This is a genomic window from Kineococcus aridisoli (genome assembly GCF_050871885.1).
In the GTDB taxonomy this organism is placed as follows: domain Bacteria; phylum Actinomycetota; class Actinomycetes; order Actinomycetales; family Kineococcaceae; genus Kineococcus.
Window position 1 is genome coordinate 1 of the sequence record NZ_JBJLSF010000018.1, and the last position, 56,362, is coordinate 56,362.

Genomic DNA, 56,362 nt, shown 5'->3' on the forward strand with positions numbered 1-56,362 from the left:
CGGTGATCTTGCGCGGTGCACCGCGCCAGATCACCGCCGGAGTCGGGGCGCCGGGAGCCGGGGCGCCGGGAGCCGGACGGGCCGTCAGGCGGCGGTGCCGGACGCGCTCCCGGACGTGCTGCCCTCCGCGGCGCCCGACGTGCCGCCCTCCGCGGCGCCGGCGTCGCCGCGCGGGCCGCCGCGCCCACCGGGTCCGCCGGTGAGCTCCCGGTCGACGAGCTCGGCGATGCGCTCGGGCAGGTCGGCGGTGCGCTCGTCGGCCTCCTCCTGCGTCAGGCGGCCGTCGGTGACGGCCTGCGCCAGCCGCTCGGTGGCGGCGGCGACGAGGGCGTCCACGAGGGTCTGCTCCGCCACCCCGTGCTCGGCGGCGACGCTCGCCAGGGTCGCGCCGTCCGCCTGCAGCGCGGTGCGCAGCTCCTCGGCGCCGACGCCGATGGCCTCGGCCGCCGCGTCGAGGTCGACGCCGCGCCCGCCGCCGTGCCCGCCCGGCCCGCCGCGCAGGGCGTCGGAGGAGTCCAGCGTGCTCGCGACGGTGTCGGCCTGCTCCTGGCTCAGCGTGCCGTCGCCGACGAGCCCGGCCAGCGCGTCCCTGATCGCCTGCAGCCGGCCCCCGCCGGCGGCGTCCGCGCTGGTGCCGGTGCCCGTCTCCGCCGCGGACGCCAGCGGCGCGCCCAGCAGGACCAGCCCCAGCCCGCCGGCGGCGACGGCGCCGGCGGTCCCTGCGGCCACGACCCTCTTGGTGATCTTCACGGTGTCCTCCGCTCCCGGTGGCGCCGGGCCCTCCCGGCGCTCCCCTCCTGTCTCGGGGACGCACCTGTGGTGGCCCTGTGCGCAGCCCCAGCGGTTGCCGGGCACGTGCGGGCGGCGGGGACCCCGGTGCGCCGGCGCGCAGGGTGCGGCACGGTGGCGGGGTGGCGCTCCCCGGTGGCGACGACGGCCGCGCGCACGGGCCGCGGCCCGTGGCGGTCCTGCTCGTCGGGCTGCCCGCGGCGGGCAAGACGGTGCGCGCGCGGCAGCTGGAGCGGGAGCTGCCCGCGCTGCGCTTCACCCCCGACGAGTGGATGCTGCCGCTGTTCGGCGTGCTGGACGCGATGGAGCGCCGCGACGTGCTGGAGGGCCGGTTGCTGACCACGGCGCTGGCCGCGGTGCGCCTGGGGACCTCGGTCGTCGTCGACTTCGGGTTGTGGAGCCGCGACGAGCGCTGGGCCCTGCGCCGGCTGTTCACCGACGCCGGCGCGCGGTGCCGGCTGGTGCACCTGGACGTCGACCCGGCGACCCAGCGCGCGCGGGTCGACGCCCGCCGGGCCGCGGCACCGCACGAGGAGGTCGAGATGAGCGACGCGGCGCTGCGCGGCTACCGGGAGGCGTTCCAGGACCCCGGTCCCGACGAGCTGTCCGGGGACGAGGTGCCGGACCCGCCCGCCGGGCACCGCACGTGGGCGGCCTGGGCCGCGCAGCGCTGGCCGTCGCTGCGGCCGGACCCGCCCGGCTGACGCGCCCCGGCCGACGTGCCGGCCGAGGTGCCGGCCGAGGTGCCGGCCGACGTATCAGACGACGTCGACGAACACGGGGTTCGTGTAGCACCACAGGTCGTCCCACGGGTCGGAGTCACCGATGCGGTCGACGCGGGGGTGGCCGTCGGCGTCGGCGTGCCGGCCGTCGCTGCCGCGGAAGCGCACGTACAGCGGGTCGGCCACCCCCCGCAGGACGGTGCGGAAGCGCTGGCGGCCGGTGGCGTGCGCGGGCACCTCGAAGCTCTCGACGACGCGGGTGCCGGGCGCCTCGAACAGGTCGCGCTCGGTGTCGGCGACGCGGCCGGTGACGGTGCCGACGATGACGTCCCAGCGCGCCGAGCGCGGGAGGCTGCCGCTGCCGTTGGGTTCCACGGCGGGGTCGACGAGCAGTTCCACCTCGACGTCGCCGCCGCGGCGCACCGAGGTGCGCGCGCCGAAGGTGACGCCGGGGCCCTCCCCGCCGGGGCGCACGCGCGCCTCGACGGCGCGCACCAGGCCGCCGTGCACGACGAACACCCGCCCGGCGCGCAGCGCGGCCATGACGGAGGGGTAGTCGCGGCGGGCGGAACCCACGCAGGTGCGGGAGTAGAAACCCGGCGCGAAGTCGACGTAGCCGTGCTGCACGACACCGGAGTCCACCGGGGTGCCGCGGTGGCCGTGCTCGACGTAGTGCGCGCGGCTCGCGTCGCCGACGACGACGGTGTCGCCGTGGTCGAAGTGGTTGTCGGAGTTCGCGGTGATCCACCACGGCAGCCCCTCGGCGAGCAGCGAGTCCCACAACCCGCCCATGCGCGCGGTCGCCGCGTCGAAACCGCCCCAGGTGCGGTACTGGTCGAGGTCGTAGCCGGGGAAGGACCAGCGGCCCGGGGACTCGTCGTACTGCCCGCGCCCGCGGCCGCGGCCCAGCGGTGCCGGCAGCGCCGCGGCCTGGTGGCCGGGGGCGCCCTCCCAGCCGACGAACACCCCGGGCGCGGCGTCGCGCCAGCCGCGCACCTTCGAGGGCGAGACCCGGCCGGTGCGCATCGGGTGGTTGGAGAGCACCAGGGCCTCGCCGACCGTCCCGGTGCGCAGCTCCTCGACCAGCCAGGCGAGCGCGTCGAGCCCGAGCTGCTCGGCCTGCGGCCCGCCCTGCACGGAGTGCTCGATGAGCCGGGGGCCGGTGGGGTTGGAGGTCGCGGCGAGGACGTCGCCGTCGAACATCCGCTCGAAGCGCTCCAGCAGGGCGGGGGTGTCCTCGTGCTCGGGGGCGATGAACGTGGCGTGCTCGGCGCCGGGGATGTTCCACTCCATGCCCTGGAACACCAGCACCGGGTACCGGCGGCGGGCCTGCTCGATGAGCGGGGTCTGCAGCGCCACCGACTGCTTGGCGTGGTCGGGGCCGCCGTGGTCGGTGATGACCATCCAGTCCAGCCCGCACTCGCGGGCGCGGCGCACCTGGTCGTCCACGGAGTACATCGCGTCGCGCGAGAACGTCGTGTGGATGTGGTGGTCACCGGCGTACCAGGCGAACTCGCGGTCGTCCCCGGGGCTGCTGACGGGGTCGGGCGGCAACGGCGAGGGGGCGTGGGAGTGCACGGCCCCACCCTGCCAGCGGCGCCCCGACCTCGCCGAACGGCCCCGTGCGGGCTTCCCCACCTCAGTAGACTCACGTTCCGTGAGCGCCTCGCTACCGGATGCTCCCGCCGGCGTGGCTGCGCCGCGGGAGACCCCGTTGCGCGTGCACACCGTCGTCCTGCCCGCCGCCGCCGACCTGCCCGAGCGCGGGGACGACCTGCCGGCCGAGCTGCCCGACGTCGTCCGCGCCAGCGGCTCCGACGGCAGCGCGCCGCTGCTGGAGGTGCGCTCCCCCACCAGCGGCGAGCGGCTGCTCGACGTCGAGGACACCACCCCCGAGGCCGTGGAGGACGTCGTCGCGGCCGTCGCGGCCGTCAGCCGCGCCGACTGGGCGTGGCTGTCCGGGGAGGACCGCGCCCGGCACCTGTTCGCCGTCGCCGACGTCCTGGCCGCGCACGTGCGCCCGCTGGCCGTCACCGCCGCCCTGGGCACCGGCCGCCCCGTCGCCGCGGGCCTGAGCGTGGACGGCCCCGCCGCGCACGCCGCGGCCTTCTCCGCCGCCGGCTGGGCGGACAAGCTGGCCGAGGCCGGCGCCCGGCCCCGCCCCGGCGGTGGCGTCGTCGTCGTCCCGACGACCTGGCGCACCGCCGCCGCCGACGCCCTCGGCGCCGTCGTGGCGGGTCTGGCGACCGGCTGCGGCGTGCTGCTGCGCCCCCGCCCGGCCGCGGCCGCCGGCGCCGCCCGGCTCGCGGCCCTGCTGCAGGAGGCCGGTCTGCCGCCCGGGCTCGTGGCCACCGCACCGGGCGCCGACGCCGCGACCGACGCGCGGCTGTGGGCCCACCGGGAGCTCGTGGCCGTGCGCGCCGACGGCTGCGCGGAGGACCTGCGCGCCCTCGCGCTGGCCCTGGCCCCCGCGGGGGTCCCGCTGGTGGGGCGCACCGACGGCCCCGCCGTCCACGTCGTGCTGGCCGGCGCCGACCTCGCGGCCGTGCTGCCGGTGCTGCTGGCCGCCGTCGCCGGCGGCGCCCACGAGCACCCCGGCGGGACCCGGGTGCTCGTCGCCCGCGGCCTCGCGGACGCCCTCGTGCGGCGGCTGACCCCCGCGGTGCGGCGCCTGCGCGTGGGCGACCCCCTCGAGCGGGCCACCGCCGTCGGCCCGCTGCCCTCCCCGCACCTGGCGCTGGCCGCCCGCGAGGCGGCCGGTGCGCCGGTGCCCGACGGCCTGCCCGAGCAGGGCTGGTGGAGCCCGCCGGCGCTCGTGCGCGTCGGCCGGCACAGCCCCTGGCCGCCGCCGGGCCCGGTGCTGGGCGTGCGGGGGGTGCGCTCGGCCGCCGACGTGCCCGCCCACCTGGCGGGTGCGGGCAGCGTGCGCGTCTGGGGCGGTGAGCTCGGCGCCGAGGCGCCCGCCCCGCCGGAGCACCGCCGCGAGGCGCTGGAGCTGCTGCGGGCCTGCCGTGGCTGAGCCCGCCGGGACCCGCCCCGCCGAGGCCGCTGCTGCCGCCGGTCCCCTGGGGCGCGGGCGCGCCCTGCTCGCCGCGGCCGTCGAGGTCGAGGCCGAGCGCAACCGCCTCGTGGAGGCGGTGCGCCGCAGCCACCGCTGCCGCATCTCCGAGGCCGTCGCGCAGGTCGACGGGTGCGTCGACACCCTGGTGCGCTGGGCCGGCTGGAGCGACAAGCTGGACCTGCTGCTGCCCGCCGCCACGACCGGGCGCCGCCCGCCGACGGTGGCGGTCCTGGCGCCGCCCGACCTCCTCGGCACCACCCGCGCCCTCGGCTCCGCGCTGGCGGCCGGCGCCCGCTGCGTCCTCGCGCACGACTCCGCCGCCGTCGGCGCGCTGGCCGTGCTGCTGGCCGCCGAGTTCGGCGACGGCGCGGTGTCCGTCGTCGACCGCGACCCGGGCACCGTGCGCGGGGCCGTCGCGGGGGTCTCCCTGCTCGACGCGCGCGCCGCGACGGCCCGGGAGTTCGACGCGCCGCTGCGGCTGGCCTGCGCCGCGGCCGGCACCCGCGTGCTGGCCCCGCTGCCCGCGCAGGAGCTGCGCGCCACCGGTGACCTGGACCTCGTGGCGGCCCTGTTCACCGGGGCGGCGACCACCGTCTGAGGACGGCGCCCCGCCACCGGGCCGCCACCGCCGTAGGGTTCCTCCCGTGCCCGACGAGCGCGAGGGACCCGACGAGCGCGGGGACTGGCGGGCCCGCCGCAGCCAGGCGGCCGCGGCCCACGCGGCGGCCGCCGAGCGCGCCCGGGCGCAGGAGACCGCGCGGGCGCGGGAGGCGCTGGCCTCCTTCGCCGCCGAGCTGCGGCGGCGCGGGGTGGCCGCCGGGCCGCTGCGGGCGCGGGCCGGGCGCGCCCGCTGCCGCACCGGCCTGACCGGCTGGTACCTGCGCCGGGACGGTTCCCTCGGCCTGGGCGTGGACGGGGGGTTCTACGTCCTGGACGTCGCACCCCGCCTCCTCGCCCGGCTGCGCGGCGTCCGCCTCGAACCCTCCGACCCGCCGCTGCAGGTGGGCCGCGGGGCCCGCGACGGGGAGTCCGTCGAACTGCTCGTGCTCCTGGAGCGCCGGCTCGCCGAGCTGAGCGCGCCGCGCGAAAACCCCTCGCCCCCGGATCGGGGGGAAACCTAGCCTCGACGCGTGCCCGAGAACCCCGAGACCGCGCAGACCACGCCCGCCGCGCCGTCCGCACCCGAGGACCACCTGGCCGCCCTCGGCTGGGACGGCGGGTGGGCGCAGCACTGGGAGGACTTCCGCGTGCGGTTCCAGCGCGAGCACCCCGGCGAGCACGTCCTGCCCGCCCGCGTCGTGCGCGTCCACCGCGGCGCCTGCGACGTCGAGACGCCGCTGGGGCCGCAGCGGGTCGACGTGCCCGCGCAGGTCCCGGTGCCGGCGCCCACGACGGGCGACTGGGTGGGCGTCCGCCTCGACGGCCCGGGTTCCCCCGTGGTCGTCGGGGTGCTGCCGCGGCGCACCGTCCTCGCCCGCGCCTCGGTGACCGGGCGATCGGTCGACCACCAGCTCGCCGCGAACGTCGACACGGTCGTCGTCACCGTCGCCGCGGACACCCGCTCCACGCTGGGCCGGGTGGAGCGCCTGCTGGCGCTGGCGTGGAACTCCGGCGCCCAGCCGGTGGTCGCGCTCACCAAGGCCGACGTCCTCGCACCGCGCGAGGTCGCCGCGCGCGTGGCCGAGGTGGCCTCCGACACCGTCGGCGTCGAGGTGCTCGCGGTGAGCACGCGGGACGACGCGAGCGTGGAACGCCTGCGGGACAGGCTCTCCGGGACCGTGGTGTTCCTGGGTTCCTCCGGCGCGGGAAAGTCCACGCTGGCCAACGCGCTGCTCGGCGAGGACCGGTTCGCCACCGGCGCGGTGCGCGCGGTGGACGGCCGGGGACGGCACACCACGGTGACCCGCGAACTCGTCGCGGTGCCCGGCGGGCTCGTCCTGCTCGACACCCCGGGTCTGCGCACCCTCGGCGTCGCGGAACTGGAGGAGGGCCTGGAGCGGACGTTCTCCGACGTCGAGGAGGTGGCCGTGGACTGCCGGTTCGCCGACTGCTCGCACACCGCCGAACCCGGCTGCGCCGTGCTCGCCGCCATCGAGGCGGGGGTCTTCAGCGCCCGCCGGCTGGAGAGCTACCGCAAGCTGCAGCGCGAGCAGGAGTGGTTCGCCTCCCGCACCGACGCCCGGCTGCGCGCCGAGCGCCAGCGCGAGTGGAAGCAGCGGGTGAAGGCGGTGCGCGCCCAGCGCCGCTGAACCCGGCCGCGCACCCGGGGCCGGGTTCAGCCGGCGGGCCGGCCCAGCCAGGCGGCCAGCCGCACGTGCGCGGGAGCGTCGGCCGGGACGTCGACGACGGGGCCGAAGGGGACGGGCCCGCCGCGCGGGCTGGCGGGCAGGAACCGCGTGGAGACCTCGAGCATCCGCCGGGCGAGGTCGTCGTCGAGCAGGTCGGTGCGCCCGAGCGCCGCCGCGAGGTCCCCGGCGTGCACGGTGAACTCCTGCACGTAGATCGTCCCGGCCACGGCGCCGGGCATCTCGCCGGCCGGGTGCACGACGGTGCGGGTGAGCAGGTCGTCGTCCGCCCACGCCGCCTCGAGGTCCGCGCGCCCGGCGCGCCAGGCGGCCGGCCAGTCGTCGCCGGGGACGGCCTCGACCAGCGAGGGCAGCTCGAAGGGCCGGCCGCCGCGGGCGATGTGCGCGACGCGGTGGGTCACGGCCACGAGGTGGGCGAGCAGGTCGCGCACGCTCCACCCCGCGCAGGGCGTCGGCGCGGCGAGGTCGGCGGGGCCGACGAGGACGAGCAGCCGCTCGACGACGTCCATGGCGCTGCCCATCAGGGGACGCGGGTCGGCCGGCGGTGCGGCGGGGTCGGTGGCGGGCTCGGCAGCGGTGGCGGGAGCGGTGGCGGAGCTCGTCATGGCGGAGTTCGTCATGGCGGCAGCCTGCCGGGGAAACACGACACCTCCTGTCATGTCCTGCTGGCATCCTCGACGGGTGCGCGCCGACCGGTTGCTGTCCACCGTCCTGCTGCTGCAGACCCACGGCCGGCTGTCCGCGCCCGTGCTGGCGCAGCGGCTGGAGGTCTCGGTGCGGACCGTGCTGCGCGACGTGGAGGCGCTGTCGGCCGCCGGGGTCCCCGTCTACACCGAGCGCGGCCGCGGCGGCGGGATCGCGCTGCTGCCCGGCTGGCGCACCGACGTGTCGGGTTTCACCACCGCCGAGGCGCGGGCGCTGTTCTCCGGCACGAGCGGCAGCGACGACCCGCAGCGCCCCGCCTGGGAGTCGGCGCTGCGCAAGCTCATGGCGGCCACCCCCGAGGGGCGGCGCGAGCCGCTGCAGCGGGCCGCGGAACGGGTCATCGTCGAACCCGCGGGCTGGCGCAGCCGGCCGCGCCCGGTCCCCTGGCTGGCGGCGCTGCAGGAGGCGGTGTTCGCCGCGCGCCGCGCCGTGCTGACCTACCGCTCCAGCGGCGCCGAGCGCTCCTCGCGGTGCACCGTCGACCCGGTGGGACTGGTCGCCAAGGGCGGCACCTGGTACCTCGTGGGGCTGCACCGGGGACGCCCGCGGCTGTTCCGCGTCGAGCGCGTCAGCGCGGTCGACGTCCTCGACGCGGCCACGCCCGCGGACCTGCCGCCGCTGGCGCAGGTGTGGAGCGCGCTGCGCGAGCAGGTGGAGCGACCGCGCACGAGCTGCGAACCCGTGCGGCTGCTCGTGCGCGGGAGCGCGCTGGAGGTGCTCCTGCGGGTGGCCGAGGGCCAGCTCGTCGACGAGCCGGCCCTCGGCGCGCTCGCCGGCGACCGGCAGGAGGTCGTGCTGCGGTTCCGGGCGCTGCCCGCCGCCCGCGCGGTCCTGCTGGGGTTCGGCGCGGACGTGGAGGTCCTGGAACCCGCCGAGCTCGTCGCGGACCTCGTGCAGACGGCCCGCGACGTGCTCGGCACCTACCGCGCCGAGGGCGTCAGCCCTGCGCGTACGCCGGGCGGATGACCTCGCCCGCCAGCGCCAGGCGGTCGGGGAAGGGCAGGAACGACGCCGACAGCGCGGTGATCGTGGCGCGCTCGACGTCGGCCAGGTCCCAGCCGGCCTCGTCGGTGAGCAGCGCGAACTCCCGCGACAGCGAGGTGCCCGACATGAGCCGGTTGTCGGTGTTCACCGAGATCGAGAAACCCAGGTCCTTGAGGACCGTCACCGGGTGCTCGGCGACGCTGGTCGCCGCCCCCGTCTGCACGTTGCTCGACGGGCACAGCTCCAGGACGATCCCGCGGTCGCGCACCCACGTCGCCAGCCGGCCCAGCCGCGCGACCGGCAGGCCGAGGCGGTCGCGGCCCTCGCCGAGCTCGATGTCCTCGACGATGCGCACGCCGTGGCCGATCCGCTCGGCGCCGCAGGTGTGCAGGGCGTCGCGGATGCTCTCCGGGCCCACGGCCTCGCCGGCGTGGATCGTCACCGGGAAGTCGTCGGCGTGCAGCCGGTCGAAGGCCGCCTTGTGGTTCGAGGGCGGGAAGCCGATCTCGGCGCCGGCGATGTCGAAGCCGACGACCCCGGCGTCGCGGTGGCGCAGCGCCAGCTCGGCGATCTCCATCGAGCGGTCCGCGTGGCGCATGGCCGTCACCAGGGTGCCGACCCGGATCGGCGTCCCGGCCTCGGCCGCCAGCCGCTCCCCGCGGCGCATGCCCTCCTCCACGGCCACGACGACCTCGTCCAGGCCCAGCCCGCCGCGCAGGTGCTGCTCGGGGGCGTAGCGCAGCTCGCCGTAGACCACGCCGTCGGCCGCCAGGTCCAGGACGGCCTCGGTGGCCACCCTGGCCAGCGACTCGGCGTCCTGCATGACGGCGATCGTGTGGTCGAAGGTCTCCAGGTAGCGCACCAGGGAACCGGAGTCGGCGGCGTCGCGGAACCAGGCGCCCAGCTCGGCCGGGTCGGTCGTCGGCAGCGCGTGACCGTTGGCGGAGGCGATCTCCACGATCGTCGCGGGCCGCAGGCCGCCGTCGAGGTGGTCGTGCAGCGACACCTTGGGCAGGCGGCGCACGCGCTCCAGGGTCGTCTCGGAAGTGCTCACCGCTCCATCCTGACAGCCCGCGCGGGGGCGCTCCTACGATCCGGTGCGTGCCGACCCGCCTGATCCGCCCCGCCACCGCCGCCGACGCGCCCGCCTGCGCCGGGATCTACGCGCCCTACGTGCGCGGGACCGCCGTCTCCTTCGAGACCGAGCCGCCGGACGCGCCGGAGGTGGCCGCCCGCATCGAGGCCGCCTCGGCCGGGCACGCGTGGCTGGTGCTGGAGGAGGGCGGCGAGGTCCGCGGCTACGCCTACGGCGCCCCGTTCGCCGCCCGCGCCGCCTACGCCTGGTCCTGCGAGACGAGCGTCTACCTGGCCCCGGGGCTGCGCCGCACCGGCGCCGGCCGCGCCCTGTACGAGGCGCTGTTCGAGCGGCTGGCCGAACGCGGGTACCGGACCCTGGTCGCGGGGATCACCCTGCCGAACGAGGCCAGCGTCGGGCTGCACCGCGCGCTCGGCTTCGAGGTCGTCGGCACCTTCTCCCGCATCGGGTTCAAGCACGGGCGCTGGCACGACGTGCTGCGCCTGCAGCGGCCGCTGGGCCCGGGGGACGGCTCGGCGCCGGCACCGCTGCGCTGAGGCGGTCGCGGGCCTCGGCGCGCCGGCCCCAGGAGGTCCCCACCAGCAGCAGCAGCGCACCGCACGCGGCGGCCGGCCCGAGCACCTCGCCGCCGAGCGCCACCCCGATCGCCACGGCCCACAGGGGTTCGGTGCCCAGCAGCAGGCCGGCGCGCGAGGCGGAGGTGCGCCGGACCGCCCACGACTGGGCCAGGAAGGCGAAGACGGTGCACCCCAGCGCCAGGTGGGCGATCCCGAGCCACTGGCCCGGGGTGGCGGCGCCGGCCGCGGCCACCAGCCCCCGCGGGTCCAGGGCGGCGAAGAGCACCGCCCCCACGAGCAGCTGCACGAGGGTGAGGGCGCGCAGGTCCAGCGGGTGGCGCCGGGCGAGCACGCCGAGGGCGGTGACGTGCCCGGCGCGGACCACGGCGGCGGCCAGCACCAGCAGGTCCCCGGGCAGCAGGGCGTGCAGCCCGCCGCGCCCCACGAGCAGCCCGATGCCCACCAGGGCCACCAGCGCGGCCGCGAAGAAGGACGGAGGCAGCCAGCGGCGGCGCACCAGCGACTCGGCGAGCGGGGTGAGCAGCAGGGTGGAGGCGATGAGCAGCCCCGCGTTGGTGGCGCTGGTGCCCGCCAGCCCCTGCGTCTCCAGGCCCAGCACCGCGGCCTGCGTCAGCCCCAGCACGAGCCCGCAGCGCAGTTCCGCGCGCCCGGGGCGGACCCCCGCGGCCACCGCCACGAGCCCCAGCGCGAGCGCGGCGCCGGCGTAGCGCAGCGCCAGCAGCGGGGCGACGCCGAGGCCGACGAGCAGCTTGGCGGACAGGTAGCTGCTGCCCCAGACGAGCGCCACGCCCAGCAGGACGAGGTCGACGCGGCGGTCGGTGCGCGCGGGGCGGGAGGTGCTCACCCCGAGAGCCTGGAGGACCGGGACAGTTCAGAACAGCCACCAGTTCCTGAACCCCTCCGTTAGCGTCGCTTCATGGATGCGCGTCAGCTGGTGGTGCTGCGGGAGCTGTCCGAACGCGGCAGCCTGGCCGCCGTCGCCCGCGCCCTGCACGTCACGCCGTCGGCGGTCTCCCAGCAACTGGCTGCGCTGCAACGCACCAGCCCGGTCCCCCTGACCGAGCGCCGGGGCCGGCGGCTGGCCCTCACCCCCGCGGGCGAGGCGCTGGCAGCGGCCGCCGTCGACGTGGCGGCCGCCCTGGACGCCGCGTCCCGCGCCGTCTCCGAGCACCTGGAGTCCCCCGGCGTCCCCGTCGGCGTCGCCGCGTTCCAGAGCGCGGCGCTGGCCTGGTTCGGCCCGCTGCTGCGCGAGGTCGCCGCCGCCGGCGGGCCGCCGCTGCGCTGCAGCGACCAGGACGTCGCCCAGCGCGACTTCCCCGCGCTCGTCGCCGACCACGACGTCGTCGTCGCGCACCGCCCGCCGGCGGGCCCGGCCTGGCCCGAGCGGCGGCTGCGCGTGGTGCCGCTGCTCACCGAGCCGCTGCACGTCGCCCTGGCCGCCGACCACCCGCTCGCCGGGCGCCGGCGGCTCGCCGTGGCCGACGTGGCGGGCGAGCGGTGGATCTCCGTCCACGAGGGGTTCCCGCTCGCCGGGTCGCTGGACGCGGTCGCCGCCGCGGCCGGGCGGCCGCTGGAGGTCGTGCACCGCATCAACGACTTCTCCGTCGCCGCCTCCGTCGTGGCCTCCGGCGACGCGCTGGCGCTGCTGCCGGCCCGCACCGTCGGCCCCGGGCCGGGCGTCGTCGTGCGCGCGCTGGCCGACGCCGCCCCGGCCCGGCAGGTCGACGCGCTGCTGCGCCCGGAGGCGCTGGCGCGCCGGGGCGTGCGCACGGTCCTGGCCGCCCTGCAGCGCGTGGCCGCCCGGCCCGCCGACGGCGGGCGCCCGCACGGCCCGCGACGCGCGCCTTGAGCTGCAGCGCGCTGGAGCACCTAGCGTGCGACGGGTGAGCACCAGCACCGCCCCGGCGCCGGGGATCTTCTCCCGCCACCACCTGCGCACCACCGTCGGCACGACGGCCCTGGTCTTCCTGACCGCCTTCGAGAGCCTGGCCGTCACGACGGTCATGCCGATCGTCAGCGCCGACCTCGACGGCCGCGGCGCGTACGCCACCGCGTTCTCGGCCACGCTCGCCGCGAGCGTGCTGGGGATGGTCGTCGCCGGCGGCTGGGCGGACCGGCGCGGGCCGGCGCGCCCGCTGCTGGCCGCCGTCGCCACCTTCGGCCTCGGCCTGCTGGCCGCCTCCCTGGCCCCGACGATGGGGGCCTTCGTCGCCGCGCGGTTCCTGCAGGGGCTGGGCGCGGGCGGGATCAGCGTGACGCTGTACGTCGTCGTCGCCCTCGTCTACCCGCCGCCGCTGCGCCCGGCGGTGTTCGGGGTGTTCGCCTCGGCGTGGGTGCTGCCCTCGCTCGTCGGGCCGCCGCTGGCGGGGCTGGTCGCCGAGTCGATCGGCTGGCCCTGGGTGTTCTCCGGCGTGCTGGTGCTCGTCCTCGCGGCCGCCGCGCTCGTGCTGCCGACCGTCCTGCGCATCCCGGCGCCCGCCGCCCCCGCGCGGGCGGGCTCGCCGGGCACCCGGTTCGCGCTGGCCGCCGGGGTCGCCGTCGCGGTCGTGGGCCTCAGCTCGGCGGGCAGCACCGGCCCGGCGCGCTGGGCGGTGGCCGCGCTCGCGCTCGCCGTGCTGGTGGTGTGCGTGCGGCCGCTGCTGCCGCGCGGGACCCTGAGCGCGCAGCACGGGATGCCCGCGACCGTGGCGCTGCGCGGCCTGCTCGCCGCGACGTTCTACAGCACCGAGGTGTACCTGCCGCTGATGCTGCACGAGCGCTTCGGGGTGCCGGTGTGGGGGGCCGGGGTCGTGCTCACCGCCGCCGCGGTCTCCTGGGCCTCCGCCTCGGCGGTGCAGGGGCGGCTGGGCCACCGCCTCCCGCACGCGCTGGCCGTGCGCATCGGCACCGTGGCGCTGCTGGCCGGGGTGCTCGTCCAGGTCGCGACCGCGGTGCTGTCCCCGGCCGGGGCGGCGGGCCCGGCGGCCGCGGCCGCCGGCTGGTTCGTGGCCGGCCTGGGCATGGGGTTCGCCTTCCCGCGCACCACCGTCCTCGTCCTGGAGCTGTCCCCCGCCGGCGCCGAGGGGGCCGGGTCGGCCGCGCTGAACACCTCCGACGCGGCGGGCGGCGCGACCGCGCTGGCGCTCACCGGGCTGCTGTTCGGCGCGTTCTCGACGCTGTCGGGGTGGGCGGCGTTCGCCGGGACGCTGCCGCTGTGCGCGCTGCTGGCGGTGCTGGCGCTCCTGGTCGCCCGGCGGGTGCGCCTGCCCGCGGCGCACGGGGTGGCCGCGCCGGTCTCACAGGGCACGCACTGACGGAGCACGGGTCCGGCACGGGGGAGGCCCCGACGGTGGGTGCATGAGGAGCTCCCGCGACACCCGCCCCCGCTACGAGGGCCGCCCGCTGCCGCGCCCGCACGAGGACGTGGAGGACCAGGGCCTCGCCTTCGACATCGCCACGATCACCAGCCGCCGCGGCGCGCTGCGCGCCCTCGGCCTCGGCGCGGTGGCCGCCGGCCTGACCGCCTGCGCCAGCACCGCCGAGGCCGGCTCGGCGAGCGGCACCACCAGCTCGGCGGGCGCCGGCGGCGCGCTCACCGAGATCCCCGACGAGACCGCCGGCCCCTACCCCGGCGACGGCTCCAACGGCGCGGACGTGCTGGAGCAGAGCGGTGTCGTGCGCAGCGACATCCGCTCCAGCTTCGGCACCTCCACCACCACCGCCGAGGGCGTGCCGATGACGCTCACGCTCTCGATCGTCGACATGGCCGGCGGGGACGTGCCCTTCGAGGGCGTCGCCGTCTACGTGTGGCACTGCGACCGCGCCGGGCGGTACTCGATGTACTCCGAGGACATCGCCGGCGAGAACTACCTGCGCGGGGTGCAGGTCGCCGACGCCGACGGGAACGTGAGCTTCACGAGCGTCTTCCCCGCCTGCTACGACGGCCGCTGGCCGCACGTGCACTTCGAGGTCTACCCCGACGTGGACTCCACCACCGACGTCGCGAACTGCATCGCCACCTCCCAGCTGGCGATCCCGGCCGAGGCCGCCGCCGCCGTCTACGCCACCGCCGGCTACGAGCGGTCCGTCACCAACCTCGCGGAGGTCTCGCTCAGCAGCGACGGCGTCTTCGGCGACGACGGCGGCGCCACCCAGACGCCCACGTGGTCCGGCGACGTCACCAGCGGCTACGCGCTGGCCCTCACCGTGGGCGTGGACACCACGACCACGCCCACGGCCGGGACGATGGCCGGGATGGGCTCGGACTCCTCCGGCCACCCCGCCGGCGGCCCGCCGCCCGCGGGGGCGGGTCCCGCCCCCGCCTGAGCGGGAGGGCCCTCAGCGGCGCGGGGGTGCCGCCCGCCGGGCCCGCCGGGCGGCCGGCAGCAGCGTCAGCGCCGCCTGCTGGGCCGCCGACCAGGCGGCGGAGACCGCCCAGTAGAGCAGCACCCCGACGGGGAAGTGCACGGCCGAGACCGCCACCACCACCGGGAGCACGACCTGCACGGCCGCCTGCCCGGGCACCGGCTCGGCGCCCCGGGCGGCCTGCTGCGCCGCCGACAGCCGCAGCACCAGCAGCTGCAGCAGCGCGCTCGCGGCCACGAGCAGGCCGGCGACGAGGACGGTCCGCGGGTCCGCGCCCCACGCGGCGGTCAGCGAGCCCGACAGCGGCGCACCGGCGAGCGTGGCGGCGCCCAGCTGCTCCAGCGGCGCACCCGAGAGCGGACCGACCGGGCGGGCGGCGGCCACCGCCTGCAGCGTGAGCGTGAGCGCGAGGAGCACCGGGGCCTGCAGCAGCCCCGGCAGGCAGCCGGCGAGCGGGCTGGTGCCCGCTCCCCGGTACAGCTCGGCCGTCCGCTGCTGCAGCTCGCGGCGGGCGGCGGGGTCGGTGCGCCCGCCGTAGCGGCGCTGCAGCGCCAGCAGCTGCGGGCGCAGCGCCGCGACGGTGGCCGCGGCGCGCTGCTGGCGCACGAACAGCGGCAGCAGCAGCGTGCGGGCGAGGACGACGAGGCCGACGACGGCCAGCGACCAGGCCGCTCCCCCGGCCGGGTCGAGACCGGCGGCGGTCAGCAGCCCGTGCAGGAGGACCAGCACGTGGGCGACGGCCGCCTCGGCCGGCGCGAGGACGGCGTGGCCGAGGTCGAGCAGGGACGAGAGCAGGGACGAGGACGGCGACGAGGGCAGGGACGAGGGCAGGGGCACGGCGGACTCCGGGATCGCGGGAACGGGGAGCGGCAGCTCCCGCGTCCGGTGCGGGGTCCTCGGGGCCGGGGTTCGAGCCGGGGTTCGAGCCGGGGTTCGAGCCGGGGTTCAGGCCGTGGACGCCGCGGGGCGCGGGAGCGGCGGCGCTCCCGGTGCCCGCGGCTGCGGGTTGCCCACGGCCGCCGGTTCGTTCTGCGGCAGCACCTCCGCGCGCACCCGCGACCGCCGCGGCGGTGCGGGGGCGATCGCGGTGAGCAGGACGGCGACGACGGCGCGGACGGCGACGACGCTGAGCAGGCAGGTGGCGGCGACGCCGAGCGCCGCGGCCAGCAGGGGGGTGTGGGCGCCGGCGGGCGGGACGACCGCCAGGGCCGTCAGCAGGGCCGTCAGCAGCGCCGGCACGAGCAGCAGCGCGGCGGAACCCCGCTCCGTCAGCGACGGGCGCGCGTGCGGCACCATCCGGCCCTCCTCCCCCTGCGGAACGAGCCTAGCGCCCGGTGGTGCCCGGGCGCCGCGTCAGGCGGTGACGCGCTCGTGCACCAGCGGCACCGCGGCCGGGGCGGTGGCGGTGATCGGGTACCCGCCCGCCAGGGCCTGCAGCGCCCAGTCGAAGCGCTCGGGGGTGTCGGTGTGCAGCGTCATCAGCCGCTGCCCGGCGCGCACCCGCTCGCCGCGCACGGCGTGCAGCTCGACACCGGCACCGGCCTGCACGGCCTCCTCGCGCCGCGAGCGCCCGGCGCCCAGGCGCCAGGCGGCGACGCCGACCGCGAGCGCGTCGACGTCGAGGAACCCGTCGGCGTCGGCGACGACGTCGGTGGTGTGCCGGGCCACCGGCAGGGCCGCGTCCGGGTCGCCGCCCTGGGCGGCGACCATGCGCCGCCAGGCGTCCATGGCCCGGCCGTCGGCGAGGGCGTCGGCGGGGTCGACCGCGTCGAGGCCGACGGCGGCGAGCATCTCGCGGGCCAGCACCAGGGTGATCTCGACGAGGTCGGCGGGGCCGCCGCCGGCGAGGACCTCGACGGACTCGCGGACCTCCAGCGCGTTGCCCGCGGTGCGCCCCAGGACCGTCGACATGTCGGTGACCACGGCCGTGGTGCGCACCCCGGCGTCGGTGCCGAGGGCGACCATCGTGCGCGCCAGCTCCAGGGACTGCCCGAGCTCCTTCATGAAGGCGCCGGAACCGGTCTTGACGTCGAGGACGAGCGCGCTGGTGCCCTCGGCGATCTTCTTGCTCATGATGGAGCTGGCGATCAGCGGGATCGCCTCGACGGTGCCGGTGACGTCGCGCAGCGCGTAGAGCTTCTTGTCGGCCGGGGCGAGGTCGCCGGTGGCCGCGCAGATCACCGCGCCGACGTCGGTGAGCTGGCGGCGGATCTCCTCCAGCGACAGCGAGGCGCGCCAGCCGGGGATGGCCTCCAGCTTGTCCAGGGTGCCGCCGGTGTGCCCGAGCCCGCGGCCGGACAGCTGCGGGACGGCCGCCCCGCACGCGGCGACGAGCGGTGCCAGCGGCAGCGTGACCTTGTCGCCGACCCCGCCGGTGGAGTGCTTGTCCACGCTGGGGCGGGGCAGGTCGGTGAAGTCCAGCCGCGCGCCGGAGGCGATCATCGCGGCCGTCCAGCGCGAGACCTCGCGCCGGCTCATGCCGTTGAGCAGCACGGCCATCGCCAGCGCCGACATCTGCTCCTCGGCGACCTCGCCGCGGGTGTAGGCGTCGACCACCCAGTCGACCTGCTCGTCCGACAGCTCCCCCCGGTCGCGCTTGGTGCGGATGACGTCGACGGCGGCGAACTGCTGGCTCACTTCTGCGGGGCCTTCCTCGCGGGGTCTTCCAGGTCGTGCGGGCCGAACGCGTCGGGCAGCACCTCGGTCATCGGCAGCACCCCGCGCGGGGTGTCCACGAGCAGCTCGGGGCCGCCGAACTCGAACAGCAGCTGCCGGCAGCGCCCGCACGGCATGAGCACGTTGCCGGCGGCGTCGACGCAGGCGAAGGCGACGAGCCGGCCGCCGCCGCTCATCCGCAGCTGCCCGACGAGGGTGCACTCCGCGCACAGCGTCACGCCGTAGGAGGCGTTCTCGACGTTCGCGCCGGTGACGACGCGGCCGTCGTCGACGAGCGCGGCCGCGCCGACGGGGAAGCCGGAGTACGGCGAGTACGAGCGGGTCAGCGCCTCGCGGGCCGCGGTGCGCAGCGCGTCGAAGTCGTGGCCGGCCTCGGGTGCGGGGGTGCTCATGCCGGGTACGGCTCCCCGCTGGCCGCCGGGGGGCGCACCCGCCCGACGAAGCCGGCGACCGCGAACAGGGTCGCCAGGTACGGCAGCGCGGACAGGAAGCTGGAGGGCACCGACGAACCGTACGGCAGGACGCCCACGAGGGTCTGCAGGGCGGCGAAGAAGCCGAACAGCAGCGAGGCCGCGACGGCCCCCTTGGGCGTCCAGCGGCCGAAGATGACCGCGGCCAGCGCGATGAACCCCTTGCCGGCGGACATGTTCTCCGTGAACGGGCCGATGGTGCCGACCGACAGGAACGCCCCGCCCAGCCCGGCGATGCCGCCGGCGACGACCACGTTGACGTAGCGGATGCGCAGGACCGGCACGCCCAGGGTGGCGGCGGCCTTGGGGTGCTCGCCGACCGCGCGGGTGCGCAGTCCCCAGCGGGTGCGGAACAGCACCACCTGCAGCGCCACGATGAGCGCGTACATCACGTAGACGACGACGTTGGCCTCGAACAGCAGCGGGCCCAGCACCGGGATCTCCGAGAGCACGGGGATCGGCACCGCCTGCAGCTGGCCCGGCGCGTTGTAGCGCTCGGTGTCGGACTGCATCAGCGCCTTGTAGGCCCAGCCGGTGAACCCGAGGGCGGCCGCGTTGAGCACCACGCCGAGGATGACCTGGTTGACGCGGTAGCGGATGGCGAACACCGCCAGCAGCCAGCCGACCAGCGCGCCGGACAGGACCCCGCCGACGACGCCGGCGCCGAGGCTGCCGGCCAGGGAGCCGACGAGCGCGGCGGTGAAGGCGCCGGTGAGCAGCTGCCCCTCGATGGCGACGTTGACGACGCCGCTGCGCTCGCCGAGCACGCCGGCCAGCGCGCCGAGGATCAGCGGGGTCGCCAGGAACAGGGTCTGGCGCAGCAGCCGCACCACGTCGATCGAGGCCGCGTCGCCGCCGCTCATCGCCCAGCACAGGAAGGAGACCATGAACGCGGCCACGGCCACGCCCACCAGCAGCGGCCCGCGGCGGGCGCGGAAGCCGCGCACCAGCTGGAACAGGCCCAGCACCACCACGAGCGCGCCGAGCACCACCGGCGTCGCGGTGCCCGGGACGGTGAGGTCGGGCAGGCGCACCGCGGTGTCCCCGCCGAAGGCGAAGGTGGCGTCCCCGCGGCCGGAGCCGAGGCCCCAGCCCAGGACGGTGACGGCACCGGTCAGCACCAGCAGCGAGCCGGTCACCACCCGCTTGCGCAGGCCGACGGGCTGCTCGAGCACCTCGTGGACGACGACGGCCTCCGGACGGGCCTGCTGCTCCGCCGCGCTCACCTGCTCCACCCCCCGGCCAGCTCGGTCCCGACGCCGCCGCCGCCGGCGCGCAGCCGGAAGACGGCCCGCACGAGGGCGGGGGCGGCGATGAACAGCACGATGAGGGCCTGCAGGACCCCCACCAGGTCCACCGGCACGCCGGTGGTGGACTGCATCTGCACCCCGCCGGCGCGCAGGCCGCCGAACAGCAGGCCGGCCCCGATGACGCCGTAGGGGTTGTTGCGGCCCAGCAGGGCCACGGTGATCGCGTCGAAGCCGATGGTGCCGGCCACGCTGCCGGTCACGCTGCCGCTGACGCCGAGCACCTGCGAGGCCCCGGCCAGCCCGGCCAGCCCGCCGGAGAGGGCCATCGCGACCACCTGCAGGCGGCCCACCGACATCCCGGCGGTGCGGGCGGCCTCCGGGTTGGCGCCCACGGCGCGCAGCCGGAACCCCAGCCGGGAGCGGCTGAAGAGCCAGTGCACGGCCACGGCCGCGAGCAGCGCCAGCAGCAGGCCGGCGTGCACGCGCAGCGGGCTGCCCAGCAGCAGCGGCAGGCGCGCGCCGGCGTCGACCTGCTCGGAGATGGCCTGCCCGTAGGGCGGGCGCTGGAAGCCCCGGGTGCTCAGCAGGAAGTTCAGCAGGTTCAGCGCGACGTAGTTGAGCATGATCGAGGTGATGACCTCGTGGGCGCCGGTGCGGGCCTTGAGCCAGCCGATGAGCCCGCCCCACAGCACGCCGCCGAGCAGGCCGCCGACCAGGGCCAGCAGCAGGTGCAGGCCGACCGGCAGGTCCCAGGTGAACCCGATCCAGGCGGCGCCGACCGCGCCGAGCACGACCTGGCCCTGCCCGCCGATGTTGAACAGGCCCACCCGGAACGCCAGGGCGACGGCGAGACCGCCGAGGATCAGCGGCGTGGCGTTGACCAGCGTCTCCGAGATCGGGCCGAGGGCGCCCTTGCCGGACAGGTCGGGGCTGTAGACCGCGCCCTCCAGCAGCGCCAGGTAGGCGTCGCGCACCGCGTACCAGGCGTTGGAGAAGGTGTCCCAGGGGTAGCTGAAGAAGTAGCACGCCGCGGCGCGGGTGCGCGCGTCGCCGACGGCGATGAGGACCGCCCCGACGAGGGCGGCACCGACGACGGCGAAGACGGTGACGAGCCAGGTCCGGCGCGGGGCGGGCCGCCGGGGCGCGGCGCCCGCCGGGCCCGCGGGCGGGACCTCCTTCGCGGGGGTCTCGGTGCTCACGCGGTTCCCTCCTGCGGTCGCGCGCCGGCCATGAGCAGGCCCAGCTGCTCGGAGCCGGCGTCGGGGCCGACCTCCCCGGCGATGCGTCCGCGGTACATGACGACGATGCGGTCCGCCAGGGCGCGCACCTCGTCCAGTTCGGTGGAGACGAGCAGGACGGCGGCACCGCGGTCGCGCTCGGCGACGATGCGCTGGTGCACGAACTCCTGGCTGCCGACGTCGACGCCGCGGGTGGGCTGGGCCACCACGAGCAGCTTCAGCGGCCGGGACATCTCGCGGGCCAGCACGACCTTCTGCTGGTTGCCGCCGGAGAGGGTGGACACCGCCGCCTGCGCGCTGGAGGTGCGGATGTCGAACTCCGCGACGCGCTCGGCGGCGTTGCGCGCCACGGCGGCGCGGTCGAGCGAAGGGCCGGCGGAGTACGCGGGGGTGTCCACGAGGTCCAGCACGAGGTTCTCGGCGATGCTGAAGGAGCCGACGAGGCCGTCGTGCAGGCGGTCCTCGGGCACGTACCCGACGCCGCGCTGCAGGACCTGCCGCACGGACAGGCCGGTGAGGTCCTCGCCCGACAGGCGCACGCTGCCGGAGTCCACCGGCTGCAGGCCCACGACGCTGCGGGTCAGCTCGCTCTGGCCGTTGCCGTCGACACCGGCGATCGCGAGCACCTCCCCCGCGCGCACGGTGAGGCTGACGTCGTCGAGCAGCAGCGCGCCGGCGGGGTCGGTCACCCGCAGGCCGGACACCTCCAGCACCGGCTCGCCCGGGGCGGCGGGCGCCTTGTCCACGACCAGGCGCACGTCGCGCCCGACCATGAGCGCGGCCAGCTCCTCCTGCGAGGCGGTGGGCTCGGCGGAGCCCACGACGCGGCCGCGGCGGATGACGGTGATGCGGTCGGCGACGGCCCTCACCTCGCGCAGCTTGTGCGTGATGAAGACGATCGAGGTGCCGGAGTCGGCGAGCTCGCGCATGACGCGCATGAGGTCGTCGGTCTCGGCGGGCGTGAGCACCGCGGTGGGTTCGTCGAGCACGAGCACCTTCGCCTCGCGCAGCAGCGCCTTGAGGATCTCCACGCGCTGCTGCACGCCGACGGCGAGGTCGGAGACCAGCGCGTCCGGCGGCACCGCGAGCCCGAAGCGCTCGGAGGTCTCCAGCACCCGCGCCCGCGCCCGCCGGCGGTCCAGCAGGCCGCCGCCGCGGGTCAGCTCGGAGCCGAGGACGATGTTCTCGGTGGCGGTGAAGCCCGGCACCAGCATGAAGTGCTGGTGCACCATGCCGATCCCGGCGGCCATCGCGTCGCCCGGCGAGGAGAACCGCACCGGTTCGCCGTCGACGAGGACCTCCCCCTCGTCGGGCGCGTGCAGCCCGTAGAGGACGTTCATGAGCGTGCTCTTGCCCGCGCCGTTCTCGCCGAGCAGGGCGTGGATCTCGCCCTCCCGGACCGTCAGGTCGATCCCGTCGTTGGCGACGAGGGACCCGAAGCGCTTGGTGATGCCTCGGAGTTCCAGCTCCACGTGCGCGTCGTTCCCCTCGTGGCCTTCGTGGGTGGTGCAGCGGTGGTGCTGCGGTGGTGCTGCGTGCCCGGCCGGGCGCTGGACCCGGCCGGGCCGGGTGTCAGCTCGCGGCGATCGCGCTGGGCGAGGTGATCTCGATGGAGCCGTCGACGATGCCCGCGCGGACGGTCTCCAGCTCGCTCTTCAGCTCGGCGGGGACCTGCGCGTCGAACTCGTTGAACGGCGCCAGGCCGACGCCCTCGTTCTCCAGGGTGCCCACGTAGGAACCGGTCGGGGCCTCGCCGTCGGCGGCGGCGAGCACGTACTCCTTCACGGAGTCGGTGAGGTTCTTGGTGACCGAGGAGATGAAGTACTGGCAGTACTGCTCGGCGCTCTCGCAGCCGTCGGTGTCCACCCACACGAGGTTGAGGCTGCCGCCGGCGGCCTCGGCGGCCGCACCGGCGCCGAGGCCGGCCTGGCCGGCCACCGGCATGATGACGTCGGCGCCCTGGCCGGCGAGGGTCTCGGTGATGGAGCGGCCCGCGGCCTGGTCCTGGAAGCTGTTGGCGAAGGTGCCGCCGCCGGGGTTGTTCTCGTCCCAGCCGAGGACGCGGACGTTCGTGCCCTTCTGCTGGTTGTGGTGCTGCACGCCCTCCCAGAAGCCGTCCATGAAGATGGTGACCGGCGGGATGGGCAGACCGCCCCAGGTGCCCACGACGCCCGTCTTGGTCATGCCGGCGGCGAGGTAACCGCCCAGGAACGCGGCCTCGGCGGTGTTGTACTGCAGCGCGTAGACGTTGGGCTCCTCGGAGGAGGAGTCGATCTCGGCGAAGGACTGGTCCGGGTTCGCGGAGGCCACCTCCTTCATGGAGTCGGCCATCAGCCCGCCCACGCCGATGATCGTGTCGCAGCCCGCCTGGACCTGGGCCTGCAGGTTCGGCGTGTACTGGGTGTCGTCGGCGGAGGGCACGTAGGAGATCTCGATGTCCGGGTTCTCCTCCTTGGCCGCCTCCATGCCGGCGTAGGAGCTCTGGTTGAACGAGCGGTCGTCGACGCCGCCGGTGTCCAGGACCATGCACGCCTTGAAGGCGTCACCGCCGCCGGAACCCTCCGCCGGGCCGGCGCTGTCGTCGGGCCGGCTGCCGCAGGAGGCCAGCAGCAGGGCGGCGGCGCCCACGGCGGCCACCGGGGCGAAGCGGTGCAGGGTCTTCATGGGGGAGGTCCTCCAGGTCGGGGGCGGAGGCGGACGACGACGCGGAAGGCTGGATCGGCGAACGCGCGGACATCGTACGGCGCGAAAAGCACGGTTCCGTCCGTGCGAGCGGGCAGGTTGTCCAGATCGAGACCATCCGGGCGATGGATCCGGACGGGACGGCCGGGCGGAGGGGTCGGGCGGAGGGGTCGGGCCCGCCCTCAGCCCGCGGACCTGCGCGGGCCCTGCAGCAGCGCCCGCCGGGAGGCGGCCGTCGCCGCGAGGACGCCGATGCCGGTGGCCAGCGCCGCCTCGTCGGGGGCGTAGTCGCCGCGGTGCAGGTCGTAGGTCGTGCCGCCGGGGGTGCGCGTGCCCAGGCGGACCATCGCCCCGGGCACGTGGTGCAGGTACCAGGCGAAGTCCTCCCCGCCCAGCGACTGGCGGGTGGGCAGCACCGCGTCGTCGCCGAGCAGCCCGCGCGCGGCGTGCTCCAGCGCCGCGGTGGCGCGGACCTCGTTGTCGACCGGCGGCACCCCGCGCACGAGGACGACCTCCGCGCTCACCGCGTACGGGCGCACCAGGTCGGCGACGACGGACTCGACGAGCTCGCCGGCGTGCTGCCAGGCCTCGGTCTCCATGCACCGCAGCGTCCCGGCGGCGTAGCCCTCGGCGGGCACGGCGTTCGCGGCGTCCCCGGCGTGCACCGCGCCCCAGGTGAGGTTCACCCCGGCGCGCGGGTCGACGCGGCGGGCCAGCACGGCCGGCAGCTGGGTGACGACCTGCCCGAGGGCGAAGACGAGGTCCCCGGCCAGGTGCGGGCGGGAGGTGTGGCCGCCGGTGCCGCTCAGGCGCACGGTGACGTGGTCGGAGGCGGAGGTGATCGGCCCCGCCTTCAGCCCGACCGTCCCGACGTCCAGGGTGGGGTCGCAGTGCAGGCCGTAGACGGCGGCGGCGCCCTCCAGGACGCCGGTGCCGATGACGTCGAGCGCACCGCCGGGCATGACCTCCTCGGCGGGCTGGAACAGCAGCCGCACGCCGTGCGGGAGCTCCCCGGCCCGGTGCAGCGCCGCGAGGACCATCCCGGCCCCGGCGACGGCGGCGGTGTGCACGTCGTGCCCGCAGGCGTGCGCGGTGCCGGGCACCGTGGAGGCGTAGGGCAGGCCCGTGGCCTCCTGCACGGCCAGCGCGTCGATGTCGGCGCGCAGCACCAGCCGGGGGCCGTCGGCCGGCCCGACGTCGGCGACCAGGCCCGTGCCCGGCAGCAGGCGCACCGCGAGCCCCGCCCGCGCCATCGCCTCCGCCAGCAGGCGGGTCGTGCGGTGCTCGGCGCGGGCGAGCTCGGGGTGGGCGTGCACGTCGCGGCGCAGGGCGCGCGCGGCGGGCTCGTGCTCGGCGACCAGGGCAGCGAGCTCGTCCAGCCCTGCGGTCGCGGCCGCGGGGCTGCTGGTGTCGCTGCTCACGCCGGGCGACGCTACTCCGCGAGCGCGGCGCCCCGCAGGCCGCACCACCCGGGCGGGTGCTCAGACGATGGAGTCCAGCCCGGCCTCCTTGGCGCGCGCGACGAGCTTCTTGACCTCCTGGGCGCGCGCCCGGGTGGTCACCAGGAGCGCGTCGGGGGTGTCCACGACGACGAGGTCGTCGACGCCGAGCAGCGCCACGACGCGCCCGTTGGCCGGCACCACCAGGCCCCCGGCGACGCCCTCGGTCAGGACGAGGTCGGCGTCGCCGAGCACCTTGGGCTGGTCCACGTCGGCGGGCAGCAGCTCGGCCAGGGAGGAGAAGTCGCCGACGTCGTCCCAGCCGAAGGTGGCGGGCACGACGGCCACCCGGCCCTCCTCGGCGGCGGGCTCGGCGACGGCGTGGTCGATGGCGATGGAGGGCAGCGCGGGCCACTGCTCGGCCAGCACGGCCTCGCGCTGCGGGGTCTCCCAGGCGTCGGCGATGCGCTGCAGCCCGGCGTGCAGGGCGGGCGCGTGGGCGGCCAGCAGCTCCAGCAGGACGTCGGCGCGGGCCACGAACATGCCGCCGTTCCAGCGGTAGTCGCCGGTGGAGAGGTAGGCCGCGGCGGTGCGCGCGTCGGGCTTCTCCTTGAACTGCAGGACGCGGCGGGCGTTCGGTGCGCCCTGCAGCCGCAGCCGCTTGCCCAGGCGGATGTAGCCGAAGCCGGTCGCCGGGTGCGAGGGGGCGATGCCGATGGTGACGACGAAGCCGCGGCGGGCGGTGACGACGGCCTCCTCCACGGAGGACTCGAAGTCGTCGCGGCCGGAGATGTTGTGGTCGGCGGCGAAGGAGCCCAGGACGGCGTCCGGGTCGCGGCGCACCAGGACGGCCGCCGCCAGGCCGATGGCCGCCGCGGAGTCGCGCTGGCACGGCTCGCGCAGCAGGTTGGCGGGCGCCAGGTCCGGCAGCTGGTCGGCGACGGCCCCGGCGTGCGAGCGGCCGGTGACCACCAGGGTGCGCGAGGCGTCGGTCAGCGGCAGCAGCCGGTCCCAGGTGGACTGCAGCAGGGTGCGGCCGCGGCCGGTGAGGTCGAGCAGGAACTTGGGGCGGCCGCTGCGCGACAGCGGCCACAGCCGGGTGCCGGCCCCGCCGGCGGGCACCACGGCGTGGAAGTCGGACAGGTCGATCGTCGCGTCCTCGAGGTCGTCCACCGACCACGTTCCCCCGTCAGTCATGGCCCGGAACCTACCGGTGCGCCGCGCCGCGCCAGGGGCGGTCGGCGCGATCGGGTGGACCTGCTCACCCGATCGGCCTGCGGCGGGCCGCGGGGCTTCCCCGCCGGCTCCCCGTCCCCTAAGGTAGGTGAGCCTGACCTGCGTGATCCCTGCCGCACAGCGCCGTGAGTCCTTCGTCACAAAAGCTCCGCACGGCCTCCTGCGGGCGCTCCCGCGACCCCTGCGCGCCTACAGTGGACGCAGGACGCCGCCGCCCGAGCGCCGTAGCCCGGGGAGCCGGCGTCGAGGACACTCGAGGAGGACGCCGGTGGCCACGAGCCTCACCCCACCCGGACAGGGCAGCCCTGTCGGCAAGCTGAAGCCAGCGGGCACGCTCTACCGCGGCCGCGAGGGCATGTGGTCGTGGGTGATGCACCGCATCACCGGCGTGGCCATCTTCTTCTTCCTGTTCGTGCACGTCCTGGACACCGCGACGGTGCGCGTGTCGCCGGAGGTCTACGACGGCGTCATCGCCCAGTACAAGAACCCCGTCATGGGCCTGGGCGAGGCCGGCCTCGTCGGCGCGGTGGTCTTCCACGCGCTCAACGGCGTCCGCATCATCCTCGTGGACTTCTGGTCCGGCGGGACCAAGCACCAGCGCAAGCTCTTCTGGGGCGTCGTCGCCCTGTGGACGGTCCTCATGGTCCCCTTCCTGATCCGCCACCTGACCATCGTCTTCACCCACTGAGGGCCGAACCGTGAGCGCACCCGAGCAGACCCCCGGCGGCTCCTACGCCCCGGCCCTGGAGACCCCCCGCTCGCCGTACCGGCGCAGCCGCTCCACGCACACCAACTGGGAGCTGTACGGCTGGCTGTTCATGCGGATGTCGGGCGTGGTCCTGATCGTCCTCGTCTTCGGCCACCTCTTCGTCAACCTCATGACCGGCGAGGGCATCCACCAGGTCAACTGGGGCTTCGTGGCCGGCAAGTGGTCCAGCCCGTTCTGGCAGGTCTGGGACCTGCTGATGCTGTGGCTGGCGCAGCTGCACGGCGCCAACGGCGTCCGCACGATCATCAACGACTACGCCGAGCGCGACGCCACCCGCTTCTGGCTGAAGATGGCCCTCTACCTCGCCAGCGCCATCGTCATCGTCGTCGGCACGCTCGTCATCTTCACCTTCGACCCGTGCGCCGACCCCAGCCAGACCTTCGACTTCTGCCGTCCGGCGATCGACAACGTGCCCACCGTCACCAGCCCCAACAGCTGACCGGCGAGCGAGGAGGAGCTAGACCATGCAGACGCACCAGTTCGACGTCGTCATCGTCGGCGCGGGCGGCGCGGGCATGCGCGCCGCGCTCGAGTCCGGCCAGCGGGCCCGCACGGCCGTGCTCACCAAGCTCTACCCGACGCGCTCGCACACCGGTGCGGCCCAGGGCGGCATGTGCGCCGCGCTGGCCAACGTCGAGGAGGACAACTGGGAGTGGCACACCTTCGACACCGTCAAGGGCGGTGACTACCTCGTCGACCAGGACGCCGCCGAGGTGATGTGCAAGGAGGCCATCGACGCGGTCCTGGACCTGGAGAAGATGGGGCTGCCGTTCAACCGCACCCCCGAGGGCCGCATCGACCAGCGCCGCTTCGGCGGCCACACCCGCGACCACGGCAAGTCGCCGGTGCGCCGCTCGTGCTTCGCCGCCGACCGCACCGGGCACATGATCCTGCAGACCCTCTACCAGCAGTGCGTCAAGCACGAGGTCGAGTTCTTCAACGAGTTCTACGTGCTCGACCTGCTGCTGGTGCCGGCCTCCGAGGCGCGGACGGGGACCGAGATCGAGGGCGCGGCCGACCAGCCCGGCCTGGCCACGCCCCCGACCATCGGCGTGCCCGGCGACAAGCGCGTCGCCGGCGTCGTCGCCTACGAGCTGGCGACCGGCGAGATCCACGTCTTCCAGGCCAAGTCGGTGGTCCTGGCCACCGGCGGCGCCGGCAAGGTCTACAAGACGACGTCCAACGCCCACACCCTCACCGGTGACGGCATGGGCATCGCCTACCGCCGCGGCATCCCGCTGGAGGACATGGAGTTCTTCCAGTTCCACCCGACCGGCCTGGCGGGTCTGGGCATCCTGCTCTCCGAGGCCGCCCGCGGCGAGGGCGGCATCCTGCGCAACGCCGACGGCGAGCGGTTCATGGAGCGCTACGCGCCCACCATCAAGGACCTCGCGCCGCGCGACATCGTCGCCCGCTCGATGGCCAACGAGGTCCGCGAGGGCCGCGGCGCCGGGCCGAACAAGGACTACGTCCTGCTCGACCTGACCCACCTGGAACCCGCGCACATCGACGCCAAGCTGCCGGACATCACCGAGTTCGCGCGCACCTACCTCGGCGTGGAGCCGTACACCGAGCCGGTCCCGGTGTACCCGACGGCGCACTACGCCATGGGCGGGGTGCCCACGAACGTCGACGCGGAGGTCCTGCAGGACAACACTCGCGTCGTGCCCGGCCTCTACGCCGCCGGCGAGGTCGCCTGCGTGTCCGTGCACGGCTCGAACCGGCTGGGCACGAACTCGCTGCTCGACATCAACGTCTTCGGCCGCCGCGCCGGCATCGCCGCCGCGGAGTACGCCACGAAGGCCGAGTGGATCGCGCTGCCGGAGAACCCGGAGGCCGACGTCGTCGCGCAGCTGGCGACGCTGCGCGACCGCCCGCAGGGCGAGCGGATCGCCGACATCCGCCGCGACCTGCAGGAGACGATGGACCTCAACGCCCAGGTGTTCCGCACCGAGGCGACGCTCAAGCAGGCGCTCACCGACATCGAGCGGCTCAAGGAGCGCTACGCCCGCGCCTCGGTGCAGGACAAGGGCAAGCGCTACAACACCGACCTGCTCGAGGGCCTGGAGGTCGGCTTCCTGCTCGACCTCGCCGAGGTGATGTGCCTGGGCGCCCTGGAGCGCAAGGAGTCCCGCGGCGGGCACTTCCGCGAGGACTACCCCAACCGCGACGACGTCAACTACATGCGGCACACGATGGTCTACCGCGAGAAGGACGCCGCCGGTCAGCACACCTTGCGCCTGGACTTCAAGCCCGTCGTCCAGACGCGCTACCAGCCGATGGAGCGCAAGTACTGATGTCCACCTTCGAGACCAGCCCGTCGGAGACGAACGCCGAGTCCGGCCCGGCCAAGTCCGCCGCGCGCGCCCACGAGGGCCCCGGCGGGGCCGAGCCGCGCCCGGGCGGCAACGAGTCGAAGACGGGTGAGATCCCCTCCTTCGACGTCACCCTGCGCATCCGCCGCTACGACCCGGAGGCCGACTCCGAGCCGCACTGGGAGGACTACCGCCTCACCATGTACGGCACCGACCGCGTGCTGGACGCCCTGCACAAGGTGAAGTGGGAGGTCGACGGCGCCCTGACCTTCCGCCGCTCTTGCGCGCACGGGGTGTGCGGCTCGGACGCCATGCGCATCAACGGCCGCAACCGGCTGGCCTGCAAGGTGCTGCTGAAGGACCTCAACCTCGACAAGCCCATCACCGTCGAGCCCATCAAGGGCCTGCCGGTGGAGAAGGACCTCGTCGTGGACATGGAGCCCTTCTTCGCGGCCTACCGCGAGGTGATGCCGTTCCTCATCACCAAGGGCGCCGAGCCCACCCGCGAGCGCGTGCAGTCCCAGGCCGACCGCGAGCGCTTCGACGACACCACCAAGTGCATCCTGTGCGCGGCGTGCACCTCGAGCTGCCCGGTGTTCTGGACCGACGGCCAGTACTTCGGCCCGGCCGCGATCGTCAACGCGCACCGCTTCATCTTCGACAGCCGCGACGCCGGCTCCGACCTGCGCCTGGAGATCCTCAACGACAAGGAGGGCGTGTGGCGCTGCCGCACGACCTTCAACTGCTCGGAGGCCTGCCCGCGCGGCATCCAGGTCACCCGGGCGATCAGCGAGGTCAAGCAGGCGCTCATCGCCCGCAGGATGTGAGCCGACCCGCTCGCCCGAGGGCCCCGTTCCGCACCGCCGGGACGGGGCCCTCGGGCGTTCCCGGCGGCGCTGGGGGACACTTGGCCGCGACGCTCGGGCCGCCGGTCCGCGAGGGAGGAGCCGGATGCGCCACCAGGACCGCTACCTGCAGATCAGCCGGATCCTGTCCCGGCACGGTCTCGGGTTCCTCATCGACGCCCTGGGCCTGGAGCGCTGGGTGCGCACCGACTTCGAGCTGCTGGGGCTGCGCTCGCGCGACCGCGAGCGGCACTCGCGCGCCGAGCACGTGCGCATGGTCATGGAGGAGCTCGGCCCGACGGCGGTGAAGCTGGGGCAGATCCTGTCCACCCGCCCCGACCTGCTCTCCCCCGCCTTCCAGCGCGAGCTGGAGAAGCTGCAGGACTCCGCGATGCCGGTGCCCTACGACGACGTCCGCCGCGCGGTCGTCGAGGAGCTCGGCGAGGACCCCGAGGCCCTGTTCGTCGCCTTCAGCCGCGAACCGCTGGCCAGCGCCTCCATCGGCCAGGCCCACACCGCCGTCGTCGAGGACGGCACCCAGGTGGTGGTGAAGGTCCGCCGCCCCGGCGTCGTCGAGGAGGTCGAGGGCGACCTGGAGATCCTGCGGGCGCTGGCCGTGCAGGCCTCGCGCCGCTGGTCGGCGGCCGCGGACTACGACGTCGTGGGCCTGGCCACCGACTTCGCCGACACGCTGCGCGCCGAGCTGGACTACCTGCAGGAGGGGCACAACGCCGAGCGGTTCGCGCAGAACTTCGCCGGCGACCCCGACATCCACGTGCCGAAGGTCTACTGGGACACCACGACCTCGCGCGTCATCACGCTGGAGCGCCTGCACGGGGTGAAGATCAGCGACGTCGAGGGGCTGGCCCGCTACGGCGTCGACCGCTCCGACCTGGCGGCCCGGGCGACCCGGCTGCTGGCCGACATGGTCTTCGAGCACGGCTTCTTCCACGCCGACCCGCACCCGGGCAACTTCCTCATCGAGGAGTCCGGGCGCATCGGCCTGCTCGACTACGGCATGGTCGGCACGGTCGACGAGCGCTCCCGCGAGCACCTGGCGATGCTGCTGGCCGCCTTCGACCGCCGCGACCCGGCCCGCATCGCCGCCGCGTTCGCGACCGTCGGCGTGACCGAGCACCGCGTGGACCGGGTGCGGCTGACGGCCGACTGCGCCCACCTGCTGCGCACCTACGAGGGGCTGCCGCTGGGGCGCATCAAGGTGGGCGACGTCGTCCGCGACGTCTTCGAGATCCTGCGCCGGCACCACCTGGCCCTGCCGCGCAACCTCGCCCTGGTCGTCAAGATGATCGTGATGACCGAGGGCCTGGGCGCCAGCCTGGACCCGGACTTCCAGCTCGGGCGCGCCCTGAACCCCTACGCGCGCCGGCTGGTGCGCCGCCACCTGGACCCGCTGTCGGTGGCCAAGAGGCTGCGCCAGGCCGGGATCGACGCCGCCGCGCTCGGCGTGGAGCTGCCCGGCCAGCTCGGGCGCGTCCTGGACGTCCTGGACCGCGACGGGGTCTCGGTCTCGCTGCGCACCGAGGACCTGGAGCCGCTGGTGACCCGGGTGGAGCGCATCGGCAACCGGCTCGTCGTCGGGCTCATCGTCTCCGCCGGCGTCGAGGCGCTCGCGGTGATCGCCTCCACCGACCCCGACCGGCTGAAGCCGCACGAGACGAAGGTCGCCGCGGTCGGCGTCGCCGCGCTGGGCGCGCTCACCGGCTACCTGGGATGGACCGCCCGCGGCCACCGCGGCAAGCGCCGCCGCTGACCCCTGTGGACGACTCAGCTGAAGCTGGCCTGCACGACGCGGTGGCCGCCGGGGCGGGCGAAGCGCGAGCGGCGCAGGTCGCGCACGACGAAGCCGCGGGTGATGAAGCGGTCGGTGCCGTCGAAGCGGGGGGCGAACGGCGAGCGGCCGTGCATGGCGCGCAGGTTGTCCAGCAGCAGCACGTCGCCCGGCTGCAGCACGACGGCGTGCCGGTGCGCGACGTAGATCTCCAGCACGCGCTCCAGCAGGGCCTGGGCGTGCTTGGTGATGCCGTGCATGAGGTCCTGGTCGACCAGCATCGTGGGGTCGTCGGCGTCACCGGACAGGATGGAGAACGGGCCGCGCACCTCGCGGGTGTCGAGGAAGTCGGCGAAGGACTCGTCGACCAGCGTCGTCCACAGCGGGCGGAACAGCTCCATGACGTCGGTGGGGTCGACGTGGGCGAGCAGGTCGCGGGCCGGGAAGGCGTAGGTGGCGGCGTCGGCGTCCCCGCGCAGGCAGCCGAGGACGACGTAGTCGGGGCGCAGGTCGGAGAAGCACTGCTCGGTGTGCGCCTCCAGCTCCACGCGCGAGCCCTGCGACTGCTGCGTGGCGGCGAGCCTGGCGTTGGGGACCATGTCCTGCAGCAGGTGCCCGTGCCCCTCGGCGGCGTAGCCGAGCATGTGGCCGAGCGCGTGGCTGACGACGGCCTGCTGGCGGGCCAGCAGCGTGCGCCCGCCGACACCGCCGGTGTTGTCCGGCGGGGTGGCCGGCAGCTCGCCGACCTCCAGGCCGCGCAGGACGAGCACCCCGGAGTCGGAACCGCGCTCCTCGAAGGCCCACAGCGTCTCGGCCAGCCCCGCCGGCAGCTCGCGCGCCAGCAGGCGCGCCTGCCGGCCGAAGGCGTCGGGGTCGGTGACGGGGTCGGCGCTCAGCCGGGCGCCCAGGGCGGCCAGCTGCTCGCGCTCGCCGGCGGCGAGCTCGCGCAGGGTCGGCACCGTGGCCGAGGAGTCGAGGAACACAGAGGTCATGGCGGTCTCTCCATCGTCGACGAACCGAGTGCTGCCCACCGTAGCGCCTGCGAGTGGGCAGACTGCCCAGATCGGCGTGCCCGATCCGGGCAGTCTGCCCGCGCAGTGCGACCGATCCGCCCGTGCAGGGCGATCAGCGCGGGATGAGCCCGTGCGGGTCGATGACGAACTTCTTCGGCGCGCCGGCGTCGAACTCGGCGTAGGCGGCGGGCGCCTCGTCGAGCGAGATGGGCGTCGCGCCGACGGCCTTCGCGATCTGCACCTTGTCGTGCAGGATCGCCATCATCAGCTGCCGGTTGTACTTCATCACCGGGCACTGGCCGGTGGTGAAGGCCAGCGACTTCGCCCAGCCGGTGCCGAGGTCCAGCGAGAGCGCCCCCTTCTTGGCCGCCTCGTCGACGCCCCCGGGGTCGCCGGTGACGTACAGGCCCGGGATGCCCAGCGCTCCCCCGGCGCGGGTGATCTGCATGAGGGAGTTCAGGACGGTGGCCGGGGCCTCGGTGGCCGAGCCCGCACCGTGGCCGCGGGCCTCGAACCCGACGGCGTCCACGCCGCAGTCGACCTCGGGGACGCCGAGGATCTGCTCGATCTGGTCCTGCGGGTCGCCCCGGGAGACGTCGACGGTCTCGCAGCCGAAGCTGCGGGCCCGCTCCAGCCGTTCGGCGTTGAGGTCGCCGACGATGACGACGGCCGCCCCGAGCAGCTGCGCGCCGGCGGCGGCGGCGAGCCCCACCGGGCCGGCCCCGGCGACGTAGACGGTCGAGCCGACCCCGACCCCCGCGCTGACGCAGCCGTGGAAGCCGGTCGGGAAGATGTCCGAAAGCATCGTCAGGTCGAGGATCTTCTCCATCGCCTGGTCCTTGTCGGGGAACCTCAGGCAGTTGAAGTCCGCGTACGGCACGAGGACGTACTCGGCCTGGCCGCCGACCCAGCCGCCCATGTCGACGTAGCCGTAGGCGGAGCCCGGCCGGTCGGGGTTGACGTTGAGGCAGATGCCGGTCTGGCGCTCCTTGCAGTTGCGGCAACGGCCGCAGGCGATGTTGAAGGGCACCGAGACGAGGTCGCCGACGTCGAGGAACTCCACGTCGCGGCCCTTCTCGACGACCTCGCCGGTGATCTCGTGGCCGAGGACGAGGTCGGGCGGGGCCGTGGTGCGCCCGCGCACCATGTGCTGGTCGGAGCCGCAGATGTTGGTCGCCACGAGCTTGAGGACGACGCCGTGGTCCACGCGCCGGCCGACGTTGGCCGGGTTGACCCCGGGCCCGTCCCGCAGCTCGAAGGTGGGGTAGTCGATGGTCTGCACCTCGACCCTGCCGGGACCGAGGTAGGCGATGGCGCGGTTGCCGCCGGGTGCGCTGGTCGTCGTGCTCACGCGTGGACCTCCTCCTGGAGCGGCCGGCCCCGTCGCCGGCCCGCGGACCACACCCAACCGCCCCGGCGGCGCGCGGCGCAAGGACGCGCCGGTCGCGCGGGCGGCCGGTGCCCCGTCGTACGTCCGCGCTCGTCCTGCCGCCGGTGCAGAACGTCGGCTTCCTCGTCGGCGGGGAGGTCTTCCACCCCGGGGACGCCTACGAGGTCCCCGGGGTGCCGGTGGGCACGCTGCTGCTGCCCACGAGCGGGCCGTGGGCCTCGGTCGCCGAGGGCGTGGACCACCTGCGGGCGGTGGCACCGCGGCGGGCGGTGCAGGTCCACGACCTCATGCTCTCCGAGCCCGGCCAGCAGGCCACCCTGCGCTTCCTGAGCCAGCTGGGCGGCGTGGAGGTGGAGCTCATCCCCGTCGGGTCGACCGCGACCCCCTGAGCCCGCGGACCCCCAGCACGGCGATGGCCGTGCCGAGGACGAGGCTGACGACGACGAGCACGAGGTGGACGAGGAAGAAGGGCTGCGGGCCGCCCTCGAAGGAGCGCGGGTCGGCCCAGATGTTGCGCAGGAAGTTGGGCCAGATGAACCAGCTCCACACCCCGAACGCGACGAGGAACCAGCTGGCGGGCTTGGAGAGGACCACGCCCCGATCCTCCCACCGCGCCCTCAGCGGCGTGCGCCCCGCCCGCCCCGGCGCCCGCCGCGCCGCAGCAGCGCGAGGGCGCCCGCGCCGGTGGCCGCCGCCCCGAGCACGAGCCCGGAGACGAACGGGCGCCCCGCGGTGCCCGAGCGCTGCTCGGGACCGGGTTCGGGCCCCAGCGGCACGACCAGCCGCGCCTCGGCCATGAGGTCGGGACGCAGGGTGCCGGCGTCGTCGGCGCGGGTGGCCGCCCAGGAGGCGGCCAGCAGGATGAGCCGGCCGATGAGGTTCATGAGCACGAGCAGCACCACGAGCGTCGCGGCAGCGCCGAGGAAGGCGTTGCCCTCGGCGCTGCGCCGGGCGAAGGAGGTGCCGAACTGCTTGAGCAGCCCCAGGCCGAGCCCGCCGAGCAGGGCCCCCTGCAGCAGGTCGCGCAGCGGCACGTCGGCGTTGGGCAGCACCCGGAAGACGAGCAGGAAGGTGCAGGTGTCCATGACGAGGGCGACGAGGAAGCCGAGGGCGGTCAGCAGCCACCGCGACCAGGTGGACGGCTCGAAGCCCATCGCGTCCAGCAGGTAGCCGCCGACGCCGTTGGTGGCCACGACCGCGGCCACCGACAGGCCCACGCCGAGGCCGACGACGACCATGCCCAGCAGGTCGCGCAGCCTCACGAGCAGGAAGTTGCCGTCGCCGGGGTCGTCGCCGAAGACGGCGCGGATGCCCTGGCGCATGCCGTCCATCCAGCCCAGGCCGGTGAACAGGAACGTCGCGATGGAGACGACGAAGGTCCAGGTGAGGGCGGAGCCCTCCAGGAAGTCGTTGATGTAGATGCCGGTGGCCCGCTCCCCGTCCGCCCCGGCGGGGCGGTTGCCCTGGTGGACGAGGCCGGGGGCGTACTGGTCGACGCCCTCGACGAGGTTGCGCACGACGTAGTCGCGCACCTGCGGCACGTCGTTCATGACGAAGCCGAGCACCGTCAGCCCCACGGCGAGGGCGGGGAAGATGGAGAAGAAGGCGAAGTAGGCGATCCCCCCGGCCAGCACGTTGCCGCGGGCGTCGCCGTAGCGCTGCCAGACGCGGGCGGGGAAGCTGCGCGTCACCGTCGTGATCGCGCTCTTGGCCTGCTCGACGGCGCTCACGCCCGGCCCGCACCCCTCACTGCTGGAAGACGAAGTCCTCCCGTGGCCGCCAGACGCCGTCGGCGCCGTGCTCGTAGAGGCTGAACCCCTTCACGGTGAAGGTCGCCTCCCAGTCGCGCAACACGAGCTCGGCGCGGTCCAGGGCGACCTCCTCGACGTCGTGGGCGACCGTGACGTGCGGGTGGTACGGGAAGGCGATCTCGCGGCGCAGCGGGCCGGTGCGCACGGCCGACTGCAGCAGCTCGCACTCGGAGATGCCGCGGGCCACCTGCACGAAGACGACGGGCGAGACGGGGCGGAAGGTGGCCGTGCCGCGCAGGACCACCTCGAACGGCGCGCAGGCGGCCGCCGTCGTCTCCAGGTGCTCGCGGACGGCGTCGAGGTCGTCCAGGTGCAGCTGCGAGGGCGGCAGCAGGGTGATGTGCGGCGGCACCGCGTGGGCGAGGGGGTCGCCGAACCGGGCGCGCCAGGCCGTCAGCTCCGCGGCGTGCGGGGCGGGCACCGGGATGGACACGCCGATGGTGCGCACCCGGTCGTTCACGACCTGCGGCCCGCCCGGGCGCCCAGGAGGCCGACGCGGTCGTAGACGGCGGCCAGGGTCTGCTCGGCGATCTCGTTCGCGCGGGCGGCGCCGCGGGCGAGGATCTCGTCCAGGGCGCCGGGGTCGGCGGCCAGCTCGGAGGCGCGGGCGCGCACCGGGGCGAGCGCGTCGGTGACGACCTCGGCGAGCTCCTTCTTGAGGTCGCCGTAGCCGCGGCCGGCGAAGTCCTCCTCCAGCTGGGAGACGCTGCGCCCGGACAGGGCGGAGTGGATCGACAGCAGGTTGGAGACGCCGGCCTTCTCGACCGGGTCGTAGCGCACCTCGCGGCCGGTGTCGGTGACGGCCGAGCGGATCTTCTTGGCGGTCACCTTCGGCTCGTCCATGACGTCGACGATGCCGGCGGGCGAGGAGGAGGACTTGCTCATCTTCGACCCCGGCTCCTGCAGGTCGTAGATCTTCGCCGTCTCCTTGAGGATGTACGGCTCGGGCACGGTGAAGGTGTCGCCGTAGCGGCTGTTGAAGCGCTGGGCGAGGTCGCGGGTCAGCTCCAGGTGCTGGCGCTGGTCCTCGCCGACGGGGACCTCGGCGGCCTGGTAGAGCAGGATGTCGGCCGCCATGAGGACCGGGTAGGTGAACAGCCCGACGGTGGTGCCCTCGGCGCCCTGCTTGGCGGACTTGTCCTTGAACTGGGTCATCCGGCTGGCCTCGCCGAAGCCGGTCAGGCAGGAGAGGACCCAGGCGAGCTCGGCGTGCGCGGGCACGTGGCTCTGCACGAACAGCGCCGAGCGCTCGGGGTCCACGCCGGCGGCGATGTACTGCGCGGCGGTGATGCGGGTGCGCTCGCGCAGCGCGGCCGGGTCGGGGCCGACGGTCAGGGCGTGCAGGTCCACGACGCAGTACAGCGCCTCGTGGGTCTCCTGCAGGGCGACCCACTGGCGCAGCGCCCCGAGGTAGTTGCCGAGGTGCAGCGAGGAGGAGGTCGGCTGCATCCCCGACAGCAGGCGCGGCCTGCCGCCGCGGGTGGCGCGCTCTACCGTCGTCTCGGCCGCAGGCTGCTCGGGCATGCCCCCATCCTGCCAGCCGCGACGGGGTGGACCACCACGGGCTCCTGTGCGGTTCTGTGCGGTTCTGGTTGACGACGTCCGGCGGGGCGGGCATGCTTCCCGGGTGCGGCGGTGGAGCGACGTGCCGGGCGGCCCCGGCGAGCAGCGGTCCGGCCTGGTGCTCGGCGCGGACTACAACCCCGAGCAGTGGCCCGAGGAGGTCCGCGCCCAGGACGTGCGCCTCATGCGCGAGGCGGGCGTCACCCTCGTCTCGGTCGGCATCTTCGCCTGGGGGCTGCTCGAGCCGGAGCCCGGCCGCTTCGAGCTCGGCTGGCTCGACGACGTCCTGGACGACCTGCACGCCGGGGGCGTCGGCGTCTCGCTGGCCACCGCCACCGCCTCCCCGCCCGCCTGGCTGTCCCAGCGCTGGCCGGAGGTCCTGCCCGTCGACCACGAGGGCCGCCGCGTCGTCTTCGGCAGCCGGCAGAGCTGGTGCCCCAGCTCCCCCGTCTACCGCGAGCGCTCCCTGCAGCTGGTCGAGGCGCTGGCCACCCGCTACGCGCAGCACCCCGCGCTGCGGCTGTGGCACGTCAGCAACGAGCTGGGCTGCCACAACGCCCGCTGCTACTGCGAGGTCAGCGCCGCCTCCTTCCGGCGCTGGCTGGCCGGGCGCCACGGCGACGTGCAGAGCCTCAACGCGGCGTGGGCGACGGCGTTCTGGAGCCAGCACTACACCTCCTTCGAGCAGGTGCAGGTCCCGGCGCTCTCCTCCTCCTTCCCCAACCCCGCCCACGCGCTGGACTTCGCGCGCTTCAGCTCCGACGAGCTGCTGGGCCAGCACCTGGCCGAGAAGGAGGTGCTGCGCCGGCTGACCCCCGAGGTCCCCGTCACGACCAACTTCATGGTCGGCTCGGCCCTGGGGCCGATGGACTACGGCCGCTGGGCCCGCGAGCAGGACGTCGTCGCCAACGACCACTACCTCGTGGCCTCCGGGCCCGGCGCCACCGACGACCCGCGCGCCGAGCTGGCCTACGCCGCCGACCTCACCCGCGGCACCGCCGGCGGGCGGCCGTGGCTGCTCATGGAGCACTCCACCTCCGCGGTCAACTGGCAGCCGGTCAACGTCGCCAAGGGCCCCGGGCAGATGCTGGCCGACAGCCTGGCCCACGTCGCCCGCGGCGCCGACGGCGTCTGCTTCTTCCAGTGGCGCGCCTCCGCAGGCGGCGCCGAGCAGTGGCACTCCGCCCTCGTCCCGCACGCCGGGGAGGACACCGAGCGCTTCCGCGAGGTCGTCGACCTCGGTGCGCTGCTGCACCGCCTCGGGGAGCTGGCGGGCTCGACCGTGCACGCCGACGTCGCCCTCCTCGTCGACTGGCAGAACGCCTGGGCGATGGAGTCGCCCACCCTGCCCTCGGCGCGCGTGGGCCACCGCGACCTGGGGCTGCGCGTGCACGGGCTGCTGCGCGCCGCGCAGACCACCGTCGACGTCGTGCCCGTCGGCGCCCACCCCGACGACCTCGCCGCGACGCTGGCGGGCTACCGCGTCCTCGTCGTCCCCACGCTGTACCTGGCCGACGCGGCCACGGCCGACGCCGTGCGCGCCGCGGCCGCCTCCGGCACCCACGTCCTGGTCACCTACTTCTCCGGCATCGTCGACGAGGACGCGCGGGTGCGCCTGGGCGGCTACCCGGGCGCCTTCCGCGACCTGCTCGGCGTGCGCGTGGAGGAGTTCCACCCGCTGCTGGAGGGCGTCGCGAGCGAGCTCGACGACGGCCGGGTCGGCGACGTGTGGACCGAGCTGGCCACCGCCGAGGAGGACGTGCAGGTGCTGGCCCGCTACGCCGACGGCGCCACCGCCGGCTGCCCGGCCCTGACCCGGCGCGAGCTGCCCTCCGGCGCCGCCGCCTGGTACCTGGGCACCTCCCCCGACGACGAGGCCCTCTCCGAGCTGCTGCGCGAGGTCTGCGAGGGCGCCGGGGTCGCACCCGTCGCCGAGGCCACCGGCCCGGTCGACCTCGTGCGCCGCCGCGCCGCCGACGGGCGCAGCTGGCTGTTCGCGCTCAACACCGGCGACGAGCCCGCCGGCGTGCGGGTCAGCGGTCACGACCTCGTCAGCGGCGAGGCCGTCGACGGGGCCCTGCACCTGGAGCCCGGCGCCGTCGCGGTCGTGCGGGAGGGCTGAACCCTGCTCGCCCACCAGCGCCACGGCGTGATCCTGGAGGCCGTCCGCGAGCACGGCGGCGTCCGCGTGGCCGACCTCGTCGAGCGCCTCGGCGTCTCGGAGATGACCGTGCGCCGCGACATCGGCGAGCTGTCGCGGCGCGGGCTCGTCACCCGCGTGCACGGCGGGGCGGCCGCCGTCGGCGGGCGCTCCAGCGAGGAACCCGGGTTCGCCGCCAAGTCCGCGCTGGAGGTCGAGGCCAAGCGCGCCATCGCCGCCGCCGCGGCCGAGCTGGTCGAACCCGGCGCCTCGGTCGCGCTGTCGGCGGGCACCACCACCGCGGAGGTGGCCCGCGCGCTGCGCGAGAAGCCCGGGCTGACCGTCGTGACGAACTCCCCGCGCGTGGCCGACCTGCTGCACGACCCGGCCGACCACGCCCGCACCGTCGTCCTCACCGGCGGGGTCCGCACCCCCTCCGACGCCCTCGTCGGCCCGGTCGCCCGGGCCGGGCTGCGCGACCTGCACGTCGACCTGCTGTTCCTGGGCGTGCACGGCTTCGACACCGCCGCCGGGCTCAGCACCCCGAACCTGTCCGAGGCCGAGACCGACCGCGCCCTCATGGCGGCCGCCGCGCGGGTGGTCGTCGTCGCCGACTCCTCCAAGTGGGGTGTCGTCGGACTCATGTCGTTCGCCGGGCTCGACGCCGTCGACGTCCTGGTCACCGACCGCGGGCTGGACGCCGGGGCCCACCCCGAGATCACCGAACTCGTCGGCGAGCTGGTGCTCGCCGGTCCCACCGATGGAGGAAGCGCATGAGCGGGAACTCGCACGAGTTCCGCAAGACGTCCCTGCGGATGGCCGACGGGCGGGAGATCGTCTACTTCGACGACACCGAGCCCTGGCTGTCCGGCGAGCGCGTCCGCGACGCCGTCGACCACCGCCCGCTGCCGCCGGCCGACGAGCTGCTGCGCGGCGGCTCGCAGGTCCGGTTCGACCCGCTGACGGGCGACTGGGTCGCGATGGCCTCGCACCGCAACGACCGCACCCTCATGCCGCCGCCGGACCAGGACCCCCTGGCCCCCACCGTCCCCGGCGGCTTCCCCACCGAGATCGCCGACTCCAGCTACGACGTCGTCGCCTTCGAGAACCGCTTCCCCTCCTTCTCCAACCGCATCGGCGGCGAGCCGGGCCTCGTCGACGGCGAACCGCTGTGGCCCACCCGGCCGGCCGCCGGCCGCTGCGAGGTGGTCTGCTTCAGCAGCGACACCCACGGCTCCTTCGGCACGCTGGAACCCCGCCGCGCCCGCACCGTGCTGGAGGCGTGGATCGACCGCACGCAGGCGCTGTCGGCGACCGAGGGCGTCGAGCAGGTGTTCGTCTTCGAGAACCGCGGCGAGGAGATCGGCGTCACCCTGCCGCACCCGCACGGGCAGATCTACGGCTACCCCTACCTGACCCCGAAGACGCAGACGATGCTGCGCCGGGCCCGCGAGCACCGCGAGGCCACGGGCCGCAACCTGTTCCGCGACGTCCTGGACGCCGAACGACGCTCCGGCGCCCGCGTCGTCCTGGAGACCGAGCACTTCACCGCCTACGTGCCGGCGGCCGCCCGCTGGCCCGTCGAGGTCCACCTGGCCCCGCACCGCGACGTGCCGGACCTGCCCTCGCTCGACGACGACGAGCGCGCGGACCTCGTGCGCGCCTACCTGGACCTGCTGGGCCGACTGGACCGCTACTACCCCGACGAGCACCCGCTGCCCTACATCGCCGGCTGGCACCAGGCGCCGGTGCGCGAGGGGCGCGAGGAGTTCCGGCTGCACCTGCAGGTGTTCAGCGTGCTGCGCGGACCGTCGAAGGTGAAGTTCCTCGCCGGCTCGGAGTCGGCGATGGCGGCGTGGATCAACGACACCACGCCCGAGAAGGTGGCGGCACGACTGCGCGAGGTGGCCCGGTGAACCCGACGAGCACGACCAGCTTCTTCGACGCGCCCGAGCGCGGCGCGACCGCGCAGGCGCTGGAGGAGCTGTTCGCCACCACCTACGGCGAGCCGGCGGCCGGCGTCTGGTCGGCGCCCGGTCGGGTGAACCTCATCGGCGAGCACGTCGACTACACCGGCGGCCTCTGCCTGCCGCTGGCGCTGCCGCACCGCACGTTCGTCGCGCTGCGCCCGCGCACCGACGGCCTGGTGCGGGTGCGCTCCGCCCAGGAGAGCGGCTCGGACGTCGAGGTCCGCCTGGCCGACGTCGGCGCGGGCAGCCCCGCCGGCTGGGGCGCCTACGTCGCCGGCGTCCCGTGGGCGATGCTGCGGCAGGGTTTCGCCGGCGAGGCCCTCACCGGCGGTTTCGACGCCCTCGTCGACGGGCACGTCCCCCTGGGTTCGGGGCTGTCCTCCTCCGCGGCCCTGGAGTGCGCGGTCGCCGTCGCCCTCGGCGAGCTCGTCGGCGCCCCGCTCGACGACGCCGGCCGCGCCGCGCTGGCCGGGGCCTGCATGGCGGCGGAGAACGTCGTCGCGGGCGCGGCGACCGGCGGCATGGACCAGGCCGCCTCGCTGCGCTGCCGCGCCGGTGGCGGGATCCTGCTCGACACCCGCGACGACACCGTGCGCCAGGTGGCCCTGGACCTGGCCGGCGCCGGCCTGGCGCTGCTCGTCGTCGACACCCGCGCCGAGCACTTCCACGCGGGCGGTGAGTACGGCAAGCGCCGCGCCGACGTCGAGCGCGCGGCGCAGCTGCTGGGCGTGCCGACCCTGCGCGAGGTCGACCCCGCGCAGCTGGAGGACGCGCTGGAGCGCGTGGGCGCGCAGGAGGACGGGCAGGTGCTGCGCCGGCGCGTGCGGCACGCGGTCACCGAGATCGACCGCGTGCGGCGGACCGCCGAGCTGCTGCAGGACGGCCGCGCCGGCGACATCGGCCCGCTGCTCGACGCCTCCCACGAGTCGCTGCGCCACGACTACGAGGTCTCCTCCCCCGAGCTGGACCTCGCCGTCGACACCGCCCGCGCGCACGGCGCGCTCGGGGCCCGCATGACGGGCGGCGGCTTCGGCGGCTCGGCCGTCGCGCTCCTGGCCGCCGAGCGGGTGGAGGCGGTCGCCGACGCGGTCGCCGCCGCCTTCGCCGGCCGGCGGCTGCGGGCACCGCAGTTCCTGGCCGCGCTGCCCTCCGAGGGTGCGGCGCGGGACCGGTAGCGCCGGGGCGGCCTCCGCACTACGTTCGGTGCACCTCCAACCACGGGGGCACCGGAGCCGGAGGCCGCACCGACGTGGACGACCCGGGCATCGCCCACCTCGAGCTCATCGACGTCGTCCGTCGCTTCACCCGCACCGTCACCGGCGAGTTCTCCGTCGCGCAGCTGCTCGGCGACCTCGTGACCTCGGCGCTGCGGGTGCTGGACGTGGACGGCGCGGGGGTCGTCGTCCCCGGCCCCGGCGGCGTGCTGGCGCTGGCCTCCGCCGCGCCGCGGGACGTGGAGGAGCTGGAGCGCTTCCAGCAGCTGACCCAGGACGGGCCCTGCTTCGACGCCTTCCGCCTCGAGCAGGTCGTCACCTCCGGCGACCTGGCCCTGGAGGGCGACTGGCCGGCCTACCAGTCCTTCGCCGTCGAGCAGGGCGTGCACACCGTCGCCGCGCTCCCGCTGCGCGGGCGCGACGGCGCGCTGGGCGTGCTGACCGTCTACCGCCGCCGGCCCCGCCGCTTCAGCACCCGCGACCTGGCCGCCGCCGGGGCGCTGGCCGACCTGGCCGCCTCCTACCTGGCGGTGACCGCGGCGCGCGACGAGGCCCGCGCCGCGCGCGAGGAGCTGGCCCACCTGGCCGCCCACGACCCGCTGACCGGGCTGCCGGTGCGCTCGGTCTTCCTGCAGCGCCTGGACGCCGCCGTGGCCGCGCTGGGGCCGGGCGCCGCGCTCGGGCTGCTCTTCGTGGACCTCGACGGGCTGAAGTACGCCAACGACACCTACGGCCACCTCGCCGGCGACGAGCTGATCCGCGAGAGCGCCCGCCGCCTGCGGGCCGCGCTGCGCCCCACCGACCTGGTGGCGCGGGTGGGCGGTGACGAGTTCCTCGTCCTGCTGGAGGGGTTCACCACCGAGCAGGCCACCCGGGAGGCCACGGCCGTCGCCGACCGCGTCGTGCGCGAGTTCGCCGCCCCGGTGAGCGGCACGGGCGTGCAGCCGTCGGCGAGCATCGGCGTCGTGGTGGCCACCGGCGAGGACCCGCTGGCCCCGGAGGCGCTGGTCTCGCGCGCCGACGCCGCCATGTACCTGGCCAAGAGCCGCGGGCGGGGGCGCTCGGCGCTCTTCGACCCCGCCGTCTACGCCCACGCCAGCTCCCGCGCGCACCTCGTGCCGGACCTGCAGCGGGCGCTGTCGGCGGGTGAGCTGGAGCTGCACTACCAGCCGATCGTCGACATCCCCAGCGCGCGCGTGAGCGCCGTCGAGGCGCTGGTGCGCTGGCAGCACCCCGAGCGCGGCCTGCTGGCCGCCGAGGAGTTCATCGAGGCCGCCGAGCACGCGCGGCTCATCGGGGCGCTGGGCGCGTGGGTCCTGCAGACCGCCTGCCGGCAGCTGGCGCAGTGGGACCGCGAGCTGGGCGCCGCCTCCCCGGAACGGGTGTTCGTCAACGTCTCCGTCCACGAGCTGGTCGACGAGCGGCTGGAGGAGCAGGTCGTGCGCAGCCTCGCGCAGGCCGGTCTGGCACCGGGACGGCTGGTCCTGGAGGTCACCGAGTCCGGCTTCCTCGACGACCCCCGCGGCGTCGCGGTGCTCTCGCGGCTGCGCTCCCTGGGCTGCGCCCTGGCCATCGACGACTTCGGCTCCGGCTACTCCTCCCTCGGCCGCCTGGTGCACCTGCCGGCGTCCGTGCTCAAGATCGACCGCAGCTTCACCCAGGCGCTGGCCACCACGGCCGAGGCCACCCCCGTCATCGCCTCGGTCGTGCGGCTCGGCCTCGACCTCGGCTGCGACGTCGTCGTCGAGGGCGTCGAGGACGCCTCGACCCTGCAGCGCCTCGCGGACGTCGGCTGCCGGCTGGCGCAGGGGTACCACCTCTCGCGCCCGGTGCCGGCCGCGCAGCTGACCGCGGCGCTCAGCGCCTGAGCCCCGCGGCCGGCACCCCGGCCGACACCCTCAGACGTCCATCCGCTGCAGCCGCCACGAGGCCAGCGCCACCGAGACCACCGCCACCGCGGCGAGCACGAGCGCGGAGGTGCCCACCCCCGTCGCGGCGACCGTGCCCAGCGGGACGTCCCCCGGGATCGCCAGCGAGGCCACCCGGCGGCCGTAGGAGCCGATCGACAGACCCCGCAGCGCGGGCGCCAGACCCGCCAGGAAGGTCTCCCACAGCACCACGTACGCCAGGCCCGCCAGCAGCCCGCGACGGGTCAGCAGCGACAGCAGCACGAACACCCCGCAGTAGGCCGCCGACGTCAGCGCCGTCGCCAGCGCGACCCCGCCGAGGACCCGCCCGGCGGGCTGCTGCACCGAGATCCCCAGCCCCGCGCACGCCGCGGCGGCCGGCAGGCAGACGACGACCGTCGAGGTCCAGGCGGCCGCGAACCGGGCCACCACGACGTGCCAGCGGGGCCGGGCCACGCCCCGCAGCAGCGGCAGCGTGCCGGAGTCGCGCTCGTCGCCGAAGGCCCCGATCCCCAGCACCAGCGCGACGATCGGGACGACGAGACCGGTGAGCAGGTTGCCCGTGAAGGTGTTCTGCACCCCGTAGCGGGCGGGCACGCTCGTGGTGGCCACGACCGCGACGACGACCGCGGCGACGACCAGCGGCAGCGCCGCGAAACCCGCCGTCCGCCCGCGGAAGAGGATGCCGCGCAGGGAGAACCCGAACAGCGAGGTCGACAGCGAGGCAGGCAGCGCGCTCATCGGCCCGCCCCCCTCGCCGCGCGCACCAGGTGCGCGAAGGTGCTCTCCAGGTCCTCGCCCACGCCCTCCACCCGGCGCAGCGTGGCCCCGGTGCGCTGCGCCAGCCGCGGCACGGCCTCCGCCAGCGCCACCGCCCGCGGCGCCTCGACGAGCACGCCGGTGCGCCCGGCCCCCTCCCGGCGCACCGAGACCACGAGCCCCTCCGCCAGCAGCGCCCCGGCCAGTTCCAGCACGCGTCCCCCCTCCAGCCGCACCGTGCGCGGACGGTCCACCAGCAGTTCCCGGATGGCCGTGGGCTCCCCCTCGGCGACCAGCCGGCCGTTGACGACGACGAGCACCCGCTCGGCCATGCGCTCCACCTCGGCGAGCACGTGCGAGCTCACCAGCACCGTGCGCCCCTGCTCGCCCAGGCGGGCGAGCAGGTCCACGTCGGCGCGCCGCTGCGCGGGGTCCAGGCCGTTGAGGGGCTCGTCGAGCAGCAGCACCTGCGGGTCGTGCACGAGCGCCTGCGCGAGCTTCACCCGCTGCCGCATGCCCTTGGAGAAGCCCCCGACGCGGCGGTCGGCGGCGTCGGTGAGCCCGACCGCGGCCAGGACCTCCGCGGCCGCCCGGCCCGGGGAGCGCACCCCGCGCTGGCGGGCCAGGAACTCCACCTGCGTGCGGGCGCTGGCGTGCGCCCAGGTGCCCTCGCCGTCGGCGACGATCCCCAGCACCCGGTGCACGGCCGGGTCGGCGTGCGGGTCCAGCCCCGCGACGCGGACGACGCCCTGGCTGGGGCGGGTGGCGCCCGCCAGCAGGGCCAGCGCCGTCGACTTGCCGGCGCCGTTGTGCCCGAGCAGGCCGGTGACGCCGGCCCCCAGCCGGACGGTGACGTCGGAGAGGGCGACGGTGTCGCCGAACCACTTGCTCACCCCGGTCAGCTCCACCTGCACGTCCCGCACCCGCGCCTGCTGCACGTCCTGCACCTGCGCGCTCACGCGTCGCTCCCCCGTCCGTAGCGGGCGGCGAGCACGGCCGTGCCGCCGACGACGACCACCGCCCACACCACCCAGGCCAGCGTCCCCGGCCCGCTGACCTGCCCGTCGACGATGGAGGCGGCCAGCCGCACCGGGCCGCTGGAGGGGTCCAGCGCCAGCGGCCACTCGGCGCCGGTGACGACGGCGAGCACCCCCGCCAGCGCCGGGCCGACGAGGACGACCGCGAGGTAGCCGCCGACGGCGAACACCCGCCGGGAGGTCAGCGAGCCCACGGCCAGCCCCAGCGCGGCGTGGAAGAGCACCACGACCGCCGAGGCGAGCACGATGCGCGGCAGGTCCCCGGCGTGGTCGGCGGCCCAGGTGCCCGGCGCGTCGGCGGTGGCGATGGAGCCGACGAAGAGCACGAGCATCGGCCCCAGCACGATGAGCGCCAGCAGCCACAGCGCCGCGAGCACCGAGCCGACGACGTACTCCAGCCACGACAGCGCCGTGGCGAAGTACAGCGACAGCACCCGGTCGCGGCGGTCGCGGGTCAGCATCGAGGGGATCGAGGTGGCCACGAACGCCAGCAGCACCACGGAGTTCGTCGCCAGCAGCGCCGAGTAGCCGATGAGGTCGGTGGGCTGCACCTGCACCGCCGGCACCAGCAGCGGCACCGCGACGACGGCCAGCGCCGGCAGGTAGGCCACGGCCAGCAGCAGGAACGGCCAAACCTTCGCGCCGGCGCTGCGGCGCAGGCCCAGCGGGCGGCGCACGCTGGAGGTGACGAACGCCCCCACGGCCGAGCGCCGCGGGCGCAGCGCGCCGCTGAAGCGCGAGTAGCGGATGTCGTGCAGCACCGCGCGCGGCGCCGGCCCCCCGGCTCCCGCGCCCACGCGTCCCTCAGCCACGGGTGCCTCCCATCGCGTCGACGACGACGTCCTCCAGCCCGCGCGCGGCGGGCACCAGCCGCGTCACGCCCGCGCCCAGCTCGGCGGCGAGGTCGCGCACGGCGTCCAGGGCGGCGTCCGGGCTGGCCGACAGCCCGATGCCACCGGCGGCGGTCGGGCTCAACCGCACCCCCAGGGCCTCCACCCGCGGGGCCAGCGCCGCGGCGAACGCGGCGGCGTCGGAGGTCACCCGCAGCTCGACCGCCCCCGAGGGGTCGTGGCCGACGGCGACGGGGCGCTGGGCGGCCAGCGTCCCCGAGCGCAGGACGACGACCTCGTCGCAGGTGCGCTCGATGTCGTCCAGCACGTGGGAGCTGGCCACGACGCGGATGCCCAGCTCGGTGGACAGCCGGCGCACGATGGCGAGCATCTCCTCGCGCCCGGCGGGGTCCAGGCCCGAGGTGGGCTCGTCCAGCAGGACCAGGTCGGGGCCGTGGACGATGGCCTGCGCCAGCTTGGTGCGCTGCTGCATGCCCAGCGAGTACGAGCCCACGGGGCGGCGGCGCTCCTCCTCCAGGCCGACGGCGAAGAGGACCTCGCTGGTGCGGCGCACGGCGTCGCGGCGGCCGAGGCCGCGCAGCCGCGCCAGGTGCACGCACACGTCCTGCGCGGACATGTCGGCCGGCAGGCAGGGGTGCTCGGGCATGAAGCCCACCCGCCGGCGCACCTCGGCGCGCTCGCGCACGACGTCGAGGCCGAGGACGCTGACCGCGCCGCTCCCGGGCCGGACCAGGCCGAGGGCGGCGCGCAGCAGCGTGGACTTGCCGGCGCCGTTCGCGCCGAGCAGTCCGGTGGCCCCGGCCGCCATCGTCACGTCGAGGCGGTCGAGGGCCTGCACCGCGGACGTGCCCGCGCCGAAGCGCACGCTGACGTCGCGGCAGGCGATCCCGGGCGGGTCGAGGGTGCTCACGCACCCATCCGAGCACCTGCGGGTGCCGCGCGGCGTCCATCCTCCGTCGCGGGTCCTGTGCGACGTCCGGGCAGGATCCGTGCGCGCGGTGGAACGCGCGTCAGCCGGCGTAGGTCGCCACGACGGGGGCGTGGTCGGAGAAGCGCTCGGCGTAGCTGGGTGCCCGGTCGGTCTCCACCGAGCGCAGCTTCTGCGCCAGCCCGGGGGTCACCAGCTGGTAGTCGATGCGCCACCCGGTGTCGCGGTCGAAGGCCTGCCCCCGCCAGGACCACCAGGCGTACGGGCCGTCCACGTCGCCGGCCACCCGCCGCTGGGCGTCCACCCAGCCGAGCTCGCCGAACCAGTGGTCGAAGTGGGCGCGCTCGTCCTCCAGGAAGCCCGCCTTGCCGCGGTTGCCCTTGGAGTTCCTGATGTCGCGCTCGGTGTGGGCGATGTTGAGGTCGCCGGCGACGAGGGCCTCGCGGCCGGTGTCGGCGGCCACCCGTCCCAGGTGCGCGAGGCGGGCGTCCATCGCGTCGAGGAAGCGGTACTTGTCCTCCTGCTGCGCCGAGCCCACCTCGCCGGAGTGCACGTACGCGCTGACGAACGTCATCGGGCCGAGGGCCGTGTCGAGGTCCACCTCGATCCAGCGGCCGAAGGTCTCGAAGTACCCGGAGTCGTCGACGCCGATGCGGACCGCGGAGAACTCCGCGTGCGCGGCGACCGCCACCCCGGCGCGGCCCTTGGCCGCGGCCTCGGTGTGCGCGACGTGGGCGTAGCCCGGCAGCGCCTTGCGCAGCTCGGCGTCGGGGGCGCGGACCTCCTGCAGCAGCAGGACGTCGGGGCCGCGGGTCTCCAGCCACGGGTGCATCCCGCGCCGCACCGCGGCCCGGACCCCGTTGACGTTGACGGTCGCGACGACGAGGGACTTCTTGCGGGCGGCCACGGCCGGGGACGCTACCGGACCCCGGCGACAGGCCCCGCGCGACGCTGCGCGGGGCCCGCCGGGGCGCGCCTCAGCGCAGCCCGGCCGCCCGCTCCGCGCTCTCGACGACGTTGGTCAGCAGCAGCGCGCGCGTCATCGGCCCGACCCCGCCGGGGTTGGGGGCCACGAAGCCGGCGACCTCGGCCACGTCGAGGGCCACGTCCCCGGTGAGCCGGCTCCTGCCGGTCTGCGGGTCCGGGACGCGGGAGACGCCGACGTCCAGCACGGCCGCGCCGGGCTTGACGACGTCCCTGGTCACCAGGCCGGGGACCCCGGCCGCCGCGACGACGACGTCGGCGCGGCGCAGGTGCGAGGCGAGGTCGCGGGTGCCGGTGTGGCAGAGGGTGACCGTGGCGTTGGGGTGGCGGCGGGTCAGCAGCAGCCCGATGGGCCGCCCGACGGTGACGCCGCGGCCCACGACGACGACCTCCGCGCCGTCCAGCGGCACGTCGTGGCGCTGCAGCAGGTCGATGACCCCGCGCGGGGTGCACGGCAGCGGGGAGGTGATCTCCTCGCGCACCCGCAGCACCAGCCGGCCCAGGTTCGTCGGGTGCAGGCCGTCGGCGTCCTTGGCGGGGTCGACGAGCTCCAGGACGCGGTTGGCGTCGACACCGGCGGGCAGCGGCAGCTGGACGATGAACCCGGTGCAGGCGGGGTCGGCGTTGAGCTGGGCGACCTCGGACTCGATCTCGCCCTGGGTGGCGGTGCCCGGCAGCTCCACCTGGATCGAGGCGATGCCCACCTCGGCGCAGTCGCGGTGCTTGCCGCGCACGTAGCTGGCCGAGCCGGGGTCGTCGCCGACCAGGACGGTGCCCAGGCCCGGGACGACGCCGCGCTCGCGCAGCACCGCCACCCGCTCCTTCAGGTCCGCCTTGACCGCCGCCGCCGCGGCCCTGCCGTCGAGGACGACCGCGCTCACGCGAAGGTCCCCGCGCTCGGGTACAGCGGGAAGTCGGCCGTCAGCTTCGCGACGCGTGCGCGCAGCGCGTCCGCGTCGAAGTCCGGCTTGAGCGCCTGCGCGATGACGTCGGCGACCTCGGTGAACTCCTGCGCGCCGAAGCCGCGGGTGGCCAGCGCCGGGGTGCCGATGCGCAGCCCCGAGGTGACCATCGGCGGGCGCGGGTCGAAGGGCACCGCGTTGCGGTTGACGGTGATGCCGACCTCGTGGAGGCGGTCCTCGGCCTGCTTGCCGTCGAGCGCGGAGTCGCGCAGGTCGACGAGGACGAGGTGGACGTCGGTGCCGCCGGTCAGGACGGAGACGCCGGCCTCGCGCACGTCGGCGGCGGTGAGCCGCTCGGCGACGATCCGCGCGCCCTCCAGGGTGCGGCGCTGGCGCTCGGCGAACTCCTCGCCGGCGGCGACCTTGAAGGCGACGGCCTTCGCCGCGACGACGTGCATGAGCGGGCCGCCCTGCTGGCCGGGGAAGACCGCGGAGTCGACCTTCTTGGCGAACTCCTGCCGGGTGAGGATCAGCCCGGAGCGCGGGCCCGCGAGCGTCTTGTGGACCGTGGAGGTGACCACGTCCGCGTGCGGGACGGGCGAGGGGTGCAGCCCCGCGGCGACCAGGCCGGCGAAGTGCGCCATGTCGACCATGAGGTGCGCGCCGACCTCGTCGGCGATGGAGCGGAAGGCGGCGAAGTCGAGCTGGCGGGGGTAGGCCGACCAGCCGGCGATGATGAGCTTCGGGCGCGCCGACAGCGCCGTGGCGCGCACGACGTCCATGTCGACGCGGAAGGTCTGCGGGTCCACGCCGTAGGACGACACGTCGTACATGCGCCCGGAGAAGTTGATCTTCATGCCGTGGGTCAGGTGGCCGCCGTGGGCCAGCTCCAGGCCCAGGATGCCGTCGCCGCCGCGGATGAAGGCGTGCATGGCGGCCGCGTTGGCGCTGGCGCCCGAGTGCGGCTGGACGTTGGCGTGCTCGGCGCCGAACAGCGCCTTGGCGCGCTCGCGGGCCAGCTCCTCGGCCACGTCGACGTGCTCGCAGCCGCCGTAGTAGCGCTTGCCGGGGTAGCCCTCGGCGTACTTGTTGGTCAGCACGGAGCCCTGGGCCTCCAGCACCGAGCGCGGCGCGAAGTTCTCGCTCGCGATCATCTCCAGGGTGTCGCGCTGGCGGCCGAGCTCGGCGTCGAGCACGGCGGCGATCTCGGGGTCGACCTCGGCCAGCGGGCGGTCGGTCACACCCGCGCTGGTCCGGGTGGGCAGGACGTCGGTCACGTTGCGCTCCTCGTGCATCCGGGCGGCGGTGGCGACGCGAGGCCCAGGCGGACGACCCCGTGAACGGCGGGCCGGCGCGAGGACGGACCCGTTGCCGCTCCCCGGTGGTCCCCCACCTTCGCCAGTCGCGGCCGCTCCAGGTTAGCCCAGGCCCCGGTCAGCGGGCCACGGCCGCGTCGAGCACCGTGCGCATCTTGGCGGCCGTCTCGGCGACCTCGGCGTCCGGGTCCGAGCCCGCGACGATGCCCGCACCGGCGAACACGCGCAGCGTGCGGCCGGCGACCTCGGCGCAGCGCACGGCCACCACCCACTCGCCGTCGCCGTCGCCGTCCTGCCAGCCGACGGCCCCGGCGTAGCAGCCGCGGTCGATGCCGCCGGGCCCGCCCTCGACCTCGCGGATGACGTCGAGGGCGGCCGCGCGGGGGGAGCCGCCGACGGCCGGGGTGGGGTGCAGCGCCGCGACGAGGTCCACCGACGTGGTGGAGGTGTCGCTCAGCAGCGCGGTGATGCGGGTCGCCAGGTGCCAGACCGCCGGGGTGGCCAGCAGCTCCGGCTCGGGGGCGCTGATCTTGCGGCAGAACGGCGACAGCGCCTCGACGATGGCCTCGACGACGAAGGCGTGCTCGCGGCGGTCCTTGTCGGAGGACATCAGCTCGTCGGCGCGGCGCACGTCCTCGGCCGGCTCCGGCGAGCGCGGGGCGGACCCGGCCAGCGGGCGCAGCAGGACGCTGGGGCCTCGCCGGCGCAGCAGCAGCTCGGGGCTGGCGCCGACCAGCCAGCGCGCGCGGGGGGCGGCGGGGTCGTCCAGCGGCACCGCCAGCGAGGTCGCGGCGGGGTTGCGGGCCACGAGCTCGCCGAGCAGGTCCGGCACCGACCACTCCTCGAGGGCGTCCAGCTCCAGGGTGCGGGCCAGGACGACCTTCTGCAGCCCGCCGGCCTCGATGCGCGCCAGCGCCGCGCGGACGGCGTCGGCGTAGCCGGCCGGGGCCGGGCGGGGCCTGCTGCGCGCCACCGTCACCGCGCGGCGGCGGCCGAGCGGGGGCAGGTGCAGGGGGCCGGGCACCACCTGGGCGGGGCCCAGGCGCAGCGCGCCGGGGGCGTCGAGGTCGAAGGGCACGGCACCGGCGGCCACCACGCCCGGCGGGCAGTCCTCCAGCGCGCGCTCGACGCGCTGCAGCTGCTCGCGGCCGCTGCGGCCGGGCACGGGCGCGCGCGGGCCGGTCTGCAGCAGCGTCGACTTCTCGCCGGAGAAGACGGTGGCCCCGGCGCGCACCGCGAGGGCTGCCGCCGCAGGTTCAGGCACGCCCTCACCCTAGGCTGGTCCGCTGTGAGCACGCGCCCGAGGGTCCTGACCCTGTCCTGCCCCGACCGTCCCGGGATCGTCCACGCCGTGACGGGGGCCCTCGTCGCGCTCGACGCGAACATCACCGAGAGCCAGCAGTTCGGGGACCCGGACACCGGGCTGTTCACGATGCGGGTGGCCTTCGACGCCGCCGCCCCCGAGGAGGCGCTGCGCGCCACCCTGCAGGTCGTCGCGGCCCGCTTCGAGCTGACCTGGAAGCTGTCGGCGGCCGACGTGCCGATGCGCACCCTGGTCATGTGCTCCAAGCAGGGCCACTGCCTCAACGACCTGCTCTTCCGGCACCGCTCGGGCGACCTGCCCATCGACGTGGCCGCCGTGGTCTCCAACCACACCGACCTCGCCCCGCTGGCCGAGTTCTACGGCGTGCCCTTCCACCACGTGCCGGTCACCACCGGCGACGAGGCCTCGAAGGCGGCCGGGGAGGCGCGGCTGCTGGAGCTCGTCGACGAGCTCGACGTGGAGCTGGTGGTGCTGGCGCGCTACATGCAGATCCTGTCCGACCCGCTGTGCCGCAGCCTCACGGGCCGGGCAATCAACATCCACCACTCGTTCCTGCCGAGCTTCAAGGGGGCCCGCCCCTACCACCAGGCGCACGCGCGCGGGGTGAAGATCATCGGCGCGACGGCGCACTACGTGACCGCCGACCTCGACGAGGGCCCGATCATCGAGCAGGAGATCGAGCGGGTGGACCACCGCCACACCCCGGCCGAGCTGGTCCGGCTGGGCCAGGACGTGGAGGCCCGCACGCTGGCGCGCGCGGTGCGCTGGCACGCCGAGCAGCGGGTGCTGCTCGACGGCAACCGGACCGTCGTCTTCCGCTGAGCGCCCCGGGGCGCCCGCCCGCGCCGGGTGGCGCGGGACGGGCCTCCTGCGGGCCCCGCAGGCTCAGAAGCGGAACGGGATGGGGATGCCGCCGCAGCAGCACACCCCCTGCGTCTGCCCCGGCGTCAGCAGCGAGACCGCCCGGTAGCAGGCCAGGAAGCGCAGCGCGCTCGGCGCGGCGGAGCGCAGCAGGCCGCGCGAGCGCACGAGCTCGCGCACGGCGCCGGAGCAGGAGTCCCCGCCGTGGGCGACGCGGTGCGCGCACGCGTAGCCCTTCCGCGGCGACAGCCGCCGCTGGTAGCCGGCGATGGCCGCGTCGATCAGACGCGCGGGCAGCGTGGTGGAGAGCACGCGACGACGCTAGAGGGCGTCCACGGAGGTGTGCACGTCGAGACGCAGGTGCTCGGCGTCGATGGCGTCGGCGCGCACCAGGTCCTGCTCGAAGTCGATCTCCACGACGTCGCGGGCGGAGATGTCCACCGGCGCCACGCGCACGCCGCGCTCGATCGCCAGCTCGATCCCGCGCTCGAAGTAGTCCTGGTCCTCGCACGCGCGCAGGCACTCGATCAGGACGGCCTTGTCGCGCGAGGAGACGTAGTTGATGCCGACCGCCTCGCCGAGCCCGCCGACGACGGTCTTCGACAGCTCCTGGACGAACCCCTCGGCGTCGACGGTGTACTTGACCTCCTCGTCGCCCACGGCCTCGGTGTTGACGCAGACGAAGGACTCGTCGCGCGACAGCCACGGCTGCACGTCGAGCAGGATGCGCGGGTCGAAGACGACGTCGCCGTTGAGCCAGAGCACACCGCCCGGCTGGGAGGTCACCAGGGCCCGCAGCAGGCTCTTGGAGGTGTTCGTGGAGTCGAACAGCTCGTTGTAGGCGAAGAGGACGTCGGGACGCGCCTCCATGATCACCGTCGCCTTGAAGCCGACGACCACGGTGATCGGCACGTCCGCGCCGAGCACCGAGCGCAGGTTGTCCACCTGCTGCTGCATGATCGTGCGCCCGTCGCGCAACCGGGTCTGCGACTTGGGCAGCGGACGGCCCAGCCGGGTCCCCATCCCCGCGGCTAGGATCGACACCTGCACGTTCATCGGTTCTCCTCCCCGAGCACCAGGTCCAGGACCCGGTCGCTCGCGCGGCCGTCCTCCAGGTGGCAGAAGCGCTCCTGGAAGGCGGCGTAGCGGTCCTTGTACTGCGCTGCGACGGCGTCGACGTCGCGCAGCGCCTCGACGACCTCCTCGGAGGTCGCCAGCAGCGGGCCCGCGGCGATCTCCTCGAAGTCGAAGTAGAAGCCCCTGAGCACGTCCCGGTAGTGCTCGAGGTCGTGCACGTGGTGGACGATCGGCTTCCCGGTCACCGCGAAGTCGAACTGCACCGAGGAGTAGTCGGTGACGAGCACGTCAGCGGCGAGGTACAGGTCGCTGATGTCCGGGTGGAAGGAGACGTCGACCACCCCGGGCAGCTCGGCACCGGCCAGCGCGGCCGAGACCATGTAGTGCAGGCGCAGCATGAGGACGTGGTCCTCGCCCAGCTCGCGCTGGAAGCGCTCGACGTCGAAGCGCAGCGCGAACTTGGGGCCGTCGCCGAAGACGTCGTCGTCGCGCCACGTCGGCGCGTACAGGACGGCCTGCGCGTCCTCGGCGATGCCCAGCTGCTCGCGCACGCGCGCGCGCCGCTGGGCGGCGTCCGGGGCGAGCAGGACGTCGTTGCGCGGGTAGCCGGTCTCGTGCACCGGGCCCTCGAAGCGGAAGGCGCCGCGCAGCAGCGGCGTGCTGGCCGCGTTGGGCGACAGCAGCAGGTCCCAGCGGGCGACGTCGTGGTCGAGGCGGTCCAGCCGGCCCTCGGGGGCGAAGAGCACGTCGCGGTGGATGCGCTTCAGGGGCGTGCCGTGCCAGGTCTGCAGGTACGTGGCGCCGGGGGCCTTGTCCCACTCGAGGTCGAGGTGGGTGTTGGAGACGACGAGGTCGGCGCTCTCCAGGGCCTCGCGGGCCTCGGGCGTGCCGAAGGGCACGGTCACCGCGTCCGCGGGGAAGCCGTGCGCGTGCTCCGCGTCGGCGAGCCAGACGTGCTCGTGGTCCTGACCGGCCCGTGCCGTCAGCGCCTGGTGCAGCGCCTTCGGGTTGTCCGAGTACCGCCCCTCGAAGCTGTGGTAGACGATCTTCACTTCTCACCTCTGTCCGATCGCGTGACGCCCTTGTTCGACCGACCGCGAAGATGCGATGATGCCACCCCGCAGGCCCCGGCGCGCGTCACAGCCACCCGCGCCTGCGGAAGATGACGTACAGGGTGACGCTCAGGCCGAGCATCAGCGCCAGCGCCAGCGGGTACCCGAGGTACCAGTGCAGCTCCGGCATGTGGTCGAAGTTCATGCCGTAGATGCCGCCGACGAGGCTCGGGGCGAAGAGGATCGCCGCCCAGGAGGAGATCTTCTTGACCTCCTCGCTCTGGGCGTAGCTGGCCTCCGTCAGCGAGCGCATCTCCTCGTTCTGGCGCTGGCCGACCAGCGTCGCGTTGACCGTGAGGATGTCGCGCAGCTGGTTGCGGTAGCTCTCGATCCGCTCGGCCGCGACGGTGACGTGGTCGGCCACGTCGCGCAGGTAGCGCTGCAGCTCCTGGTCGACGCGGTACTTCTGGAAGCCGCCGGTCAGGCCGGTCAGGATCGCCTGCAGCGGGGTGACCGCGCGCTGGAAGTCGGCGACCTCCTGGGAGAGCTCGTAGATGCGGCGCGAGACCGTCGGGTCACCGGTGAAGACCTGGGTCTCGATTTCGTCGACGTCGTTCTCCAGCCCGCGCAGGACCGGCCCGTAGCCGTCGACGACGGCGTCCAGGATCGCGTACAGGACCGCCTCCGGGCCCAGGGCGAGCAGGTCGGGGTCGGCCTCCATGCGCCGGCGCACGGCCGACAGGTCCGGGGACTCGCTGTGGCGCACGGTGATGACGAAGTCCGGCCCGATGAACAGGTGCAGCTCGCCGAACTCGACCGACTCCCTGTCGTCGACGTAGCGCGCGGCGCGCAGGACGACGAAGAGCGTGTCGCCGTAGCGCTCCAGCTTCGGCCGCTGGTGCGCCAGGACGGCGTCCTCCACGGCCAGCTCGTGCAGCCCGAACTCGCCGGCGAGGGCGTTGAGCTCGT

The 56,362-nt window shown here is 75.6% G+C and carries 55 protein-coding genes (1 of these 55 cut by a window edge); 22 read left to right on the forward strand and 33 right to left on the reverse strand.

What is annotated here, in order from left to right; translation table 11 throughout:
* Window positions 1-84 precede the first annotated feature (84 nt).
* Window positions 85-750, reverse strand: coding sequence for a hypothetical protein (locus tag ACRYM2_RS07265; RefSeq protein WP_432521081.1), 666 nt, complete (start codon window positions 748-750; stop codon window positions 85-87).
* Window positions 751-911: 161 nt separating this feature from the next.
* On the opposite strand from ACRYM2_RS07265, the gene ACRYM2_RS07270 reads away from it, so the two are divergent.
* Window positions 912-1,493: a P-loop nucleotide/nucleoside kinase family protein gene (locus ACRYM2_RS07270; protein WP_432521082.1), complete on the forward strand. Its 582-nt coding sequence runs from the start codon at window positions 912-914 to the stop codon at window positions 1,491-1,493.
* A gap of 54 nt (window positions 1,494-1,547) precedes the next feature.
* Here the strand turns inward: ACRYM2_RS07270 and ACRYM2_RS07275 are convergent, their stop codons facing one another.
* Window positions 1,548-3,089, reverse strand: coding sequence for a PHP domain-containing protein (locus ACRYM2_RS07275; RefSeq protein ID WP_432521084.1), 1,542 nt, complete (start codon window positions 3,087-3,089; stop codon window positions 1,548-1,550).
* 79 nt (window positions 3,090-3,168) lie between these two features.
* Here ACRYM2_RS07275 and ACRYM2_RS07280 point away from each other — a divergent pair, with 79 nt between their 5' ends.
* The 4 genes from ACRYM2_RS07280 to rsgA all read left to right on the forward strand — a co-directional run bounded on the left by ACRYM2_RS07280 (window position 3,169) and on the right by rsgA (window position 6,821).
* The gene (locus tag ACRYM2_RS07280; RefSeq protein ID WP_432521085.1) at window positions 3,169-4,530 is read left to right on the forward strand and encodes an aldehyde dehydrogenase family protein; all 1,362 of its coding nucleotides are present in this window, start codon (window positions 3,169-3,171) and stop codon (window positions 4,528-4,530) included.
* Window positions 4,523-5,170: a hypothetical protein gene (locus tag ACRYM2_RS07285; RefSeq protein WP_432521086.1), complete on the forward strand. Its 648-nt coding sequence runs from the start codon at window positions 4,523-4,525 to the stop codon at window positions 5,168-5,170. Before ACRYM2_RS07280 ends, ACRYM2_RS07285 begins: the two co-directional genes overlap by 8 nt.
* A gap of 46 nt (window positions 5,171-5,216) precedes the next feature.
* Window positions 5,217-5,693 (forward strand): hypothetical protein, encoded by a 477-nt coding sequence (locus ACRYM2_RS07290; RefSeq protein WP_432521087.1) that lies wholly within the window; start codon window positions 5,217-5,219, stop codon window positions 5,691-5,693.
* Window positions 5,694-5,765: 72 nt separating this feature from the next.
* Window positions 5,766-6,821, forward strand: a complete 1,056-nt coding sequence (gene rsgA, locus ACRYM2_RS07295; RefSeq protein ID WP_432521167.1) for a ribosome small subunit-dependent GTPase A — start codon at window positions 5,766-5,768, stop codon at window positions 6,819-6,821.
* Window positions 6,822-6,847: 26 nt separating this feature from the next.
* On the opposite strand, the gene ACRYM2_RS07300 is transcribed toward rsgA, so the two are convergent.
* Window positions 6,848-7,498, reverse strand: a complete 651-nt coding sequence (locus ACRYM2_RS07300) for a TIGR03086 family metal-binding protein (RefSeq protein WP_432521089.1) — start codon at window positions 7,496-7,498, stop codon at window positions 6,848-6,850.
* Window positions 7,499-7,559: 61 nt separating this feature from the next.
* Between ACRYM2_RS07300 and ACRYM2_RS07305 the strand changes: the two genes are divergently transcribed.
* On the forward strand, window positions 7,560-8,549 hold the full coding sequence (locus tag ACRYM2_RS07305; RefSeq protein ID WP_432521091.1) for a helix-turn-helix transcriptional regulator: 990 nt from the start codon (window positions 7,560-7,562) through the stop codon (window positions 8,547-8,549).
* Here the strand turns inward: ACRYM2_RS07305 and ACRYM2_RS07310 are convergent.
* Complete coding sequence (locus tag ACRYM2_RS07310) at window positions 8,521-9,621, reverse strand: adenosine deaminase (RefSeq protein ID WP_432521093.1); 1,101 nt, start codon at window positions 9,619-9,621, stop codon at window positions 8,521-8,523. The genes ACRYM2_RS07305 and ACRYM2_RS07310 overlap by 29 nt on opposite strands.
* 47 nt (window positions 9,622-9,668) lie before the next feature.
* On the opposite strand from ACRYM2_RS07310, the gene ACRYM2_RS07315 reads away from it, so the two are divergent.
* Window positions 9,669-10,199 carry a GNAT family N-acetyltransferase gene (locus ACRYM2_RS07315; protein WP_432521095.1) on the forward strand — a complete coding sequence of 177 codons (531 nt, stop codon included), beginning with the start codon at window positions 9,669-9,671 and terminating at the stop codon, window positions 10,197-10,199.
* Here ACRYM2_RS07315 and ACRYM2_RS07320 read toward each other — a convergent pair.
* Complete coding sequence (locus tag ACRYM2_RS07320; RefSeq protein WP_432521097.1) at window positions 10,114-11,085, reverse strand: DMT family transporter; 972 nt, start codon at window positions 11,083-11,085, stop codon at window positions 10,114-10,116. The two genes, ACRYM2_RS07315 and ACRYM2_RS07320, sit on opposite strands and share 86 nt — an antisense overlap.
* 72 nt (window positions 11,086-11,157) lie before the next feature.
* Between ACRYM2_RS07320 and ACRYM2_RS07325 the strand changes: the two genes are divergently transcribed.
* Genes ACRYM2_RS07325 through ACRYM2_RS07335 form a run of 3 tightly spaced genes read left to right on the forward strand, consistent with a single transcriptional unit; the run spans window position 11,158 to window position 14,546 of the window.
* Complete coding sequence (locus ACRYM2_RS07325) at window positions 11,158-12,090, forward strand: LysR family transcriptional regulator (RefSeq protein ID WP_432521099.1); 933 nt, start codon at window positions 11,158-11,160, stop codon at window positions 12,088-12,090.
* Between the two features lie 34 nt (window positions 12,091-12,124).
* Window positions 12,125-13,534: an MFS transporter gene (locus ACRYM2_RS07330; RefSeq protein ID WP_432521101.1), complete on the forward strand. Its 1,410-nt coding sequence runs from the start codon at window positions 12,125-12,127 to the stop codon at window positions 13,532-13,534.
* Between the two features lie 43 nt (window positions 13,535-13,577).
* Window positions 13,578-14,546: a dioxygenase family protein gene (locus tag ACRYM2_RS07335; RefSeq protein WP_432521102.1), complete on the forward strand. Its 969-nt coding sequence runs from the start codon at window positions 13,578-13,580 to the stop codon at window positions 14,544-14,546.
* Window positions 14,547-14,558: 12 nt separating this feature from the next.
* Here ACRYM2_RS07335 and yidC read toward each other — a convergent pair whose 3' ends face one another.
* The 10 genes from yidC to ACRYM2_RS07385 form a co-directional block, all read right to left on the reverse strand.
* Entirely contained in the window at window positions 14,559-15,422 is an 864-nt protein-coding gene (gene yidC, locus ACRYM2_RS07340) for a membrane protein insertase YidC (RefSeq protein ID WP_432521104.1), read from the reverse strand.
* Between the two features lie 108 nt (window positions 15,423-15,530).
* Window positions 15,531-15,881, reverse strand: a complete 351-nt coding sequence (locus ACRYM2_RS07345) for a DUF6412 domain-containing protein (protein WP_432521105.1) — start codon at window positions 15,879-15,881, stop codon at window positions 15,531-15,533.
* Window positions 15,882-15,938: 57 nt separating this feature from the next.
* On the reverse strand, window positions 15,939-17,222 hold the full coding sequence (locus ACRYM2_RS07350) for a thymidine phosphorylase (protein WP_432521107.1): 1,284 nt from the start codon (window positions 17,220-17,222) through the stop codon (window positions 15,939-15,941).
* Entirely contained in the window at window positions 17,219-17,653 is a 435-nt protein-coding gene (locus ACRYM2_RS07355) for a cytidine deaminase (protein ID WP_432521109.1), read from the reverse strand. Before ACRYM2_RS07355 ends, ACRYM2_RS07350 begins: the two co-directional genes overlap by 4 nt.
* On the reverse strand, window positions 17,650-18,957 hold the full coding sequence (locus ACRYM2_RS07360; protein ID WP_432521110.1) for an ABC transporter permease: 1,308 nt from the start codon (window positions 18,955-18,957) through the stop codon (window positions 17,650-17,652). Before ACRYM2_RS07360 ends, ACRYM2_RS07355 begins: the two co-directional genes overlap by 4 nt.
* Window positions 18,954-20,180: an ABC transporter permease gene (locus ACRYM2_RS07365; protein ID WP_432521112.1), complete on the reverse strand. Its 1,227-nt coding sequence runs from the start codon at window positions 20,178-20,180 to the stop codon at window positions 18,954-18,956. The genes ACRYM2_RS07360 and ACRYM2_RS07365 overlap by 4 nt, the downstream gene beginning before the upstream one ends.
* The gene (locus ACRYM2_RS07370; protein ID WP_432521113.1) at window positions 20,177-21,691 is read right to left on the reverse strand and encodes an ABC transporter ATP-binding protein; all 1,515 of its coding nucleotides are present in this window, start codon (window positions 21,689-21,691) and stop codon (window positions 20,177-20,179) included. Before ACRYM2_RS07370 ends, ACRYM2_RS07365 begins: the two co-directional genes overlap by 4 nt.
* A 100-nt stretch (window positions 21,692-21,791) precedes the next feature.
* Entirely contained in the window at window positions 21,792-22,883 is a 1,092-nt protein-coding gene (locus ACRYM2_RS07375) for a BMP family lipoprotein (protein WP_432521114.1), read from the reverse strand.
* 200 nt (window positions 22,884-23,083) lie between these two features.
* On the reverse strand, window positions 23,084-24,322 hold the full coding sequence (locus ACRYM2_RS07380) for an amidohydrolase (RefSeq protein WP_432521115.1): 1,239 nt from the start codon (window positions 24,320-24,322) through the stop codon (window positions 23,084-23,086).
* 60 nt (window positions 24,323-24,382) lie between these two features.
* Entirely contained in the window at window positions 24,383-25,537 is a 1,155-nt protein-coding gene (locus ACRYM2_RS07385) for a mannose-1-phosphate guanylyltransferase (RefSeq protein WP_432521116.1), read from the reverse strand.
* A gap of 307 nt (window positions 25,538-25,844) precedes the next feature.
* Between ACRYM2_RS07385 and sdhC the strand changes: the two genes are divergently transcribed.
* The 5 genes from sdhC to ACRYM2_RS07410 all read left to right on the forward strand — a co-directional run bounded on the left by sdhC (window position 25,845) and on the right by ACRYM2_RS07410 (window position 31,276).
* The gene (sdhC, locus tag ACRYM2_RS07390) at window positions 25,845-26,264 is read left to right on the forward strand and encodes a succinate dehydrogenase, cytochrome b556 subunit (RefSeq protein WP_432521117.1); all 420 of its coding nucleotides are present in this window, start codon (window positions 25,845-25,847) and stop codon (window positions 26,262-26,264) included.
* Between the two features lie 10 nt (window positions 26,265-26,274).
* Window positions 26,275-26,784 (forward strand): succinate dehydrogenase hydrophobic membrane anchor subunit, encoded by a 510-nt coding sequence (locus ACRYM2_RS07395; RefSeq protein WP_432521118.1) that lies wholly within the window; start codon window positions 26,275-26,277, stop codon window positions 26,782-26,784.
* A 25-nt stretch (window positions 26,785-26,809) separates the two neighbouring features.
* Window positions 26,810-28,642 carry an FAD-binding protein gene (locus ACRYM2_RS07400; RefSeq protein ID WP_432521120.1) on the forward strand — a complete coding sequence of 611 codons (1,833 nt, stop codon included), beginning with the start codon at window positions 26,810-26,812 and terminating at the stop codon, window positions 28,640-28,642.
* Window positions 28,642-29,487 carry a succinate dehydrogenase iron-sulfur subunit gene (locus ACRYM2_RS07405; protein WP_432521122.1) on the forward strand — a complete coding sequence of 282 codons (846 nt, stop codon included), beginning with the start codon at window positions 28,642-28,644 and terminating at the stop codon, window positions 29,485-29,487. Before ACRYM2_RS07400 ends, ACRYM2_RS07405 begins: the two co-directional genes overlap by 1 nt.
* Before the next feature lie 124 nt (window positions 29,488-29,611).
* Window positions 29,612-31,276 (forward strand): ABC1 kinase family protein, encoded by a 1,665-nt coding sequence (locus tag ACRYM2_RS07410; RefSeq protein WP_432521124.1) that lies wholly within the window; start codon window positions 29,612-29,614, stop codon window positions 31,274-31,276.
* Window positions 31,277-31,290: 14 nt separating this feature from the next.
* Here the strand turns inward: ACRYM2_RS07410 and ACRYM2_RS07415 are convergent, their stop codons facing one another.
* Both ACRYM2_RS07415 and fdhA read right to left on the reverse strand, forming a co-directional pair.
* Window positions 31,291-32,286, reverse strand: coding sequence for a TauD/TfdA family dioxygenase (locus ACRYM2_RS07415; RefSeq protein ID WP_432521126.1), 996 nt, complete (start codon window positions 32,284-32,286; stop codon window positions 31,291-31,293).
* A gap of 133 nt (window positions 32,287-32,419) precedes the next feature.
* A complete protein-coding gene (fdhA, locus tag ACRYM2_RS07420) occupies window positions 32,420-33,658 on the reverse strand; it encodes a formaldehyde dehydrogenase, glutathione-independent (RefSeq protein WP_432521128.1) in 1,239 nt (412 codons plus the stop codon).
* Between the two features lie 107 nt (window positions 33,659-33,765).
* Between fdhA and ACRYM2_RS07425 the strand changes: the two genes are divergently transcribed.
* The gene (locus ACRYM2_RS07425) at window positions 33,766-34,086 is read left to right on the forward strand and encodes an MBL fold metallo-hydrolase (protein WP_432521129.1); all 321 of its coding nucleotides are present in this window, start codon (window positions 33,766-33,768) and stop codon (window positions 34,084-34,086) included.
* Here the strand turns inward: ACRYM2_RS07425 and ACRYM2_RS07430 are convergent.
* Genes ACRYM2_RS07430 through trpS form a run of 4 tightly spaced genes read right to left on the reverse strand, consistent with a single transcriptional unit; the run spans window position 34,055 to window position 37,032 of the window.
* Complete coding sequence (locus ACRYM2_RS07430; RefSeq protein WP_432521130.1) at window positions 34,055-34,291, reverse strand: SCO4848 family membrane protein; 237 nt, start codon at window positions 34,289-34,291, stop codon at window positions 34,055-34,057. The two genes, ACRYM2_RS07425 and ACRYM2_RS07430, sit on opposite strands and share 32 nt — an antisense overlap.
* A gap of 23 nt (window positions 34,292-34,314) precedes the next feature.
* Complete coding sequence (locus ACRYM2_RS07435; RefSeq protein ID WP_432521131.1) at window positions 34,315-35,427, reverse strand: YihY/virulence factor BrkB family protein; 1,113 nt, start codon at window positions 35,425-35,427, stop codon at window positions 34,315-34,317.
* A gap of 16 nt (window positions 35,428-35,443) precedes the next feature.
* On the reverse strand, window positions 35,444-35,968 hold the full coding sequence (locus ACRYM2_RS07440) for a 2'-5' RNA ligase family protein (RefSeq protein ID WP_432521132.1): 525 nt from the start codon (window positions 35,966-35,968) through the stop codon (window positions 35,444-35,446).
* The gene (gene trpS, locus ACRYM2_RS07445) at window positions 35,965-37,032 is read right to left on the reverse strand and encodes a tryptophan--tRNA ligase (RefSeq protein WP_432521134.1); all 1,068 of its coding nucleotides are present in this window, start codon (window positions 37,030-37,032) and stop codon (window positions 35,965-35,967) included. The genes ACRYM2_RS07440 and trpS overlap by 4 nt, the downstream gene beginning before the upstream one ends.
* A gap of 103 nt (window positions 37,033-37,135) precedes the next feature.
* Between trpS and ACRYM2_RS07450 the strand changes: the two genes are divergently transcribed.
* From ACRYM2_RS07450 to ACRYM2_RS07470, 5 genes are all read left to right on the forward strand, one after another.
* A complete protein-coding gene (locus tag ACRYM2_RS07450) occupies window positions 37,136-39,193 on the forward strand; it encodes a beta-galactosidase (protein ID WP_432521135.1) in 2,058 nt (685 codons plus the stop codon).
* 3 nt (window positions 39,194-39,196) lie between these two features.
* Window positions 39,197-39,988, forward strand: coding sequence for a DeoR/GlpR family DNA-binding transcription regulator (locus ACRYM2_RS07455; RefSeq protein ID WP_432521169.1), 792 nt, complete (start codon window positions 39,197-39,199; stop codon window positions 39,986-39,988).
* A complete protein-coding gene (galT, locus tag ACRYM2_RS07460; protein WP_432521137.1) occupies window positions 39,985-41,127 on the forward strand; it encodes a galactose-1-phosphate uridylyltransferase in 1,143 nt (380 codons plus the stop codon). Before ACRYM2_RS07455 ends, galT begins: the two co-directional genes overlap by 4 nt.
* Window positions 41,124-42,356, forward strand: coding sequence for a galactokinase (gene galK / locus ACRYM2_RS07465; protein ID WP_432521138.1), 1,233 nt, complete (start codon window positions 41,124-41,126; stop codon window positions 42,354-42,356). Before galT ends, galK begins: the two co-directional genes overlap by 4 nt.
* 74 nt (window positions 42,357-42,430) lie before the next feature.
* Entirely contained in the window at window positions 42,431-44,263 is a 1,833-nt protein-coding gene (locus tag ACRYM2_RS07470) for a putative bifunctional diguanylate cyclase/phosphodiesterase (protein WP_432521140.1), read from the forward strand.
* A gap of 30 nt (window positions 44,264-44,293) precedes the next feature.
* Here the strand turns inward: ACRYM2_RS07470 and ACRYM2_RS07475 are convergent, their stop codons facing one another.
* The 8 genes from ACRYM2_RS07475 to ACRYM2_RS07510 all read right to left on the reverse strand — a co-directional run bounded on the left by ACRYM2_RS07475 (window position 44,294) and on the right by ACRYM2_RS07510 (window position 52,343).
* On the reverse strand, window positions 44,294-45,043 hold the full coding sequence (locus tag ACRYM2_RS07475) for an ABC transporter permease subunit (protein ID WP_432521142.1): 750 nt from the start codon (window positions 45,041-45,043) through the stop codon (window positions 44,294-44,296).
* Entirely contained in the window at window positions 45,040-46,020 is a 981-nt protein-coding gene (locus tag ACRYM2_RS07480) for an ABC transporter ATP-binding protein (protein ID WP_432521143.1), read from the reverse strand. Before ACRYM2_RS07480 ends, ACRYM2_RS07475 begins: the two co-directional genes overlap by 4 nt.
* A complete protein-coding gene (locus ACRYM2_RS07485; RefSeq protein ID WP_432521145.1) occupies window positions 46,017-46,910 on the reverse strand; it encodes a hypothetical protein in 894 nt (297 codons plus the stop codon). Before ACRYM2_RS07485 ends, ACRYM2_RS07480 begins: the two co-directional genes overlap by 4 nt.
* A complete protein-coding gene (locus tag ACRYM2_RS07490) occupies window positions 46,903-47,859 on the reverse strand; it encodes an ABC transporter ATP-binding protein (RefSeq protein WP_432521146.1) in 957 nt (318 codons plus the stop codon). The genes ACRYM2_RS07485 and ACRYM2_RS07490 overlap by 8 nt, the downstream gene beginning before the upstream one ends.
* 100 nt (window positions 47,860-47,959) lie before the next feature.
* Complete coding sequence (locus ACRYM2_RS07495; RefSeq protein WP_432521148.1) at window positions 47,960-48,784, reverse strand: exodeoxyribonuclease III; 825 nt, start codon at window positions 48,782-48,784, stop codon at window positions 47,960-47,962.
* Window positions 48,785-48,854: 70 nt separating this feature from the next.
* Window positions 48,855-49,742: a bifunctional methylenetetrahydrofolate dehydrogenase/methenyltetrahydrofolate cyclohydrolase gene (locus ACRYM2_RS07500; RefSeq protein ID WP_432521149.1), complete on the reverse strand. Its 888-nt coding sequence runs from the start codon at window positions 49,740-49,742 to the stop codon at window positions 48,855-48,857.
* Complete coding sequence (gene glyA, locus ACRYM2_RS07505; protein ID WP_432521151.1) at window positions 49,739-51,040, reverse strand: serine hydroxymethyltransferase; 1,302 nt, start codon at window positions 51,038-51,040, stop codon at window positions 49,739-49,741. The genes ACRYM2_RS07500 and glyA overlap by 4 nt, the downstream gene beginning before the upstream one ends.
* Window positions 51,041-51,197: 157 nt before the next feature.
* The gene (locus ACRYM2_RS07510; protein ID WP_432521153.1) at window positions 51,198-52,343 is read right to left on the reverse strand and encodes an isochorismate synthase; all 1,146 of its coding nucleotides are present in this window, start codon (window positions 52,341-52,343) and stop codon (window positions 51,198-51,200) included.
* A gap of 24 nt (window positions 52,344-52,367) precedes the next feature.
* Between ACRYM2_RS07510 and purU the strand changes: the two genes are divergently transcribed.
* Window positions 52,368-53,225 carry a formyltetrahydrofolate deformylase gene (gene purU, locus ACRYM2_RS07515; protein WP_432521154.1) on the forward strand — a complete coding sequence of 286 codons (858 nt, stop codon included), beginning with the start codon at window positions 52,368-52,370 and terminating at the stop codon, window positions 53,223-53,225.
* A gap of 63 nt (window positions 53,226-53,288) precedes the next feature.
* Here purU and yidD read toward each other — a convergent pair whose 3' ends face one another.
* From yidD to corA, 4 genes are all read right to left on the reverse strand, one after another.
* Entirely contained in the window at window positions 53,289-53,576 is a 288-nt protein-coding gene (gene yidD / locus ACRYM2_RS07520; protein WP_432521156.1) for a membrane protein insertion efficiency factor YidD, read from the reverse strand.
* Between the two features lie 9 nt (window positions 53,577-53,585).
* The gene (locus tag ACRYM2_RS07525; RefSeq protein WP_432521158.1) at window positions 53,586-54,320 is read right to left on the reverse strand and encodes a phosphocholine cytidylyltransferase family protein; all 735 of its coding nucleotides are present in this window, start codon (window positions 54,318-54,320) and stop codon (window positions 53,586-53,588) included.
* Entirely contained in the window at window positions 54,317-55,393 is a 1,077-nt protein-coding gene (locus ACRYM2_RS07530) for a CDP-glycerol glycerophosphotransferase family protein (protein ID WP_432521159.1), read from the reverse strand. The genes ACRYM2_RS07525 and ACRYM2_RS07530 overlap by 4 nt, the downstream gene beginning before the upstream one ends.
* Before the next feature lie 85 nt (window positions 55,394-55,478).
* Window positions 55,479-56,362, reverse strand: the 3' portion of a protein-coding gene (gene corA / locus ACRYM2_RS07535) for a magnesium/cobalt transporter CorA (RefSeq protein WP_432521161.1). It continues 199 nt past the right edge of the window; only the last 884 of its 1,083 coding nucleotides appear in the window; the start codon falls outside the window, past its right edge; its stop codon occupies window positions 55,479-55,481.

What these genes read in the sequence shown, in the direction of transcription:
- ACRYM2_RS07300 (WP_432521089.1), bottom strand. Translation starts at nt 7,498, where the DNA reads ATGACGAACTCCGCCATGACGAGCTCCGCCACCGCTCCCGCCACCGCT.
- ACRYM2_RS07325 (WP_432521099.1), top strand. Translation starts at nt 11,158, where the DNA reads ATGGATGCGCGTCAGCTGGTGGTGCTGCGGGAGCTGTCCGAACGCGGC.
- ACRYM2_RS07335 (WP_432521102.1), top strand. Translation starts at nt 13,578, where the DNA reads ATGAGGAGCTCCCGCGACACCCGCCCCCGCTACGAGGGCCGCCCGCTG.
- ACRYM2_RS07345 (WP_432521105.1), bottom strand. Translation starts at nt 15,881, where the DNA reads ATGGTGCCGCACGCGCGCCCGTCGCTGACGGAGCGGGGTTCCGCCGCG.
- ACRYM2_RS07355 (WP_432521109.1), bottom strand. Translation starts at nt 17,653, where the DNA reads ATGAGCACCCCCGCACCCGAGGCCGGCCACGACTTCGACGCGCTGCGC.
- ACRYM2_RS07375 (WP_432521114.1), bottom strand. Translation starts at nt 22,883, where the DNA reads ATGAAGACCCTGCACCGCTTCGCCCCGGTGGCCGCCGTGGGCGCCGCC.
- ACRYM2_RS07385 (WP_432521116.1), bottom strand. Translation starts at nt 25,537, where the DNA reads ATGACTGACGGGGGAACGTGGTCGGTGGACGACCTCGAGGACGCGACG.
- ACRYM2_RS07400 (WP_432521120.1), top strand. Translation starts at nt 26,810, where the DNA reads ATGCAGACGCACCAGTTCGACGTCGTCATCGTCGGCGCGGGCGGCGCG.
- ACRYM2_RS07405 (WP_432521122.1), top strand. Translation starts at nt 28,642, where the DNA reads ATGTCCACCTTCGAGACCAGCCCGTCGGAGACGAACGCCGAGTCCGGC.
- ACRYM2_RS07410 (WP_432521124.1), top strand. Translation starts at nt 29,612, where the DNA reads ATGCGCCACCAGGACCGCTACCTGCAGATCAGCCGGATCCTGTCCCGG.
- ACRYM2_RS07415 (WP_432521126.1), bottom strand. Translation starts at nt 32,286, where the DNA reads ATGACCTCTGTGTTCCTCGACTCCTCGGCCACGGTGCCGACCCTGCGC.
- trpS (WP_432521134.1), bottom strand. Translation starts at nt 37,032, where the DNA reads ATGCCCGAGCAGCCTGCGGCCGAGACGACGGTAGAGCGCGCCACCCGC.
- galT (WP_432521137.1), top strand. Translation starts at nt 39,985, where the DNA reads ATGAGCGGGAACTCGCACGAGTTCCGCAAGACGTCCCTGCGGATGGCC.
- ACRYM2_RS07475 (WP_432521142.1), bottom strand. Translation starts at nt 45,043, where the DNA reads ATGAGCGCGCTGCCTGCCTCGCTGTCGACCTCGCTGTTCGGGTTCTCC.
- ACRYM2_RS07525 (WP_432521158.1), bottom strand. Translation starts at nt 54,320, where the DNA reads ATGAACGTGCAGGTGTCGATCCTAGCCGCGGGGATGGGGACCCGGCTG.